The sequence below is a fragment of the Oxalobacteraceae sp. CFBP 8761 genome, from assembly GCA_014841595.1.
Lineage (GTDB): Bacteria > Pseudomonadota > Gammaproteobacteria > Burkholderiales > Burkholderiaceae_D > Telluria.
On sequence record JACYUE010000001.1, the window covers coordinates 399,883 to 456,945 of the forward strand.

The 57,063-nt window shown below is 64.1% G+C and carries 53 protein-coding genes (1 of these 53 only partly in view); 29 read left to right on the plus strand and 24 right to left on the minus strand.

What is annotated here, in order from left to right; genetic code table 11:
• Positions 1-280: the 3' portion of a cyanophycinase gene (locus IFU00_01855; GenBank protein ID MBD8541023.1), read on the plus strand. It extends 971 nt beyond the left edge of the window; 280 of the gene's 1,251 nt are visible here — the last part of the coding sequence; its start codon lies off the left edge, out of view; it ends in the stop codon at positions 278-280.
• Positions 281-284: 4 nt separating this feature from the next.
• Here the strand turns inward: IFU00_01855 and IFU00_01860 are convergent, their stop codons facing one another.
• The gene (locus IFU00_01860) at positions 285-1,316 is read right to left on the minus strand and encodes an alpha/beta fold hydrolase (protein ID MBD8541024.1); all 1,032 of its coding nucleotides are present in this window, start codon (positions 1,314-1,316) and stop codon (positions 285-287) included.
• Positions 1,317-1,468: 152 nt separating this feature from the next.
• On the opposite strand from IFU00_01860, the gene IFU00_01865 reads away from it, so the two are divergent.
• A complete protein-coding gene (locus IFU00_01865) occupies positions 1,469-2,881 on the plus strand; it encodes a peptidase M64 (protein ID MBD8541025.1) in 1,413 nt (470 codons plus the stop codon).
• Positions 2,882-3,025: 144 nt separating this feature from the next.
• Positions 3,026-3,520: a hypothetical protein gene (locus tag IFU00_01870; protein MBD8541026.1), complete on the plus strand. Its 495-nt coding sequence runs from the start codon at positions 3,026-3,028 to the stop codon at positions 3,518-3,520.
• Positions 3,521-4,350: 830 nt separating this feature from the next.
• Here IFU00_01870 and parC read toward each other — a convergent pair.
• Both parC and IFU00_01880 read right to left on the minus strand, forming a co-directional pair.
• Positions 4,351-6,690: a DNA topoisomerase IV subunit A gene (gene parC, locus IFU00_01875; protein MBD8541027.1), complete on the minus strand. Its 2,340-nt coding sequence runs from the start codon at positions 6,688-6,690 to the stop codon at positions 4,351-4,353.
• A gap of 45 nt (positions 6,691-6,735) precedes the next feature.
• A complete protein-coding gene (locus tag IFU00_01880; protein ID MBD8541028.1) occupies positions 6,736-8,730 on the minus strand; it encodes a type IIA DNA topoisomerase subunit B in 1,995 nt (664 codons plus the stop codon).
• Positions 8,731-8,903: 173 nt separating this feature from the next.
• On the opposite strand from IFU00_01880, the gene IFU00_01885 reads away from it, so the two are divergent.
• From IFU00_01885 to IFU00_01895, 3 genes are all read left to right on the plus strand, one after another.
• The gene (locus IFU00_01885; protein MBD8541029.1) at positions 8,904-9,728 is read left to right on the plus strand and encodes a response regulator; all 825 of its coding nucleotides are present in this window, start codon (positions 8,904-8,906) and stop codon (positions 9,726-9,728) included.
• A gap of 65 nt (positions 9,729-9,793) precedes the next feature.
• Positions 9,794-10,804 carry a type 1 glutamine amidotransferase gene (locus IFU00_01890; GenBank protein MBD8541030.1) on the plus strand — a complete coding sequence of 337 codons (1,011 nt, stop codon included), beginning with the start codon at positions 9,794-9,796 and terminating at the stop codon, positions 10,802-10,804.
• Between the two features lie 94 nt (positions 10,805-10,898).
• Positions 10,899-11,246: a hypothetical protein gene (locus IFU00_01895; GenBank protein ID MBD8541031.1), complete on the plus strand. Its 348-nt coding sequence runs from the start codon at positions 10,899-10,901 to the stop codon at positions 11,244-11,246.
• Here IFU00_01895 and IFU00_01900 read toward each other — a convergent pair.
• Positions 11,200-11,931, minus strand: coding sequence for a winged helix-turn-helix transcriptional regulator (locus tag IFU00_01900; protein MBD8541032.1), 732 nt, complete (start codon positions 11,929-11,931; stop codon positions 11,200-11,202). The two genes, IFU00_01895 and IFU00_01900, sit on opposite strands and share 47 nt — an antisense overlap.
• A 72-nt stretch (positions 11,932-12,003) precedes the next feature.
• Here IFU00_01900 and IFU00_01905 point away from each other — a divergent pair, with 72 nt between their 5' ends.
• Both IFU00_01905 and IFU00_01910 read left to right on the plus strand, forming a co-directional pair.
• Entirely contained in the window at positions 12,004-12,330 is a 327-nt protein-coding gene (locus tag IFU00_01905) for an NIPSNAP family protein (protein ID MBD8541033.1), read from the plus strand.
• Positions 12,327-12,671 (plus strand): antibiotic biosynthesis monooxygenase, encoded by a 345-nt coding sequence (locus IFU00_01910; protein MBD8541034.1) that lies wholly within the window; start codon positions 12,327-12,329, stop codon positions 12,669-12,671. The genes IFU00_01905 and IFU00_01910 overlap by 4 nt, the downstream gene beginning before the upstream one ends.
• Positions 12,672-12,681: 10 nt before the next feature.
• Here the strand turns inward: IFU00_01910 and IFU00_01915 are convergent, their stop codons facing one another.
• The 4 genes from IFU00_01915 to IFU00_01930 all read right to left on the minus strand — a co-directional run bounded on the left by IFU00_01915 (position 12,682) and on the right by IFU00_01930 (position 17,113).
• On the minus strand, positions 12,682-13,809 hold the full coding sequence (locus IFU00_01915; GenBank protein MBD8541035.1) for a glutamate--cysteine ligase: 1,128 nt from the start codon (positions 13,807-13,809) through the stop codon (positions 12,682-12,684).
• A complete protein-coding gene (locus tag IFU00_01920; protein ID MBD8541036.1) occupies positions 13,799-14,989 on the minus strand; it encodes a cation:proton antiporter in 1,191 nt (396 codons plus the stop codon). The genes IFU00_01915 and IFU00_01920 overlap by 11 nt, the downstream gene beginning before the upstream one ends.
• Before the next feature lie 71 nt (positions 14,990-15,060).
• Positions 15,061-16,230 carry a VWA domain-containing protein gene (locus IFU00_01925; GenBank protein MBD8541037.1) on the minus strand — a complete coding sequence of 390 codons (1,170 nt, stop codon included), beginning with the start codon at positions 16,228-16,230 and terminating at the stop codon, positions 15,061-15,063.
• Between the two features lie 25 nt (positions 16,231-16,255).
• A complete protein-coding gene (locus IFU00_01930) occupies positions 16,256-17,113 on the minus strand; it encodes a MoxR family ATPase (protein ID MBD8541038.1) in 858 nt (285 codons plus the stop codon).
• 177 nt (positions 17,114-17,290) lie between these two features.
• Here IFU00_01930 and IFU00_01935 point away from each other — a divergent pair, with 177 nt between their 5' ends.
• The 3 genes from IFU00_01935 (at position 17,291) to IFU00_01945 (ending at position 19,583) form a co-directional block, all read left to right on the plus strand.
• A complete protein-coding gene (locus IFU00_01935; GenBank protein MBD8541039.1) occupies positions 17,291-17,641 on the plus strand; it encodes a cytochrome c in 351 nt (116 codons plus the stop codon).
• An 8-nt stretch (positions 17,642-17,649) separates the two neighbouring features.
• Positions 17,650-17,988 (plus strand): cytochrome c, encoded by a 339-nt coding sequence (locus tag IFU00_01940; GenBank protein ID MBD8541040.1) that lies wholly within the window; start codon positions 17,650-17,652, stop codon positions 17,986-17,988.
• 74 nt (positions 17,989-18,062) lie between these two features.
• Complete coding sequence (locus IFU00_01945) at positions 18,063-19,583, plus strand: SulP family inorganic anion transporter (GenBank protein MBD8541041.1); 1,521 nt, start codon at positions 18,063-18,065, stop codon at positions 19,581-19,583.
• On the opposite strand, the gene IFU00_01950 is transcribed toward IFU00_01945, so the two are convergent.
• The 3 genes from IFU00_01950 to IFU00_01960 form a co-directional block, all read right to left on the minus strand.
• The gene (locus IFU00_01950) at positions 19,584-20,012 is read right to left on the minus strand and encodes a DUF1841 family protein (protein ID MBD8541042.1); all 429 of its coding nucleotides are present in this window, start codon (positions 20,010-20,012) and stop codon (positions 19,584-19,586) included.
• A 70-nt stretch (positions 20,013-20,082) separates the two neighbouring features.
• Positions 20,083-21,606, minus strand: a complete 1,524-nt coding sequence (locus IFU00_01955) for an aspartyl protease family protein (GenBank protein ID MBD8541043.1) — start codon at positions 21,604-21,606, stop codon at positions 20,083-20,085.
• A 137-nt stretch (positions 21,607-21,743) separates the two neighbouring features.
• A complete protein-coding gene (locus IFU00_01960; GenBank protein MBD8541044.1) occupies positions 21,744-22,379 on the minus strand; it encodes an RNA pyrophosphohydrolase in 636 nt (211 codons plus the stop codon).
• A 226-nt stretch (positions 22,380-22,605) separates the two neighbouring features.
• Here IFU00_01960 and IFU00_01965 point away from each other — a divergent pair, with 226 nt between their 5' ends.
• From IFU00_01965 to IFU00_01980, 4 genes are all read left to right on the plus strand, one after another.
• Positions 22,606-24,324 (plus strand): proline--tRNA ligase, encoded by a 1,719-nt coding sequence (locus IFU00_01965; GenBank protein MBD8541045.1) that lies wholly within the window; start codon positions 22,606-22,608, stop codon positions 24,322-24,324.
• Complete coding sequence (locus IFU00_01970) at positions 24,324-24,947, plus strand: lytic transglycosylase domain-containing protein (GenBank protein ID MBD8541046.1); 624 nt, start codon at positions 24,324-24,326, stop codon at positions 24,945-24,947. The genes IFU00_01965 and IFU00_01970 overlap by 1 nt, the downstream gene beginning before the upstream one ends.
• A gap of 93 nt (positions 24,948-25,040) precedes the next feature.
• Positions 25,041-26,486, plus strand: coding sequence for an alkaline phosphatase (locus tag IFU00_01975; GenBank protein MBD8541047.1), 1,446 nt, complete (start codon positions 25,041-25,043; stop codon positions 26,484-26,486).
• Positions 26,487-26,502: 16 nt separating this feature from the next.
• Positions 26,503-27,876, plus strand: coding sequence for an alkaline phosphatase (locus IFU00_01980; protein ID MBD8541048.1), 1,374 nt, complete (start codon positions 26,503-26,505; stop codon positions 27,874-27,876).
• Positions 27,877-27,976: 100 nt separating this feature from the next.
• Here the strand turns inward: IFU00_01980 and IFU00_01985 are convergent, their stop codons facing one another.
• Together IFU00_01985 and ffh are read right to left on the minus strand one after the other, a co-directional pair.
• A complete protein-coding gene (locus IFU00_01985) occupies positions 27,977-28,381 on the minus strand; it encodes a hypothetical protein (GenBank protein ID MBD8541049.1) in 405 nt (134 codons plus the stop codon).
• A gap of 233 nt (positions 28,382-28,614) precedes the next feature.
• Entirely contained in the window at positions 28,615-29,982 is a 1,368-nt protein-coding gene (gene ffh, locus IFU00_01990; protein MBD8541050.1) for a signal recognition particle protein, read from the minus strand.
• A gap of 254 nt (positions 29,983-30,236) precedes the next feature.
• On the opposite strand from ffh, the gene ccsA reads away from it, so the two are divergent.
• The 8 genes from ccsA to IFU00_02030 all read left to right on the plus strand — a co-directional run bounded on the left by ccsA (position 30,237) and on the right by IFU00_02030 (position 41,519).
• Positions 30,237-31,040 (plus strand): cytochrome c biogenesis protein CcsA, encoded by an 804-nt coding sequence (gene ccsA, locus IFU00_01995; protein MBD8541051.1) that lies wholly within the window; start codon positions 30,237-30,239, stop codon positions 31,038-31,040.
• Complete coding sequence (locus IFU00_02000; protein ID MBD8541052.1) at positions 31,040-31,288, plus strand: hypothetical protein; 249 nt, start codon at positions 31,040-31,042, stop codon at positions 31,286-31,288. The genes ccsA and IFU00_02000 overlap by 1 nt, the downstream gene beginning before the upstream one ends.
• Positions 31,289-31,301: 13 nt before the next feature.
• Complete coding sequence (locus IFU00_02005; protein MBD8541053.1) at positions 31,302-32,963, plus strand: two-component sensor histidine kinase; 1,662 nt, start codon at positions 31,302-31,304, stop codon at positions 32,961-32,963.
• Positions 32,964-32,981: 18 nt separating this feature from the next.
• A complete protein-coding gene (locus IFU00_02010; GenBank protein ID MBD8541054.1) occupies positions 32,982-34,433 on the plus strand; it encodes a sigma-54-dependent Fis family transcriptional regulator in 1,452 nt (483 codons plus the stop codon).
• 496 nt (positions 34,434-34,929) lie between these two features.
• Complete coding sequence (locus IFU00_02015; GenBank protein MBD8541055.1) at positions 34,930-37,899, plus strand: ribonucleoside-diphosphate reductase subunit alpha; 2,970 nt, start codon at positions 34,930-34,932, stop codon at positions 37,897-37,899.
• 156 nt (positions 37,900-38,055) lie between these two features.
• Entirely contained in the window at positions 38,056-39,162 is a 1,107-nt protein-coding gene (locus IFU00_02020) for a ribonucleotide-diphosphate reductase subunit beta (protein ID MBD8541056.1), read from the plus strand.
• Between the two features lie 141 nt (positions 39,163-39,303).
• Positions 39,304-41,013 carry a PQQ-dependent sugar dehydrogenase gene (locus IFU00_02025; GenBank protein MBD8541057.1) on the plus strand — a complete coding sequence of 570 codons (1,710 nt, stop codon included), beginning with the start codon at positions 39,304-39,306 and terminating at the stop codon, positions 41,011-41,013.
• An 86-nt stretch (positions 41,014-41,099) separates the two neighbouring features.
• On the plus strand, positions 41,100-41,519 hold the full coding sequence (locus IFU00_02030; protein MBD8541058.1) for a hypothetical protein: 420 nt from the start codon (positions 41,100-41,102) through the stop codon (positions 41,517-41,519).
• Between the two features lie 512 nt (positions 41,520-42,031).
• On the opposite strand, the gene IFU00_02035 is transcribed toward IFU00_02030, so the two are convergent.
• Positions 42,032-43,168, minus strand: a complete 1,137-nt coding sequence (locus IFU00_02035; protein MBD8541059.1) for a hypothetical protein — start codon at positions 43,166-43,168, stop codon at positions 42,032-42,034.
• A gap of 7 nt (positions 43,169-43,175) precedes the next feature.
• Between IFU00_02035 and IFU00_02040 the strand changes: the two genes are divergently transcribed.
• Together IFU00_02040 and IFU00_02045 are read left to right on the plus strand one after the other, a co-directional pair.
• Positions 43,176-43,613 (plus strand): histone, encoded by a 438-nt coding sequence (locus tag IFU00_02040; GenBank protein MBD8541060.1) that lies wholly within the window; start codon positions 43,176-43,178, stop codon positions 43,611-43,613.
• 114 nt (positions 43,614-43,727) lie between these two features.
• Positions 43,728-44,258 (plus strand): YggT family protein, encoded by a 531-nt coding sequence (locus IFU00_02045; GenBank protein MBD8541061.1) that lies wholly within the window; start codon positions 43,728-43,730, stop codon positions 44,256-44,258.
• A gap of 78 nt (positions 44,259-44,336) precedes the next feature.
• Here IFU00_02045 and IFU00_02050 read toward each other — a convergent pair whose 3' ends face one another.
• From IFU00_02050 to IFU00_02085, 8 genes are all read right to left on the minus strand, one after another.
• On the minus strand, positions 44,337-45,278 hold the full coding sequence (locus tag IFU00_02050; GenBank protein MBD8541062.1) for a carbohydrate kinase family protein: 942 nt from the start codon (positions 45,276-45,278) through the stop codon (positions 44,337-44,339).
• A 10-nt stretch (positions 45,279-45,288) separates the two neighbouring features.
• On the minus strand, positions 45,289-46,389 hold the full coding sequence (locus tag IFU00_02055; protein ID MBD8541063.1) for a zinc-ribbon domain-containing protein: 1,101 nt from the start codon (positions 46,387-46,389) through the stop codon (positions 45,289-45,291).
• Positions 46,390-46,393: 4 nt separating this feature from the next.
• Entirely contained in the window at positions 46,394-47,353 is a 960-nt protein-coding gene (prmA, locus tag IFU00_02060) for a 50S ribosomal protein L11 methyltransferase (GenBank protein MBD8541064.1), read from the minus strand.
• Positions 47,350-48,750 (minus strand): acetyl-CoA carboxylase biotin carboxylase subunit, encoded by a 1,401-nt coding sequence (accC, locus tag IFU00_02065; GenBank protein ID MBD8541065.1) that lies wholly within the window; start codon positions 48,748-48,750, stop codon positions 47,350-47,352. The genes prmA and accC overlap by 4 nt, the downstream gene beginning before the upstream one ends.
• Before the next feature lie 103 nt (positions 48,751-48,853).
• Positions 48,854-49,312, minus strand: a complete 459-nt coding sequence (locus tag IFU00_02070; GenBank protein ID MBD8541066.1) for an acetyl-CoA carboxylase biotin carboxyl carrier protein — start codon at positions 49,310-49,312, stop codon at positions 48,854-48,856.
• 94 nt (positions 49,313-49,406) lie between these two features.
• Positions 49,407-49,838 (minus strand): type II 3-dehydroquinate dehydratase, encoded by a 432-nt coding sequence (aroQ, locus tag IFU00_02075; protein MBD8541067.1) that lies wholly within the window; start codon positions 49,836-49,838, stop codon positions 49,407-49,409.
• Positions 49,839-49,970: 132 nt separating this feature from the next.
• Positions 49,971-50,537: a TlpA family protein disulfide reductase gene (locus tag IFU00_02080; protein ID MBD8541068.1), complete on the minus strand. Its 567-nt coding sequence runs from the start codon at positions 50,535-50,537 to the stop codon at positions 49,971-49,973.
• A complete protein-coding gene (locus IFU00_02085) occupies positions 50,534-51,166 on the minus strand; it encodes a hypothetical protein (GenBank protein MBD8541069.1) in 633 nt (210 codons plus the stop codon). Before IFU00_02085 ends, IFU00_02080 begins: the two co-directional genes overlap by 4 nt.
• A gap of 89 nt (positions 51,167-51,255) precedes the next feature.
• On the opposite strand from IFU00_02085, the gene mpl reads away from it, so the two are divergent.
• The 4 genes from mpl to IFU00_02105 are packed head-to-tail and all read left to right on the plus strand — an operon-like array spanning position 51,256 to position 55,911.
• Complete coding sequence (mpl, locus tag IFU00_02090) at positions 51,256-52,632, plus strand: UDP-N-acetylmuramate:L-alanyl-gamma-D-glutamyl-meso-diaminopimelate ligase (protein MBD8541070.1); 1,377 nt, start codon at positions 51,256-51,258, stop codon at positions 52,630-52,632.
• On the plus strand, positions 52,629-53,258 hold the full coding sequence (locus tag IFU00_02095; GenBank protein ID MBD8541071.1) for an alpha/beta fold hydrolase: 630 nt from the start codon (positions 52,629-52,631) through the stop codon (positions 53,256-53,258). The genes mpl and IFU00_02095 overlap by 4 nt, the downstream gene beginning before the upstream one ends.
• The gene (locus tag IFU00_02100; GenBank protein MBD8541072.1) at positions 53,255-53,842 is read left to right on the plus strand and encodes a chorismate lyase; all 588 of its coding nucleotides are present in this window, start codon (positions 53,255-53,257) and stop codon (positions 53,840-53,842) included. Before IFU00_02095 ends, IFU00_02100 begins: the two co-directional genes overlap by 4 nt.
• 2 nt (positions 53,843-53,844) lie before the next feature.
• Positions 53,845-55,911, plus strand: coding sequence for an RNB domain-containing ribonuclease (locus IFU00_02105; GenBank protein MBD8541073.1), 2,067 nt, complete (start codon positions 53,845-53,847; stop codon positions 55,909-55,911).
• 106 nt (positions 55,912-56,017) lie between these two features.
• On the opposite strand, the gene IFU00_02110 is transcribed toward IFU00_02105, so the two are convergent.
• Together IFU00_02110 and IFU00_02115 are read right to left on the minus strand one after the other, a co-directional pair.
• Complete coding sequence (locus IFU00_02110; protein ID MBD8541074.1) at positions 56,018-56,227, minus strand: hypothetical protein; 210 nt, start codon at positions 56,225-56,227, stop codon at positions 56,018-56,020.
• Positions 56,224-56,697 carry a hypothetical protein gene (locus IFU00_02115; GenBank protein MBD8541075.1) on the minus strand — a complete coding sequence of 158 codons (474 nt, stop codon included), beginning with the start codon at positions 56,695-56,697 and terminating at the stop codon, positions 56,224-56,226. The genes IFU00_02110 and IFU00_02115 overlap by 4 nt, the downstream gene beginning before the upstream one ends.
• Positions 56,698-57,063: the final 366 nt, after the last annotated feature.

Consider the following 57,063-nt stretch of genomic DNA (forward strand, 5'->3'; position numbering starts at 1 on the left):
CTACTGGCGCGGGCCGCTGTTCTCGGCCGATATTCTTGGCAACGGCACGGTGGTCGACCTGATGTCCAAGCTGGTCGACAGTGACCAGCCGGATGCGATCGGGCTGTCGCTCGACAGCCCGAATGCCGACCGGCCCGACCTGGGCTTCGAGTTCAAGCTCGGCCGGGTGAACGAGACGGTCGGCTACCAGTCGGCGTACAGCGAAGCTTATTCGGTCTATAACGTGCGGCTCGATATCCGGCCGATCGTGGTGCAACGGCCGCTGTATCAGTACCGGTGATCGCTCAGTCGCAGCGCCAGTGCAGCCGCTCGGCCAGTACCTGGCGCTGTGCGTCGATCAGCGGGCCGTTCGGATCGTGGCCGGCGCGCGGCACCTCGACCAGTGCCTTGTCGGGCGCCGTGATGGCCTCGAAGAAGCGGCGCGTAACCTTCGGCTCGGTCAGCAGGTCTTCCTTGCCCTGCACCAGATAGACCGGCAGCGCGTAGCGCGTGCCCAGGCGGTACAGGTCCATCGTGGACGCCATGCCATCGCCTTTCCAGCCGACGAACTTCAGGAACGAATAATCCTCGCCCTCGGTGTAGTCGGCCTTCGCCTGCGGCGAGGCATACAAAGGCAGCACTTCGAACCACGATGGCGGCGTCGGATCGATGTTGGGCGCCTCGTACTTGCGCACGGCGCGCCGCACGATGCCGAAGTTGCGCGGATTGGTCCAGGGCGGCGGGCCGAGCGCCTCCAGTTGCGTGACGGTGGCAGTGTCGTTCGCCGCTCTTGCGCGGGCAATGACCGTGCTCCATGACGTGGCATTGTCCCGGTAACCCACCAGCTGGGCCACACCGACATAGGCGCAGAACAGCCCTGGCTTCTCCCTGGCCATGTGGGCGCCGATCATCGAGCCCCACGAGCTGCCCAGCAGGATCACCTTGTCTCTGCCGAAACGCTGCGTCAGATAGCGCGCCACGTCGAGGCCATCGTCGCGCAGCTGTTCGATGCGCAAGGGGACGTCTTCGCCGGGGCGGTGACGGCCCCAGGTCATGCCGCTGCCGCGCTGATCCCACTGCGCCAGCGTGATGTGCTTGCGCCACGAGGCATACGGGCCGGCGCCAAACACCGAGGTCGGATTGCCAGGGCCGCCATGCACGTACAGCAGCACCGGATTGGCGCAGTCGTCGCCGCTGACGGTGACCCACTGCGCGATGCCGCCGATCTCCACGAAGCCGCTTTCGTCCACTGGCTGGCCGGGCTTGCATGCCGGGGCGGCATGGGCCAGGCAGGCACTGAACAGCGGAATGACAAGGCAGGCGCGCAGGCGGAACATCGGAACTCCGGATAGACAAGGTGACCAGGCTGATTGTGGCGTGGCTGTCCGGCCGGGTCAATCGGCCTGGCCTGGCACATCTGACAGGTGACGACGCCGCCACAGCTCACCGCAGGCTTAGAATAGTGCGATCTACTTGTCAGGGATTCGCAATGCGCCTGTTTCACTCCTTTGCTGCGCTGCTGCTTGGCGCGCTCGCTTCACTCGCCCATGCCGCGCAGCCGGCCACGGTCCGCCTGGACTACGCGCACAGCGGCAATGCGCTGGCCGACGGCTACGCGATCGAACGCGTCGTCATCGAGCCATTGCCCTGGCCGGGCAGCGCCGCGCGCAATCTGGACGACACCAACCGCGGCCAGAACCGGGTCGAAGTGGTCGATCCTAAAACGGGCGACGTGCTGTACTCGCGTGGTTTCTCCACCGTGTTCGGCGAGTGGCGCACGACTGAGGAAGCAGGGCGTATCAGCCGCAGTTTCAGCGAGTCGGTGCGTTTTCCCCAGTTTGCGCAGCCGGTGCGCGTGCGCATCCTGAAGCGCGACGAGCGCAACCAGTTTTCGGTCGCCTGGAGCATCGACGTCGATCCGGACGCGCCCGACGTGGTCAAGCGCCAGCCCCCGCCAGCGGCAAAGCCGATTCCGATCCGGGTCAGCGGCCCATCACCCGACAAGGTCGACCTGCTGATTCTGGGTGATGGCTACACGCAGGCAGAAATGACGAAGTTCGAGCAGGATGCGCGGCGCCTGTCGGCGCACCTGTTTTCGGTGTCGCCGTTCAAGGAGCGCGCGAAGGACTTCAATGTCTGGGCGATGGCCGTGCCGACCGGGCAATCGGGCATCAGCAGGCCATCGACCGGCGTTCACCATCCATCGGCGCTGGGCACCCGCTACGACATTTTTGGGAGCGAGCGCTATGTGCTCACACTCGACAACCGGGCGCTGCGCGATATCGCCCAGCATGCGCCGTACGAATTCATCGAAATCCTTGTCAATAACGAGACCTACGGCGGCGGCGGGATCTTCGGCCAGTTCAGCACCGCGGCAGCCAGCAACGACTGGGCCGACTACCTGTTCGTGCACGAATTCGGCCACCATTTCGCGGGCCTGGCCGATGAGTACTACACGTCGCCGGTGGCGTATGCCGCAGCGAGCGGGCGGATGGAGCCGTGGGAGCCGAACGTCACCGCGCTGCGTGACCCGGCCAAGCTCAAATGGCAGCGCCATGTGACGGTTGGCACGCCCGTGCCGACGCCATGGCCGAAGGCCGAGTACGAAGCCGCCTCGCGCGCCTACCAGAAGAAGCGCGCCGCGCTGCGCGAGGCCAACCGGCCGGAGTCGGAAATGAGCGCCTTGTTCCATGAAGACCTCAAGCAGACCAATGCGCTGTTCGACCGGCAGCCACACCGGCATGCAATCGGCGCCTTCGAGGGCGCCAACTACGAGGCCAGCGGTTATTACCGGCCCGCGATGCAGTGCCTGATGTTTGACCGTAGCGATGCGTTCTGCCCGGTATGCCGCGACGGCGTCACTGACATCATCGACTTGTACGCAGGCTCTGTTCATCAGTAATCTTTGCTTACAACTCTGACAATTTCTGCGTGTGCTGGCTAACAGACCGGACGGTGGTGAAGCCGTATTCTGGAATCACTGAAAAACAACAACGACTGCACGGGCAACCCGCTCTGTACAGCGACCACCAAAAGGAAACTCATCATGAACAAACTGATCGCAACCCTTATCGCCGGCCTGATGGTTACCGCTGCTCACGCCCAGACCACCGCACCAGCCACCACCGCTGCGGACAACCGCATCGTGAAGGCGGAAGCCAGCGCCGAGAAAGACGTCATCAAGGCCGAACAAAAAGAAATCAAGGCCGCCGTCAAGGCTGACCAGAAGCTGAACAAGACCGTGGCCAAGGCCACCGAAGCCAAGGGCGATGCACACGCCAAGCTGGTCAAGACCCACACCGACGCTGCTGCGAACGTCGCCAAGGCCGATCCTGAAGACCGCGCCAAGGCAATGGCCAAGGCCGAAGGCAAAGTGGCTGACGCCAACCTGAAGGCCGAGAAGAAGATGATCAAGGCTGACGAGAAAGTGCTGAAAGCACAGGTCGATGCTGCTGCCGACAAGGCAACCGCTGCTGCCAAGACCGAACAGGTCCGCGCCGAAGCCCAGGCTGACGTGCACAAGGCTGCTGCAAAGAACTAAGCAAACAGCTCCAATGAAAAATGCCGGCTCAGCCGGCATTTTTTTTGTCTGGGTACCGGAATAGCCGGGGTCAAAGCCGGGGTCAGGTCTGACATTCGGACACGATCTCATCAGTTTGGTAGCCGGATCAGACAGAAGAGCCAGGGTCAGGTCTGACATTCGGACACGACCTCAACAGTCAGCTAGCTGGGTCTAAAAATCGGGGTCAGGTCTGACATTCGGACACGATCTCAACAGCCAGCTAGCGGGAGCTCGCTGGAGCTGGACCATGCTAATACTGGGCAGGACGCCATTGAGAATGGCTAAGCTGAGGTCGTGTCCGAATGTCAGACCTGCCCCCAGCTGCAAGCGGGAGCTCGCTGGAGCTGGACCATGCTAATACTGGGCGGGATACCAATGAGAATGGCTAAGCTGAGGTCGTGTCCAAATGTCAGACCTGACCCCGGCTGTGGAAAAGGCTAAGCTGAGGCCGTGTCCGAATGTCAGACCTGCCCCCAGCTGCTATGCTAATACTGGGCAGGACACCATTGAGAATGGCTAAGCTGAGGTCGTGTCCGAATGTCAGACCTGACCCCAGCTGCGCGGCTGTGGAAAAGGCTAAGCTGAGGCCGTGTCCGAATGTCAGACCTGACCCCGGCTGTGGAAAAGGCTAAGCTGAGGTCGTGTCCGAATGTCAGACCTGACCCCGGCTGTGCGGCTGTGGAAAAGGCTAAGCTGAGGCCGTGTCCGAATGTCAGACCTGACCCCGGCTGTGGAAAAGGCTAAGCTGAGGTCGTGTCCGAATGTCAGACCTGACCCCGGCTGTGTTGCTGAATGGGATTGTGGTCGCGTTACGTTTTCACAGCGTCGGTTTCGGCTGCCCGCATACCCAGATCATGCGCCTTCATGCGTGCCGACAAGGCCTTGCCCTTGCGCGAGCGCTTGCCGAAGTGCGGCTCCAGGCCGGAGGCGAACAGCTCTACCGTGCGCGCCTTGTCGCCGGCCCAGGTGCCAATCACGTTCAGGCCCTTCTGATTGATCGGCTGCGCTGCCAGCATGGTTTCATTCGGCTCGAGTTCCATCAGCGTCACGCCACGGCCGCCATTGGTCAGCACCTTCATTTCGTCGATGCCGAATACCAGCACGCGGCCCTTTTCGGACAGGCAGGCGATCGCGCCGCAGCTGTCGGTCACGATCCGTGGCGGCAGCGGCGTGGCGCCGTCGTTCAGCGTGATGAATGACTTGCCGCCTTTCAGACGGCTGACCATGTCGCCCGCCTTGGTGATGAAGCCAAAGGCGTCCGACGTCGACAGCAGCAGGCGGGTCTCGGGATTGCCAGCGAAATAATGCAGGATGCGGATACCGCCCGACAGGTCGACCAGCGTCGTGATCGGCACGCCGTCACCCCGCGAACCAGGCAGCGCCGCCACCGGCACCGAGTACACCTTGCCGTTGTCGCCAATGCCCAGCAGATGGTCGACGGTGCGGCATTCGAACGCCTTGTACAGCGAGTCGCCGGCCTTGAACGCGAACTGCGCCGGGTCGTGGCCGATGCCGGTGCGGGCACGTACCCAGCCTTTTTCGGACACGATCACGGTCACCGGCTCGTCGACGACCTTCTGCTCGGCCACCGCGCGCTGCGCTTCTTCGATCACGGTGCGGCGCTCGTCGCCGAACTGCTTGGCGTCGGCTTCGATTTCGCGGATGATCAGGCGCTTCATCGACGATGGGTTCTCGAGGATGTCCTGCAGTTTTTCCTTCTCGCTGCGCAGGTCGGCCAGCTCTTGCTGGATCTTGATCGCTTCCAGGCGCGCCAGCTGGCGCAGGCGGATCTCGAGGATGTCTTCGGCCTGGCGTTCGCTCAGGCGGAATTCCTCGATCAGCGCGGCCTTCGGTTCGTCCGAGTTGCGGATGATGGCGATGACCTTGTCGATGTTCAGCAGGACCGTCTCGCGGCCTTCCAGGATGTGGATGCGGTCGTTGACCTTGGCCAGCTTGAAATCGGTGCGGCGGCGGATCGTCGTGAAGCGATAGTCGATCCACTCCTGGATGATCGTGCCCAGGCCTTTTTGACGCGGACGGCCGTCGCCGCCGATCATCACCATATTGATCGGGCTGGACGACTCGAGCGACGTGTGCGCGAGCAGCATCAGCATGAATTCGTTCTGGTCCTGGTTCTTCGACTTCGGCTCGAACACCAGGCGCACCGCGGCTTCGCGGCCCGATTCGTCGCGCACCGTGTCGAGCGCGCCCAATACCGTGTTCTTCAGCGCGAGCTGCTCGGGCAGCAGCGCCTTCTTGCCGGCCTTGACCTTCGGGTTGGTCAGTTCTTCGATTTCTTCGAGCACGCGCTGCGACGAGCAGCCCGGCGGCAGTTCGTAGACGATCGCCTGCCACTGGCCGCGCGCCAGTTCTTCGATCTTCCAGCGCGCGCGCACCTTCATCGAGCCGCGGCCCACCGCGTACATGTCGGCGATGCTGGACGCTGGCGTGATGATCTGGCCGCCGCCCGGGAAGTCGGGGCCGGGCACGATGGTCATCAGCTCAGCGTGCGACATCTTCGGATTGCGGATCATGGCGACAGCGGCGGCAGCCACTTCGCGCAGATTGTGCGACGGGATCTCGGTGGCCAGGCCGACCGCGATGCCCGAGGCGCCGTTAAGCAGCACCATCGGCAGGCGCGCCGGCAGTGTGCGCGGCTCGGTCGTCGAGCCGTCGTAGTTCGGCTGCGAGTCGACCGTGCCCATGTCGATTTCATCCATCAGGATGCGGGCAATCGGCGTCAGGCGCGCTTCGGTGTAACGCATCGCGGCGGCGCCGTCGCCGTCGCGCGAGCCGAAGTTGCCCTGGCCATCGATCAGCGGGTAGCGCAGCGAGAAGTCCTGCGCCATGCGCACCAGTGCGTCGTACACCGACTGGTCGCCGTGCGGGTGCAGTTTGCCGAGCACGTCGCCGACCACGGCCGCCGACTTGCGCGGCTTGGCGGTCGGGCCCAGGCCCAGTTCATTCATCGCATACAGGATGCGACGCTGGACCGGCTTCTGGCCGTCCGACACGTCCGGCAGCGCGCGGCCCTTGACCACCGAAACGGCGTAGTCGAGGTAGGCGCGCTCGGCGAAAGTGGAGAGGGTGAGCGTCTCGACGTCGGACGGCTCGTGTTGCTGTTCAAAGAGACTTGGTTGGTTCGTCATGGTGTCTGTTCTGTTGCGCGCGGGGCGGATGGCCGGTGCGGCATATTAGATATCGGCCTCGGTCTCGTTTCCGTGTTCTTCGATCCAGGCGCGGCGCGCGGCGGCTTCGCCTTTGCCCATCAGCATATTGAAGCGTGCCGACGATTCGGCGTGGTCGTACTCGCCCAAAAACACGGGCAGCAGGCGGCGCGTGTCCGGGTTCATCGTCGTTTCCCACAGCTGCTCGGCGTTCATCTCGCCCAGGCCCTTGAAGCGCGAGATGCTCCACACGCCTTCCTTCAGGCCTTCTTTTTTCAGCTTGTCTTCGATCGCCAGCAGCTCGCCGGAATCGAGCGCATACAGCTTCTGGATCGGCTTCTTGCCGCGCGCCGGCACGTCGACGCGGAACAGCGGCGGGCGCGCGATGCAGATGTTTCCGTTCGCGAACAGCGCCGGAAAATGTTTGAAGAACAAAGTGAGCAGCAGTACCTGGATGTGCGAGCCGTCGACGTCGGCGTCGGACAGGATGCAGATCTTGCCGTAGCGCAGACCGGTCAGGTCGGGCGAGTCGCCCGCGCTGTGCGGATCGACGCCGATCGCCACCGAGATATCGTGGATTTCATTGTTGGCGAACAGGCGGTCGCGGTCGGTTTCCCACGAGTTGAGCACCTTGCCGCGCAGCGGCAGGATGGCCTGGAATTCCTTGTCGCGGCCCATCTTGGCCGAGCCGCCGGCCGAGTCGCCCTCGACCAGGAACAGCTCGTTGCGCGTGATGTCGTTCGATTCGCAATCGGTCAGTTTGCCTGGCAACACGGCCACGCCCGACGATTTTTTCTTTTCGACTTTCTGCAGCGAGCGCAGGCGCGACTGCGCCTGGCGGATCACGAGTTCGGCCAGCTTCTTGCCGTATTCGACGTGCTGGTTCAGCCACAGTTCGAGCGGCGGCTTGGTGAAGGTCGAGACCAGCTTGAGCGCGTCGCGCGAATTCAGGCGTTCTTTCGTCTGGCCCTGGAACTGCGGGTCCAGTACCTTGGCCGACAGCACGAACGAGACGCGCGCGAACACGTCCTCGGGCAGCAGCTTGACGCCTTTCGGCAGCAGGCCATGCAGCTCGACGAAGTTCTTGACGGCGCCATACAGGCCGTCGCGCAGGCCCGCTTCGTGCGTGCCGCCGCTGACGGTGGGGATCAGGTTGACGTAGGATTCACGCACCACGCCGCCTTCTTCGGTCCAGGCCACGACCCAGGCCGCGCCTTCGCCTTCGGCAAAACTGTCGTCGCCGGCGGCCGCGTACTGCGCGCCTTCGAACAGCGGGATCAGGGTTTCGCCGGTGGAGCTTTGCGCCAGCGCCTCGGTCAGGTAGCCGCGCAGGCCCTCGTCGTAGCGCCAGGTCTGCACTTCGCCCTTGGCGTTCGTGAGCGTGACCGTCACGCCCGGCAGCAGCACGGCTTTCGAGCGCAGCAGGCGTTGCAGGTCGCCCATCGGGATGGTCGGCGAATCGAAATACTTGCCATCCGGCCAGGCCGTGACGCGCGTGCCGTTCTTCTTGCCGCCGCGCTCGAACGGTGCGGAGGTGAGGGGTTCGATCACGTCGCCGGCAGCGAACACCAGTTTGTGCTGGCCGTTGCCTTGATCGTCCTTGCGCCAGACCTCGATCTCGAGGCGCTTGGACAGCGCATTGGTAACCGACACGCCGACGCCGTGCAGGCCGCCCGAGAACGCATACGCGCCGCCCGAGCCCTTGTCGAATTTGCCGCCGGCGTGCAGGCGCGTGAACACGATCTCGACCGTGGACACACCTTCTTCGGGGTGGATGCCGACCGGGATGCCGCGGCCGTCATCTTCGACCGTGATCGAGCCGTCCGGGTTCATCGTGACGCTGATGTTCTTGCAATAGCCACCCAGCGCCTCATCGGAGGCGTTGTCGATCACTTCCTGGATGATGTGAAGCGGATTTTCCGTGCGGGTGTACATGCCCGGACGCTGTTTCACAGGTTCGAGTCCCTTGAGGACGCGGATGGATGATTCGCTGTAGTCTGGAGCGGGTTTCTTGGAGGCCATCTTGAAGAGTATTTGTAGAATGCGTTGGCATTCTATCTTGTCGAGCGGAAAAGGAAATGCTTTTTAACTGTATAAATATACAGTATTTTGCGCTTATGTCGTGCTTTTCGCCTTGCACCTTTGTGCTAGATTACGCTGTAAATACATAATCGATGCAAGAAGGGTGGGGCCTGATGCAGCGATCCCATTGTCTGTTCACCGTGCGTCCGATCGGCTTTGATCCGGTTGAAACCGCCCGGCTGGCGGCGCTGCTCGAAGACGCGCCGGGCGCCGGGCCGTCGTATTCTTGCCTGCATGCCGACAGTTTGCAAGAGCCGGACCTGCTGATTGCGAATGGCGACAACCCGTTTGCGCTGGCACAACTGGCGTGCCGGCCTCCCGATGCGCTGCAACCGGCACTGGTCATCGGCGACAGTGACGCCACTCGTTGGCCAACCCTGACCCGCTCGCTTGACCAACGGACGCTGCACGGGCGGCTGGCCGAACTGCTCGACACGCGCGTGCATGCGCTGGCCCAGCAGGGTGCCCGTGCGCGCCGCGTGCTGGCCGAACGCCGCCGCCGTCCGCGCCTGGGGCCGGATCTCGAAACGCCCGCATTCTACACGCGACTGCGCCGTGGCCCCGTCGATGGCCTGGTATTGATCGTCGATCAGGGGTGCAACCTGCGCAACCGGGTGGCGCAGGTGCTTGAGCCGCGCCGGATCGGCGTCGAATGGACCGACAGCCGGGCCGCCGCCGTGCGCCTGTGCGACGAGACGCCGGTGGCGCTGGTCCTGATCAACACGGCCGCCCCGGGCATCGAACCGTATGCGCTGTGCTCATCGATCAAGGCGCAGGCCGGCGCCGGGCGCACGCCCGTGGTGTTCATGGTCGCGCCATCGTTTCAGTACGACAGCGCCCGCGCCCGGCTGGCCGGCGCGCGCGGCCTGCTCGAGACGCCCGTGGCGGGGCGCCACCTGATGCTGACCTTCCAGAAGCTGCTCGATGTGCCGGTCTGAGCGCATGGCGACCTTTTGTAACAACTTTGAATCGTGCGCAGCATTGCCGAAGTTATATTATTGACATGACCGAAGACGACCCCATCAAGCGCAATCCAGACGACCCCTCGCCAGAGGCGGATATCGATGAACGTCGCGAGACGCGCGTGCGCGTGCCCGACCGGCGCGCCAGCGGCGGCCAGCACGCACGCGGGCCGGCGCGCTACCTGCGCGATGGCGACAACCCGGTGGCCCTGGCCGGCCGGGTCATCACCTCGCGCTTTCGCTCGCTGCGTGAACGCTTCAGTCGCGACATCATGCAGCGCACGCTGCACATCGGTGTCTCGGCCCGCATCTTTCATCCCGAGGCGGGCGCCAAGGGGCTGCTGAGCAAGAACCTGCAGTATCTCGAGGAATCCATCGCCCAGTGGGTCATGTCGCGCGACGTGCTGGTGTTCATGATCCCGACGGTCAATACCAACGGTTTGCTCCACCCCAGCAACATCACGCTGCGCCACTACGCGCGTCACCTGGATGGCCTGGTGCTGCAGGGTGGGGCCGACGTCGCCCCGCAAACCTATTCCGAAACGCCCACGCGTCCCGAATGGAGCGGCGACCGCGCGCGCGACGTGTACGAGCTCGAACTGCTGCACGAATTCGTCGACGCCGGCAAACCGGTGCTGGGCGTGTGCCGTGGCTGCCAGCTGATCAACGTCGCCTTTGGCGGCACGCTGCACCAGGACGTCGCCACCGACCGTCCCGACGCGCTGGCGCATGTGCACGACCTGTACGACGCCCATCGCCACGCGATCGTGTTTCCCAAGGGCTCATCGCTCGGCCGCATGTTCCCCAATATCCAGCAGGCGATGGTCAATTCGATTCACCACCAGGCCGTCAAGGACCTGGGGCGCGATGTGCGCATCGAAGCCATGTCCGAGCCGGACGGCATCATCGAGGCGATCCGCTACCAGCGCGCCAACTTCGTCATGGGCTTGCAATGGCACCCCGAATTTCACCGCGCGGGCGGCGTCGACCTGCTCGATTGCACGCCGGTGCTGGATGAATTCCTGCGTGCTGCGCGCGAGACGCGCCTGTAGCACGAAATCGCTTGCTTTCGCCGTGCGACACGGGAATAATGAATGAGAATCATTCTCATCTCATTGTCTTGTTCTGGTCCATGGAGCGCTTCGCATGACGATTTCCCCCACACCCACCATGCCATCCACAGCGGGCGAGCCGCGCAACCAGGACACGTTGCTGGTCGCCTCGCTCCTGCACCTGATGTCGCATTACAGCGCGAAAGGCGACGGCGAGCCGCCGTGCGTCAAGCTGGCGTCCGTGATCGAGCGCCATCTGTGCGCGCTGGCACGCCTGCCGACGATCGACCCGGTGCTGCGCGCCACCTGCGAGCAGCTGGCCGACCAATGGGCGAACGTGGTCGACGCCAGGCTGCCGCCAGCAGCGCCTGCCAAACAGCCGCTGCTGGCGCGCTTCATGAAGACGGGCTGGGCGGGCAAGGGCGTGCCGGTGGCGGGCTGACCTGATCGAGCCAGCCACGCAGGGCGGCCTCGCCCTGTGTATCGAAGGCCATGACGCGCGAACCCGCCACGCGGCGCGTCCAGCCGAGTTGTTCGAACCGGTCGAGCAGGGCGCTGCCCAGTGCGCCGGCCAGATGGTGACGCCGCTCGCTCCAGTCCAGGCAGGTGCGGCACACGGGCCGCCGCGAGCGCGCCAGTGCAGGGATGTCGACGCCCAGCTGGCCGATCAGTGACGCGCCTGGAGTCGTGAGCACCATGCCTTTGGCGCCGAAGCCGAACGCGCCTCGCGCAGCCAGCCGGTCATGCAGCACCACGCCAAGCTCGCCGGCCAGGTGGTCATAGCAGACGCGCGCCTTGCGCAGGGCTGGCGCGGACGGGCCCAGCTTCAGGTGCAGCGGCAGCGTGCCGGCGCCGAAGGCCATGCCCATCAGCGTTTCGAGCAGCGCCGCCACGTCGGCATCGGTGATGCTGAAATACCGGTGCCGCCCCTGCGCCTGGACGGCCAGCAGCCCGGCATCGACCAGCTTGGCCAGATGAGTGCTGATCGTCTGGCGCGTGACGCCTGCCGCATCGGCCAGTTCGGTGGCGGTGAGCGCCCGCCCGGCCATCAGCAAGGTCAGGGCCTGCGCGCGCGCCTGGTCGCCGATCAGTGCGGCGATGGTAGTGATATTGGGACCGTCTCTCATGCTTCGATCTTAACCGAAGCATCCGGCCAGGGACCGGGACTACAGTGACCACTCCAGAACCCAGGAGTCACCATGACCATTACCTGTTTCATCCGCTACCGCATCGATCCGTTTCAGCGCGAGCAGTTTCGTGAGTATGCCGCCAACTGGGGGCGCATCATTCCCCGGCTCGGTGGCACATTGATCGGCTACTTCCTGCCCCATGAGGGGACCAACGACGAGGCGTGGGGGCTGGTGGGCTTTGCCAGTCTGGCCGACTACGAAGCGTACCGCACGCGCTTGAAGACGGATGATGAGGCGCGCGGCAACTTCGCGCTGGCGCGCGAGGGGCGTTTCATCGTGCGTGAAACGCGTACGTTCACCGAAGCGGTGGAGGGCACGCTCGGGAGCCGTGCATGATCGCGGTCATTTTCGAAGTCGAGCCAGCCCCGCTGCGCCAGCGCGAGTACCTCGCCACGGCGCAGGCGCTGGGGGCTGCGCTCAAGGCGATCGACGGCTTCGTGTCGGTGGAACGGTTCGAATCGCTCACGCAGCCCGGCCGCTTGCTGTCGTTGTCATTCTGGCGCGATGAAGCCGCCGTGCAGCGCTGGCGCATGCTGGAAGCGCACCAGGCGGCGCAGGCTGCCGGTCGTGACGGGATGTTTTGCGACTACCGCTTGCGCGTGGCGCACGTGGTACGCGACTACGGGATGCAGCAGCGCGACCAGGCGCCGCCGGATAGCAGGGAAGTGCACGGCTGACTGACGCAGCTCACGCCACGCGGTCGCCGCGGAAGTGCCCGATCGCTGCATTGACCATCCCTTCGACCGAGCCTTCGCGCTCGGCATGCCGGCGCAGGATTGCTGCATCGCTGCCGCCGCGCGCGGCCGCCGCCAGGTGCTGCAGCGCCTCGACGCTGCCCAGTGCTTCGGCATGCGGCAACATCCGTTCGAGCGTGGCCAGGATATCGTCGCGGATCACGATGCTGTCGTAGGTTTTCGGGTGCGTGATGCTGCCATCCAGGCCAAAGCGGCAGGCCTGGAAGCGGTTGTAGTTGTAGACGAGGTAGTCGTCTTCGACCGGGGCTTCATCTTTTTTCTCAAGCAGATGGCGGCATAGTGCCTGCAGGTAGGCGGCCAGCGCGGCGGCCCGCTCCACCGTCAGCGGCGTGTCGCAGACGCGCAGTTCGATCGTGCCGAATTCGGGCTTGGGTCGCAGGTCCCAGTAAAAATCCTTCATGCTCTTGATGATGTTCGTGCGTTCCATCTTGGCGAAGTACACGTCGGTGAACTCCTGCCAGCTGAGCGTGAAGGGCGCACGCCCGCTCATCGGAAACGCAAATACGGAATTCAGGCGTGCCGATTCGAACAGGCTGTCATGGCCCTGCACGAACGGCGACGAGGCCGACAGCGCGATGAAGTGCGGCAGGTAGCGGTTCAGCGCGTGCAGCAGGTACATCGCATCGTCGCCATTGGCGCAGCCGATGTGCACGTGCTGGCCGAACACCGTGAACTGCTTGGCCAGATAGCCGTACAGCTGCGACAGGTATTCGTAGCGCGGCTTGGCCGAAATGCGCTGATCCGACCAGTGCTGGAACGGGTGCGTGCCACCGCCGGCGATACCGATATTGAGCGTGTCGCTGGCTGCGACGAGCGTGTTGCGGATCTCGGTCAGCTCGGCCAGCAAGGGACCATACGCCGTGTGCACGCTCGAATTAATTTCGATCATGCTCTCGGTGATCTCGGGCGTGACGTTGCCCGGGAACGGCTTGCGCTCCAGCAGGTGCATCAGGTCGGGGCTGGCGGCGGTCAGGTTGAAGTCCGACAGGTTGACCAGTTGCAGTTCGAGCTCGACCCCGAAGGTGAGCGGCGTGGACGGAGTAAACGCGTCAAGCGGCATGATGGGACTCCGTTGCTTCGTGCGCCCAGATCAGGGCGCGCTGGATGATGATCGGGCCGAACACTTCGAGCAGCATCGCCACGGCGGCCATCGCGTGCAGGTCGTCGACTACTTTGAGGCCGGCATAGCGCGCATGTTCGAGCATCAGGATCACGAACACGGCCAGCGGCGCCAGGCCCAAACCCGTGAGGGCGCCCTTGCGCCAGGTGACGCCCGACAGGTGCGAGAACGCAGCCACGCCGGCGGTCTTGGCCAGCAGCCGCACTAGCACGACGACCACCGCCATCACGCCGCCGGCCGCCACCAGGCGCCAGTCGAGGGTCGAGGCGGCGTAGACGAACAACAGCACGGTCAGCACTTCGCCCAGCGCGCCGAAATTGCGCTGGGTCTGGGTAAAGGTCACGCGGCGCGAGCGCACGGTCAGGCCGAAGGCCAGCGCTGCGACGACCGGCGACAGGCCGCCGACATCGCATATCGAGACCAGCAGGATCACGGCCAGCGCAAACGCGACAGTGGTGTCCTGCTGCGCATTGCCGATCGCGCGCAGCAGCGCCGGCACCAGCAGGCCGAACACGGCGCCGGCCACGATCGACGCGGCGAGCATGACCAGGCTTTGCCACAGTGCCTCGCTGACGGCGTCCTGCGTGCGGAACAGCCAGATGCCGATGATGGCATTGAATGCGAACACGGCCAGCACGCAGTTCTGGGCCGACAGGTGCAGCACGCGCTCGGTCATCTGGCCCGAGCTTTTCTGTTCATTGATGACCCGCACGACGGTGGCGGGGGAGGTGGCCATCGAGAGTGCCGCCATCAGCAGCGCCGTGATCTGCGCCGCGCCAAACGCGATGGCGACGAGGTAGACGAGTACGAACGTCAGGCTGGACTCGACCAGGCCCGCCACGCCGATCCACGGATTGTTGACCAGCCAGCGCAGATTGATGCGGTTGCCCAGTTCGAACAGGACCAGGCCGAAGGCGATATTGGCCAGCAGCGCGACCGGGCCCAGATCGGCCGCAGGCAGCACGCCGATCTGCGCGCTGCCCAGCGCGAAGCCAACCAGGCCGTAGAAGCTGATGCGGGGCAGGCCGGTCCAGCGCTGGCCAAATTCACCGGCCAGCCACGCCAGCGCAATCGCCAGGGGCCAGGCAAGGCTCGTCAATACGGACAACAGGTCAGGCATGCGGTCTCCTTCTTCTTATCGTTGCGCGATTCTAGTGCGCCCGGCGCCTCGCGTCCGTGTTCGTGCTAACACTACTTGCTCAACAGGCGCATGGCCCGTTCCAGGCCCTCCAGCGTGATCGGGAACATCCGGTTGCTCATCACCTGGCGGATCAGCGCGATCGATTGCCGGTACTGCCACAGGTGCTCGGGCTCCGGATTGAGCCAGGCGCACTTCGGAAACGCCGTCATGAAGCGCGCCAGCCAGACCGCGCCAGCTTCGTCGTTGTTGTATTCGACCGAGCCGCCCGGCGCCATGACTTCGTAGGGACTCATGGTCGCATCGCCGACGAACAGCACGCGCGTATCGGCCGGGTATTTACGCAGCACGTCCCAGGTGGCGAAGCGCTCGCTGTGGCGGCGTGCGTTGTTCTTCCACAGGTAGTCGTAGACGCAGTTGTGGAAGTAGTAGAACTCCATGTTCTTGAATTCGCTGCTGGCGGCCGAGAACAGTTCTTCGGTGCGTTCGATATGGTCGTCCATCGAGCCGCCGACGTCGAACAGCATCACGACCTTGATCCGGTTCTTGCGCTCGGGCCGCATGCGGATGTCGAGCCAGCCGGCGTTGCTGGCGGTGGCGCGAATCGTGTCGTCCAGCGCCAGTTCATCGGCCGCGCCCTGGCGCGCGAAGCGGCGCAGGCGGCGCAGCGCCACCTTCAGGTTGCGCGTGCCCAGTTCGCGCTCGCCGTCGTAGTCGCGGTAGGTGCGCTGGTCCCACACTTTCACAGCGGTGCGATTCCGACTTTCGCCACCGATGCGGATGCCTTCGGGGTTGGTGCCGCCGTGCCCGAACGGCGATGTGCCGCCGGTACCGATCCATTTGCTGCCGCCGGCGTGGCGTTCCTTCTGCTCTTTCAGCAGTTCCTGCAGGCGCTGCTGCAGCTTGTCGTAGCCGAATTTTTCAAGCTGCGCCTTTTGCTCGGGCGTGAGTTCGCGCTCGAAGCGCTTGATCAGCCAGTCGAGTGGAATCTCGGCCTTCGCGTCGAATACCGCATCGACGCCGCGGAACCAGGCGCCGAAGACGCGATCGAACTTGTCGAAATGGGCTTCGTCCTTCACCAGCGTCAGCCGCGCGAGGTAGTAGAAGTCGTCGAGCGACGGGGCGATCACGCCGCGTTGCAGCGCGTCGAGCAGCGTCAGGAATTCGCGGATCGAGACCGGGATGCGGGCCTCGCGCAGGGCGCGGAAAAAATCGATCAGCATCGCATCGAGGGGGCTGACGCTACCATCACCGGTTGTTCCGCGCCATGAACATCAGGCGCTCGAACAGGCCCACGTCCTGCTCGTTCTTGAGCAGGGCGCCGTGCAGCGGCGGGATGCCCACCTTGCCTTCGGCGCTGGCGCGCAGGGCTTCGGCCGGCACGTCCTCGGCCAGCAGCAATTTGAGCCAGTCGAGAAATTCCGACGTCGATGGCTTCTTCTTGATGCCGGGGACGTCGCGCATGGCATAGAAGCTTTGCAGCGCCGCGGTCAGCAAGTCCTGGCGCAGGTTCGGGAAGTGCACGCCGACGATGTCGGCCATCGTCTCGCGGTCCGGGAATTGAATGTAGTGGAAGAAGCAGCGGCGCAGGAAGGCGTCCGGCAGTTCCTTCTCGTTGTTCGACGTGATGATCACGAGCGGGCGGTGGGTGGCCACGACCATCTCGCGCGTCTCGTACACGTAGAACTCCATGCGATCGAGTTCGCGCAGCAGGTCGTTCGGGAATTCGATGTCGGCCTTGTCGACTTCGTCGATCAGGAGCACGACGGGTTCGGGCGCCGTGAAGGCTTGCCACAGCACGCCCTTGACGATGTAGTTCTGGATGTCGCGCACGCGCTCGTCGCCCAGCTGCGAGTCGCGCAGGCGCGAGACGGCGTCGTATTCGTACAGGCCCTGCTGGGCCTTGGTGGTCGATTTGACGTGCCACTGCAGCAGCGGCATGTCCAGGCTGGCCGCGACTTCTTCGGCCAGCATGGTCTTGCCGGTGCCCGGCTCGCCTTTGATCAGGAGCGGGCGGCCCAGTGTCAGGGCCGCGTTGACGGCCAGTTTCAGGTCGGCGGTGGCGACGTACTTGTCGCTGCCTTCGAAGCGGGGAGCAGCATGCATGGCGGGTGCTTTGTCGAGTCGGTCGGTGGCAGGAAGTATACGCCATAACCCCGGGCGCGCCGCCGCCGTCCGGTTTGTAGACTGGTGACAAGTCTTCAGATAGAATCGGCCCGTTGGTAGACCTTTGCTAACTTTTTATGCGGTTGCGGTTTTCGAATTACAACTAACGAGACGCCCATGAAAACAAGTTTGGCACCATTGGTACTGGCAGCATGCGCCTGTACCGCCGGCAGCGCCGTCGCCACGGCGGCGGAAGTCGTCGGCAACCCCAAGGCGGCCGTCGCCAAGATCGAGATGTGCATCGGCTGCCACGGCATCCAGGGCGGCTACAAGACGGCCTTCCCCGAAGTCTACCGGGTGCCGATGATCGGCGGCCAGTCGGGAAAGTATCTCGAAGCGGCCCTCAAGGCCTACCGCAAGGGCGACCGCAAGCATCCTTCGATGGTCAATATCGCCAAGTCGCTGAGCGACCAGGACATCGCCGACGTGGCGGCCTATTACTCCCAACAGACGGTGGCCTCGCGATGAACCACGCCATGCAACGGATTGTCCTTTCACTGGTCCTGGGCGCGCTGGGCGCGAGCGCATCGGCCGCCGACGTTGCGCGCGGCGCGGCGCTGGCCAAGACGCACAACTGCGCCTCGTGCCACGGCGCCGACTTCAACAAGCCGATCGACCCGAGCTACCCAAAGCTAGCCGGCCAGCACGCCGACTACCTGACGACGGCGCTGCGCGCCTACAAGCGCGGGGCCGGCCCGAACGGGCGCGTGAACCCGATCATGGCGGCGCTGGTGCAGCCGCTGTCGAACCGCGACATGGCCGATCTGGGCGCGTACCTGGGCAGTCTGCCGGGCCAGCTGGTGACCAAGAAATAAGCCCGGCGCCAGACGCGCAAGTCGCTTGCTGGTAACATGCGAGCCCCTTGCCGCGTCACCCGCCGGAGCTTTTCGTGTTACCTCTTTCGCCTGCCTACCTCAAAACCAACCTGCTCAGCGGCCTGACGGTCGCCCTGGCCCTCGTGCCCGAGGCGATCGCCTTCGCCCTGGTTGCCCATCTGTCGCCGCTCACTGGCCTGTACGCGGCCGTGCTGGTTGCCTTCATCACGTCCGCGTTCGGCGGCCGGCCCGGGATGATCTCGGCCGCCGCCGGTTCGCTGGCCGTGGTGATGATCGCACTCGTGGTGCAGCATGGCGCGCAGTACCTGCTGGCGGCCGTGGTGCTCATGGGCGTGCTGCAACTGCTGTTTGCCGCCGCGCGGCTCGGCAAATTCATCCGCATGGTGCCGCATCCGGTGATGCTCGGCTTCGTCAACGGGCTGGCGCTGGTGATCTTTCTGGCCCAGTTCGGGCACTTCAAGGTGGCGGGCCCTGACGGCACGCCGCAATGGATGCCCGCCGCGCAGCTGGTCACGATGGGCGTCATCATCGCCATCACGATGGCGGTGATCTACCTGACGCCGCGCATTACCAAAGCGGTGCCGTCCACGCTGGTGGGGATCCTGGTGGCCAGCGTCGGTTGCGCGCTGCTGGGCATCGAGACGCGCACCGTGGGCGACCTCGGTTCGATCGCCGGCGGCTTGCCCAGCTTCGCGCTGCCCGACGTGCCAATGACGTGGGACACGCTGCGCATCGTGTTCCCGTACGCGCTCGTGATGGCGGGTGTGGGCCTGATCGAGTCGCTCCTGACGCTCACGCTCATCGACGAAATCACCGACACGCGCGGCCAGCCGAACCGCGAATCGCTGGCGCTGGGCGCGGCCAATGTCGTCAGCGGCGTGTTTGGCGGCATGGGCGGCTGCGCGCTGATCGGCCAGAGCATGATCAATGTGAACAGCGGCGCGACAGGGCGCTTGTCGGGCATCGCGGCGGCCGTGATCCTGCTGTGCTTCATCCTGTTTGGCTCCAGCTGGATCGAGGCGATTCCGCTGGCGGCGCTGATCGGCGTGATGTTCGTCGTCTGTGAAAAGACGTTTGAATGGGGTACGTTCCGCCTGGCCGGCCGCGTGCCGCGTGCGGATCTGTTCGTGGTCGTGCTGGTGGCGGCGATCACGCTGCTGGTCGATCTGGCGGTGGCGGTGCTGACCGGCGTGATCGTCTCGGCGCTGGTGTTCGCGTGGCAGCATGCGCGCCAGGTGAAGGCGGCGGTCGCGGTCGATGCGCAGGGCTGGAAGGTGTACGCGCTCGACGGCACGCTGTTCTTCGCGTCAGTCAGTGCGTTTCAGGGCATCTTCACGCCGAAGGACGATCCGCAGGATGTCGTGATCGACTTTTTGCACGCGCGCGTGGTGGACCATTCGGCGATCCAGGCGATCGACGCGCTGGCCGAGCGTTACCGCCTGCTGGGCAAGCGCCTGCATCTGCGCCATCTGAGCCCCGACTGCCGCGAGCTGCTGGAAAAGGCGCAGGACATGATCGAGGTGAACCTGGTGGAAGACCCGCGTTACCGGGTCGCAGACGACAAACTCGCCTGATCAGGCGAATGCGCGACGGCGCACGCACTCGATATACGCCTCGGTATCGGGCGGCACGCCACCCCGCTGCGAGGCCCAGATCATCTCGCCCAGGCATTCCATGATTTCGTGGTGGGCATCGTGCTCGCCCCGTTTGGCCACCAGCATGTCGTGCGCGGCGCGGATGCCGCGCGGCTGGTCGATCGAGATCTGCTCGGCGATCGACAGGTGCATCGACAGGTGCAAAAACGGATTGGGCTTGCCGCCTTCGACCGAATAGTCGCGCGCGATCGCCGCCTCGATGTCCTCGAACTGGTCGTGGTATTCGGGATGCTGCACGATCCAGTCGGCCGCGATGGCATCCATCGGCGTCAGGATGTCGCCATTGCGTTGCTTGCGATAGGCGTCGCAGAAAAAGCGGCGCACGTCGTGCGAGGACGGAGTGAACATGGCAGGAGGGGGCAAAAAAAGGGGAGAGCGGGCATTGTAGCGCAGGCGCCGGTCCGGCGCGGGGCCGGCCTCAGGACGCCTCTTTCGGCCCCTGGCGGCACTCGGGCGCCTCATCCAGAACCCGCTTGGCCTGCTCGTCATTGCCCGTGAACCGATGGCGCTCGGCGATCGCAAAGCGCGCCTGGCAGGTGCGCCGCAGCGCATGCGCCGATTCCTCGCGCGCGAGCTTGAGCAGCTTGCTTTCATCGAGCTTGCCGAGATAGAAATCGGCGATCGGCCCAGGCCATTCATCGAGGTCGTGCGTGAAGGCGCTGGCCAGTTCGCGCCGCGCCAGCTCGGGGTCTTGATTGTGCATGCGCGCCGTATACAGCATCAGCGCGCCGGAGCGCTCGCCCGGCATGCGGTCGAGCGCCTGGCGCAGCCTTATCACCGCTTCGGTATAGCGCCGTTCTTTCATCAGGCGCTGGCCGACCACCAGGTTGGCGCGCGGGTTTCCGCTGGCGGCCGCCTTGTCGAGCCAGACCAGTGCCTGGGCCATGTCAGGCGGCGCGCCATGACCGTTTCGGTGCATCGAGGCCACCATCATCTGCGCGTCGCCATTGCCGGCGTCGGCCTCCTGCTGCAGCCAGGGTTCGATGCGGCGCCGCTGGCCAAGTGCGTCGCCCCCGACATAGGTGAAGTACAGCTTCTTCTGGCTCATCGCGAACATGACGCGGTGCGAGCGCAGGAAGTCAGCGCCCAGCAGTAAATCGACGTCGAGGTCATTCGTGTCGATCACGCCGACGTCGGCATTGTTGATCGTCTCGCGGCCGATCTGCAGCTTGTCCAGCGTCGCGTTCCAGCGCGCGATGCGTTCGGTGCCGATGCCGCCCGCTTCGCCGGCCCTTGAGACGTCTGGCGCATTCATGTTCAGACCCGCTTTTTCCGCGGCCCGGCGCGTCATCAGCGTGCTGGAGGAGCCGCTGTCGATCACCGCCGTGACTTCCTTGCCGTTCAGGAGCACCTTGAATTCGGGATTGGCCTGACGCGAGTTGGTCCAGCGGAAGGGAATTTCGACGGCATTCTCGTCCCAGTAGGCCAGGTGCGCAGTATCGCAATTGGTCGGTTTGAAGAACTTGATTTCCTTGGTGGCCAGCGAAATCTCGAGGTCGGACTGGAGCAGGAACGGCGCGCCCAGGATCGCCTCGAACGATGGCGCAGTGCCGAAGTCACCCAGCACCCGTACGCGACTGTTGGTGATCGCCGCCGGCCCGGCCTTGAATTCCTTGATCTGCGTGCTGTAGATGCGGGCCGCGCCGCCAATGCCGAAGGCACGCCCGTTGGTAGGGCGCAGTGACAGACCGCGCCGCTCGGTTGCGGTGCGCGTGAGTATCGTGCCACTGGCGCCGGTGTCGACCAGCATGTCGGCCGGCGTGCCGTCGATCCGCCCTTCGATCGTCAGGTTCAGGTCAGGGCCGGTATAGCGCACGGGCAGCGTCGCGAGCTGGGTTAATTGACAACGCTTGGGCTCGGCCTGCCAGGCATGGGCAGTGGGCACGGCGCTCAGGGCGAGCAGTGGCAGCAGCAGATGCAGGCGGGCGGCAGGCGTAGTCATGCAAGCATTGTACCGGCGAATGTTGCCGTGAAAACAATGCTTTGAGCATGAAATGGAGGGGCGTCTGCGGAGGGCAGGCTGGATGCCGGAGCATGGCGCGTCGTACGCCAGCTCCGGTATCGATGCGTTGTTGACGCCTACTTGTTCGGCGCCAGCACCAGCGCATCGGGCGCCGCCGGGTTGCCCGGCCCGGCCGCCCCGAGCATGTCCTGCCCCGTCTTGGCGCCAGGCTGCGCGCGACCATGCGGCTGGCGCAGGTAGCGCGCGCTGTGCCGCCGCTCGCCGTGCTGGCCCTTGGCCGGCCAGCTCAGAAAGCGCGACAGCTCCTGCAGCGCGCGCTGGTACACGTCGCGCTTGAACTCGATCACGACGTCGAGCGGCACCCAGTAATCGTGCCAGCGCCAGGCGTCGAACTCGGGGTGGTCGGTCAGGCGCAGATTGACTTCGTTGTCGCGCGCGACCATGCGCAGCAGGAACCAGATCTGCTTCTGGCCACGGTAATGCCCGCGAATTTCACGCTTGATGAAGTGATCGGGCACTTCATAGCGCAGCCAATCGCGGGTGCGACCCACGATCTTGACGTGCTCCTGACGCAAACCGATTTCTTCCTCGAGCTCGCGGTACATTGCCTGCTCGGGTGTTTCGCCGTACTTGATTCCCCCTTGAGGAAATTGCCATGAGTGCTCTCGCACCCGCTTGCCCCACCAGACCTCGTTGTTAGCGTTCAGCAGGATGATGCCGACGTTGGGCCGAAACCCTTCACGGTCGAGCATAAGTGCACCTCGATACTTTCTGCCGGCGGACGTTCCCTCTTGCGGGCACTCGGTACCCTTGTGTTTTTACTTACGTATTGTCATGCCCAAGGGGTTTCCGCACCGCTTGCGCGGTCGATGATGCTGGTTCCGGACCCTGTTTGTAGAAAGATTGGACGCATCAGCCGGCTAATCCTTTAAAATTAGGTCGATTATAACCCTCTCTTTTTAAAAAGAATTCACAGATATGCGTGCCTCACGATTTTTTATTTCAACTCTGAAAGAAGCGCCTTCCGATGCCGAGATCGTCAGCCACAAGCTGATGATGCGCGCCGGGATGATCAAGCGCCTGGGTTCCGGCATCTATACGTATATGCCGGTCGGGCTGCGCGTCATCCGCAAGGTCGAAGCGATCGTCCGTGAAGAAATGAATCGCGCTGGTGGTATCGAACTCTTGATGCCGCTCGTGCAGCCGGCCGAACTGTGGCAAGAGACAGGTCGCTGGGACAAAATGGGCGACGAGCTGATGCGCGTGAAAGACCGCCATGGCCGCGACTTTGCAATCCAGCCGACGTCCGAAGAAGTCATCACCGACGTCGTGCGCAGCGAGATCAAGTCGTATCGCCAACTGCCGGTGAACTTCTATCATATCCAGACCAAGTTCCGCGACGAGCGCCGTCCGCGCTTCGGCCTGATGCGCGGCCGCGAATTCACGATGAAGGATGCCTATTCGTTCGACCGCGACGTCGCCGGCATGCAGACGTCGTACCAGACCATGTTCGACGCCTATACCCGCATCTTCACGCGCTTCGGCCTGAAGTTCCGCGCGGTGGCGGCCGACAACGGCGCCATCGGCGGCACCGGTTCGCATGAATTCCACGTCATCGCCAGCACTGGCGAAGATGCGCTGGTCTACTGCCCGACGTCCGATTTCGCGGCCAATATGGAAGCGGCCGAAGCCGTCGCCAGCGGCGAGCGCGCCGCTCCCACGCAAACGCTGACCAAGACGCCAACCCCGGGCACGACCAAGTGCGAGACCGTCGCGGCGCTGCTGGGTGTGAACCTGGCGCAGACCGTCAAGACCATCGCTTTGACGGTCGAGAACGAAGGCAAGAAGAGCTACTGGGTGCTGCTGCTGCGCGGCGACCATGAACTCAACGAGATCAAGGTCGGCAAAGTGGACGGCCTGGCCGGCCACCGCTTCTCGACCGAAGCTGAAATCCTCGAGGTGTTCGGCACCGTGCCGGGTTACCTCGGTCCGGTTGCTACCCGTCTGCCAGTCACCGTCGTGGCTGACCGCACGGTCGCCAACATGGCCGACTTCGTGTGCGGCGCGAACGAACAAGACTTCCACCACATCGGCGTGAACTGGGGGCGCGATCTGCCCGAGCCAATCGTGGCCGACCTGCGCAATGTCGTCGAAGGCGACCCGTCGCCGGACGGCAAGGGCGTGCTGGCGATCGAGCGCGGCATTGAAGTGGGCCACGTGTTCCAGCTCGGCACCGCGTACTCGCAGGCGATGGGCGCGACCTTCCTCGATGACGGCGGCCGGCCTGCGCCGCTGCAGATGGGCTGCTACGGCATCGGCGTGACCCGCATCCTGGGCGCGGCGATCGAGCAGAACTTCGACGACAAGGGCATCGTCTGGCCGGACGCGCTGGCGCCATTCGAAGTGGTGCTGTGCCCGATGGGCATGGACCGCAGCGAGATGGTCAAGGACGCCACCGAGCAGCTGTATGCGTCGCTGTCGGCCATCGGTATCGACGTCATCGTCGACGACCGCGGCCTGCGGCCGGGCGCGATGTTCGCCGACTGGGAACTGATCGGCGTGCCGCACCGCGTCGTGATCGGCGAGCGTGGCCTGAAGGAAGGCAACCTCGAATACCAGGGCCGTCGCGATGCAGAAGCGAGTGGCGTGGCTGTCGGCGATATGCTCGGCTTCATCAAGGCCAAGCTGGGCAAGTGATGGCATTGCGCCTGGCCTCCTGGTCCGGAGGCGTGCTGCTGGCGCTGGCCTTCGGTCTGGCGGCGCCGGCGCATGCCGGCAACCAGAAAGAAGAAGCGCTGTCGGATTCGGTGCGTCTGGCGCTGGCCAACGCCATCGCCGACGCGCGTCCGCCGCGCCCGACTTTCCGCACCGAGGCGGGACGGGCGCGCTACCAGGCGTGGTTCGACCAGATGTCGCCGCGCCTGGCCAAGCGCCTGCCCGACGTCCAGACCCGCACCGAGTTCCTCGAGACCGCGTGGTATGAAGCGACCCGCGCGGGCCTGGATCCGGGACTGGTGCTGGGCCTGATCCAGGTGGAATCGGCCTACCGCAAGTATGCGATCTCGATTGCCGGCGCGCGCGGCTACATGCAGGTGATGCCGTTCTGGACCAAGGCGATCGGCGACGGCGACCGCCGCCGCCTGTTCCACATGCAGACCAATCTGCGCTACGGGTGCGCGATCCTGCGCATGTATATCGACATGGAGCGGGGCGACCTGTACCTGGCGCTGGGCCGCTACAACGGCAGCCGGGGCAAGCCGAAGTACCCGAACGCGGTGCTGGCCGCATGGAAGAACTGGGAATTCAAACCGGGGGCGTGAAGCGTCCCTGCCTTGTACAAAACCCTAACATAGCAATCCACCACGCCGTCATCGACGCAGTGTAGACTTCCCGCTTTCCCCAGTGAGGACTGCATGCGACCCATTCTTTTCACCGCTGGCGCACTGCTGGCGGCGCTCACCGGCTGCGCGGCCACGCCGCCGGTCTCGACCGCGACTGCGACCCCGGCCCTGACGGCCAACCCGGTCGACCAGCGCGCAAAGAACATCATCTTCTTCCTGGGCGACGGCATGGGCGTCAACACGCTCACTGCGGCGCGCATCTTTGCCGTCGGCGAAGAGGGCGAACTGGCGATTGACCGCCTGCCCGAATCGGCCTTCGTGAAGACCTTCTCCAACGATGCGCAGGTCACCGACAGCGCCGCCTCGATGGCCGCCTACATGACCGGCGTGAAGCAGAACAACGGCGTGATCTCGATGTCGGCCGGCACCCGTTCGATTGCGCCCGCCAAGGATGCCAACGGCAACAGCCTGGTGAGCCGCTGCGAGAACGGCGAAGCGGCTGTCACGCTGCTCGAACTGGCCCGCAAGCGCGGCATGGCCGTGGGCGTGGTCACCAATACCAGCGTCACCGACGCCACCCCGGCCGCGACCTATGCCCACGCCTGCCATCGCAAGCTGGAAACCGATATCGCCGCCAGCCTGGTGCCCGGCGGGGCCGGCTACAACGGGGCGCTGGGCGCCAATGGCCTGGACGTCCTGTTCGGCGGCGGCGCGCAGCAATTCACGCCGTTCGCGCGTGGCGGCAAGCGCGCCGACAACCGCGATCTGCAGGCCGAGCTCAAGGCCAAGGGTTTCCGGGTCGTGGGCGACACCGCCGGGTTCAATGCCTTGACGCCAGGCGCGCCGGTCGTGGGCCTGTTCGCCGCCAACCACATGGACTTCGACGCGACCCGCGACCCCGCCCGTCAACCGGCGCTGCCGGCCATGACGACCAAGGCGATCGAGCTGCTGGCGCCGCACCGTGGAGGTTTCTTCCTGATGGTCGAGGGCGGCCTGATCGACCATGCGCTGCACGCCACGCTCGGCAAACGCGCGCTGCAGGAGACGGTGACGTACAACGCCGCGCTGCAGGCGGCGCTCGAACGCATGGAAGCGCTCGACCCGGGCCTGAAGAACACGCTGATCGTCGCCACCGCCGACCATGACCACACGCTGCTGCTGAACGGCTATGCAGCGCGCACCGGCAAGACCACGCCTGCCAACCCGGGTGTACTGGGCCTGGTGCGCACGGCCGACGGCAAGCCGACGCTCGACAGCCAGGGCATGCCGTACACGATCATCGGCTTCGGCACGGGCGAGAATCGCCACCAGGGCGGGCGCACCACGCCGCTGACCGACGCCGTCGTCGCGGCCGACGACTACCACCAGCAAGCGGTCGTGCGCACGCGCGCGGGCGCCGAGACGCATGGCGGCAGCGACGTCTACCTGGGCGCAGCCGGCGCGAACGCGGAGCTGTTCCGCGGGACCATCGACAACACGCGCGTCTTCAATCTGATCAAGACCGCAGCCGGTCTGTAAGCACGAGAAATCCACCATGACTTCACGACGCATTCTCCCGCTGCTGCTGGCCGCCGCCTTTGGCGCAGCGCTGCCGGCAACGGCTTCGGCCCAGCAAAAGGCGAAGAACATCATCTTCTTCCTTGGCGACGGCATGGGCCCGTCCGTCACCACCGCCGCCCGCATCTACCGCGGCGGCGAAGACAGCCTGCTGCACTTCGAGCGCCTGATGGAGCGCACCGCGCGCATCAAGACCTATTCGCTCGATTACCAGACCACCGACAGCGCGCCGTCGATGGGGTCGTACATGACCGGCATGAAGCTCAATAACGACGTCATCTCGCAGGCCGGCGCACGCACGATCAACCCGACCAAAGACGGCGTCGACCAGTGCGGCGCGAATAACGGCACGCCTGCCGTGACGATCCTGGAGCTGGCCAAGGCACGGGGCCGCGCCACCGGCGCTATCACCACGACCGAACTGACGCACGCCACGCCCGCGTCGACCTTCGCACACACCTGCAGCCGCGATGCGGCCTACACGATCGCGCAGCAGCTCGTGCCGGGCGGCGCCGGCTACAACGCGGCGCTGGGCGACGGCGTCGATGTGCTGATGGGCGGCGGGCGCAATCACTTCACGCCACGCGACGCGGCGCTCAATCCGAAGGGCCGGCCGGATGGACGCGACCTGATGGCCGAATTTGCCGGCGCCGGCTATTACGTGGCCGGCACCCGCGCCGGCATGATGTCGGCCAAGGCAGGGCGCAAGTTCGTCGGCATCTACAGTGACAGCAGCCACCTCGATTACGCGTACCAGCGCCGCCCCGAGCAGCCGACGCTGGCGGAGATGACGGGCAAGGCGATCGATCTGCTGTCGACCAACCCGAACGGCTTCTTCCTGATGGTCGAAGGGGGCAAGATCGACCATGCGCTGCACGACACCCGCGCGAAGCACGCACTGGAAGAGACGGTGGCGTTCGACGACGCGTTGCAGCTGGCGGTCGAGCGCATGCGCGCGATCGATCCGGGCCTGCAGAACACGCTGATCGTGCTCACCGCCGACCATGACCACACGATGCAGATCAACGGCTACCCGAAACGCGGCAACCCGATCCTGGATATCGTGCGCGACTACGCGACGGGCGAGCCGAAGAAGGATGCGGACGGCAAGACGTTCACCACGCTGGTGTTTGGCAATGGTCCGAACCGGCCGGACATGCGCGCCGATGTCGATGGCATGGCCGCACAGGGCGACGATTACCACCAGGAGACAGGCGTGCACAAGTCGTCCGAAACCCATGGCGGCGGCGATGTGAAACTGTATGCGACCGGCGCCGGCTCGGCGTCATTCAAAGGCACGATGGAGAATACCCGCGTGTTCGAACTGATGAAGGCTGCCGGCGGCCTGTAAGTTCAGATTCAGGTTATTTACACCTGAATAACAAAAAGCCCCGGATTTGATTCCGGGGCTTTTTTTAATCAGCGAGACGTCGACTGAATATAACCTGAACTTATTTCAGATGATCCGAAATCAGTTTGGTCATTTCAAACATCGAGACTTGCTCTTTGCCGCCGAAGACTGCTTTGAGCTTGTCGTCGCCATTGATCATGCGACGGTTTGCCGGATCTTGCAGGTCTTTCGACTTGATGTAATCCCAGACCTTTTTGGTCACTTCGGTGCGTGGCAGCGGCTTGTCGCCAACGACTGCAGCGAGCGTGGCCGACGGGGTCATGGCTTTCATGAACGCGGCGTTTGGCTTGCGTGCAACTGCTGGCTTGTCGGCCGATTTGTCAGCCGTTTTAGCGGCTGCTTTTGCTGGTGCTGCTGCCTTTTTTGCTGCGGGCTTGGCCGCTGCAGCAGGCTTGGCAGCTGCTTTTTTTGCTGGTGCTGCAGTGGTTTTTTTGGCTGTTGCCATCTTCGAGCCTCCTAAAACGAACACATGGAAAAATGCGTAATTTATCGCACGCCTATATTGGTAGCGTTTTACTGTTCGTGCAAGTCTTTTTCCAAACTTTTTCACTCTGATAAGCGGCTAAATGGGCGCTATCGCACACAACAACGCACGGGAACGATAAAACGCCGACAAGGGGCGTAAAAAAACCGCGCAAAGCGATACTCTGCGCGGTTCTGCGAGCGGAAAACAACCGATTAGCGCATGCCGGGCATCATGCCCTTCATCCCGCGCATCATCTTCATCAGGCCGCCGCCTTTGAGCTTTTTCATCATCGTCTGCATCTGGTCATACTGATTGAGCATGCGATTGACTTCCTGCACCTGGACACCGGCACCGGCCGCAATGCGGCGCTTGCGGTTGGCCTTGATCAGTTCGGGTTTCGCGCGCTCGAGCGGCGTCATCGAATCGATGATGCCGACCATGCGCTGGACCGATTTCTCGGCCTGGCCCATGTTCGCGCCTGCCGCGGCTTGCTGGAACTGGGCCGGCAGCTTGTCCATCAGGCCGGCCATGCCGCCCATCTTTTTCATTTGCGTCAGCTGCGACTTGAAGTCGTTCATGTCGAAGCGGCCGCCGACCTTGATCTTGTTGGCCAGTTCGGCTGCCGCTTCGGCGTCGACACCCTTGCGCGCTTCTTCGACCAGCGCCAGGATGTCGCCCATGCCCAGCACGCGGTTGGCCATGCGGGCCGGATCGAAGGCTTCGAGGCCGTCGAGTTTTTCGGAGACACCGGCAAACTTGATCGGTTTGCCCGTCACGTGCCGCACCGACAGCGCCGCACCGCCGCGCGAGTCGCCATCGAGCTTGGTCAGCACGATGCCGGTCAGGGGCAGGGCGTCGTTGAACGCCTTGGCGGTGTTGATCGCATCCTGGCCCAGCATGGCGTCGACGACGAACAGCGTCTCGATCGGGTTGACGGCGGCGTGCACGGCCGCGATCTCTTGCATCATCGCTTCGTCGATACCGAGGCGACCCGCGGTATCGATGATCAGGACGTCGTGGTAATGCTTCTTGGCCCAGTCGAGTGCGGCCAGTGCAATGTCAACCGGCTTGTCGCTGGCGGTCGACGGGAAGAAGTCGGCGCCGACCTGCCTGGTCACCGATTCGAGCTGCGCGATTGCGGCCGGACGGTAGACGTCGGCCGAGACGGTCAGGACCTTCTTCTTTTTCTGTTCCTTCAGGTACTTGGCCAGCTTGCCGGTGGTGGTGGTTTTACCAACACCCTGCAGACCGGCCATCAGGATGATCGCCGGCGGTTGCTGGGCGAACGACAACTGGCTGGCCTCGGGGCCGAGGTCGGCGCCCATCAGGGCCGCCAGTTCCTTCTGCACCACGCCCACGAGCGCCTGGCCCGGGCTGAGCGAGCCGACGACTTCTTCGCCGAGGGCTTTTTCCTTGACCTTGGCGATGAATTCACGCACCGCCGGCAGCGCCACGTCGGCCTCGAGCAGGGCCATGCGCACTTCGCGCAGCATCTCTGCAGTGTTTGCCTCGGTGAGGCGCGCCTCGCCGCGCATGGTCTTGACGACCTTGGCAAGGCGTTGGGTGAGGTTATCTAGCATGTTCAACCTAATTAGTAAGGGCACATCGGACGCGCGGTCCCGAGCAAAATGCCGGTGGGCGAGCGCCGCCAAAGCGGCATTTTACCTTGCGCAGGTGCTGCTGGTTCTTCCGGCGGACGGCAGGCGCACATTTTTTCAGCAAACCGTGGCGTTTTGCACTGGAGGAAAGCGTGGGCGGCGCCGGCCCGCATGCCAGGTGGGCGAAAAATCCGCCTACCCCACGGCGGCACCATGCAATGGTGTAGACTCCCGTCATGCAGAATTTCCTCTTCCTTGCCGCGGCTTTCCTGTACGCGGTATGCGCCCTGCTGCCATCGCGCCGCGCGCCGGCCATCTCGGCCGTGACGGCCGGCGCATGGGCGCTGCACGGCGTCTCGCTCGGCATGGACGTGATGGTGCCGGGCCGGCTGCGTGTCGGTTTCGCCATCATGCTGTCGTCCGCGCTGTGGGTGTCCGTGGCCGCCTACTGGCTCGAAAACCGCAATTTCGCCCTCGACGGCATGCGTCGCCTGGTGATGCCGTTTGCCGCCGTGGCCGCGCTGCTGCCGCTGCTGTTCCCCGGCACCCTGACGCCGCTGGCCGGCAAGTCGCCGGCGTTTGGCTGGCATATCGCGGTTGCGGTGCTGGCCTACAGCACCCTGACCATTGCCGCCTTCCACGCCGTGCTGATGGCATTGCAGGAAGCGCGGCTGCATACCCGCACCGCCGGTGGCGGCCGGTTTGACGCCGCGCTCGACCAGCTGCCGGCGCTTCTTACCATGGAAAAACTGCTGTTCCGGGTGATCTGGATCGGCTTCATCCTGCTCAGCCTGACGGTGCTGTCGGGCTTCGTGTTCTCCGAACAGGTGTTCGGCAGGCCGCTGCTGCTCGACCACAAGAGCGTGTTCGCGCTGCTGTCGTGGGCGCTGTTCGCGGCGCTGCTGGCGGGGCGCCGCTGGCGAGGCTGGCGCGGCAAGACCGCACTGCGCTTCACGCTGGCCGGGTTTGCCACGCTGGCGCTGGCCTATGTCGGCAGCCGTTTCGTGCTCGAAGTTATCCTGCACCGGGGAACCATCTGATGCGACTATTATTCTGGATTGCCTTCATCGCACTCGTCGTCTTTGCGGTGCGCAACAAGCTGCGCGCCATGAGCAAACGTGCGGCCGTACCGCCGCAGGCGCGCCCCGGCACGGCCAAGGCGCCGGTGCAGATCGAAGCGATGGCCCAATGTACCCACTGCGGCATGTACTTCCCGGCGTCCGAATCGGTGCGCGCCGACGGCCACGACTACTGTTCGCCAGGCCACGTGCGCCTGCCGCCGCCGTAGGCGCAGGCCGGCCTTGACGCAACGCCGCATCCTGTCGCCCGAAGCGCGCGTCGCCCTGTGGCGTTCGCTGCAGACCTTCACGCTCACGCGCATCGTCATCGCGCTGGTACTGCTGCTGTATTTCGGTGTTAACTTCGAGAACGGCACGCTGCGCGTCACGCAGCAGGTCGCCCAGATCTGCCTGGGCTACGCCGTCATGGCGCTGGTGTTCTCGTTCGCCGCGCGCCGCCAGCGCCGCTTCCTGGTGCAGCTCGGCGTGCAGGTTGCGCTCGACCTCCTGGTCATTTCGCTGCTGTATCTGGCCGCCGGCGGCCTGCGCAGCGGCCTTGGCATCCTGTATCTGTTCCCGCTGGCCGGCGCGGCGATCCTTGCGCCCTTGTTGCTGGCGTTGTTCGCGGCGGCGGTGGCCACGCTGTTCTTGCTGGGCCTGAGTGTGTGGCAACTGGTCGAAGGGTTCGATCCGCCGCTGATGCAGGCGGGCCTGTTTGGCGCAGCCTTCTTCGCCGCCGTGCTGGTAACCAACCGCATGGCCGCGCGTCTGCTGGGGCAGGAAGAACTGGCAGCCCAGCGCGGCGCCGACCTGCGCATCCAGCAGGCGATCAATGAAATCGTGATCGCCGACGTGGGCGACGGCATCCTGGTGGTGGGCGCCGACGGCGCGGTGTTTACCGGGAATCCGGCGGCACGCCGCATGCTCGGGCTGCAGGCCGACACGTCGGGCTTCCTGCTGCACGCGGCGCCGGCCTTCGAACCGCTGGCCGAAGCGTTCGATGCCTGGCTTGCCGCGCCCGAGAACGATACGGCCTTCGTCACCGTCAAGCCGTATCGCGAAGGTGACGGCGCCGGTGACGTGCGCGGCCGGCGCGACCAGCCGGTGCACGTCAAGCTGCGCTTTGCCCGTGTCGCCGCGCCGGCCGATGCGGTGGGGGAGGGCGGTAGCCGCAGCGTGATCTTCATGCAGGACGTGAGCGCCATCGAAAACCAGGCGCAGCAACTCAAGCTGGCATCGATGGGGCGCCTGACCGCCAGCATCGCGCACGAGGTGCGTAATCCGTTGTCGGCCATCGGCCACGCGACGGCGCTGCTGGCCGAAGACCTGCATGGCCCGGCCGAAGTGCGGCTGCTGAAAATCGTCGGCGACAATGTGGCGCGCGTGAACCGCATGGTCGAAGACATCCTGCAGCTGTCGCGCAAGGCCCAGCCCAACGGCGAGCCGGTGCCGCTGGGCGCGTTTCTCGAACAGCTCAAGGCCGAGTTCTGCGAAATCCACGGTCTGGCCGGTGATATAGTCTATATCGGCGATCCGGGCGGCAGCGCCGTGCGCTTCGATCCGCTGCACCTGCATGAAGTCCTGCTCAATCTGCTCAACAACGCGGTGCGCTATGCCAGCCGCCAGCCGGCCAGCATCCGCATCTTTCCTGCGCGCGATGCCGCCGGGCGGCGCGAGCTGCACGTGCAGGACGACGGCCCCGGCATCACGCCCGAAGTGCGCGACCACCTGTTCGAGCCGTTCTATACCACCTCGAGCAAGGGCACCGGCCTTGGACTCTACCTGGCGCGCGAACTGTGCCTCAACAACGATGCGAAACTCGATTATGAATACCGGTTCGACCCGTCCGCGCTGGGCCCGCGCAAGGCCAGTGGCCGCTTTGTCATCACCTTTGCCCTTGCCTGACGTGGCCGGGAAGCTGTCATGAGCGCGCCGCGCGTTTTGGTACTCGACGACGAGGCCGACCTGCGTGAGCTGCTCGAGATCACGCTGCTCAAGATGGGCCTGGACGTCGACAGCGCCGCCACGCTGCGCGAGGCGCGCGCGCTGTTCGACGAGCGCGATTACGCGCTGGTACTGACCGACATGCGCCTGCCGGACGGCCTGGGCCTCGAACTGGTGCGCGAAATCGGCGCGTCGGGCAAGGGCACGCCGGTGGCCGTGATCACCGCTTACGGCAGCGCCGAAAACGCCGTGGTGGCGCTGAAGGCCGGTGCGTTCGACTATATCGCCAAGCCGGTGGCGCTGGACGCGCTGCGCGTGATGGTGCGCGCGGCGCTCAAGCAATCCGAAAGCGCGGCGCTCGGTGACGGCGCTGCGCCCGACTCGCGCATGATCGGCAGTTCGCCCGCGATGGCGGCATTGCGGGCCCAGATCGCCCGCCTGGCGCGCTCGATGGCGCCGATCTCGATCACGGGCGAATCCGGCAGCGGCAAGGAGCTGGCCGCGCGCGAGATCCACGCCCAGAGTTCGCGCGCCGCCAAACCGTTCATCGCCGTGAACTGCGGCGCGATTCCCGAAACGCTGATGGAGGCCGAGTTCTTCGGCTATCGCAAGGGCGCCTTCACGGGCGCGTCCGATGAGCGCGACGGCTTCTTCCAGGCGGCCAACGGCGGCACGCTGATGCTCGACGAGGTGGCCGACCTGCCGCTGGCAATGCAAGTGAAGCTGCTGCGCGCGATCCAGGAGCGGCGCGTGCGCAAGATCGGCGCGACGGTCGAGGAGCCAGTCGACGTGCGCATCATCAGCGCAACGCACCAGGACCTGGCGCGCTGCGTCGAAACAGGCAAGTTCAGGCAAGACCTGTTCTACCGGCTGAACGTGATCGAGCTGGGCTTGCCGCCACTGCGCGAGCGCCTGGACGACCTGGCGCCACTGGTGAGCGGCATCCTGCAGCGTTTGGCCGGGGCAGGGCAGGCCACGCTCGGGGCCGGGGTGCTGGACGCGCTGCGGGCGTATTCATTCCCCGGCAATGTGCGCGAGCTGGAAAACGTGCTGGAGCGGGCGCTGGCGTTTGCCAACGATGGCGTGATCGAAGTGGGCGACCTGTCGCTCAAGGCGGCGCGGCCGATCGAACCGGCACGGGCCGAACTGGCACCGCCGGCGGTCACGCCGCCCGCTGCCGCGGCGCCAGTCGCTCCGGCCGCGCCGGTCGTACCCGTCGCGCCAACGGTATCGGCGCCGCCGGGCGTCGGTCCCGCCGAATTGCCCGGCAACCTGCCCGAATACCTGGAGCAGGTCGAACGCGACATCATCGGCCGCGCCCTGCAGCAAACCCAGTTCAACCGGACCCAGGCCGCCAGTCTGCTCGGCATCAGTGTCCGCCAGTTGCGCTACCAGATGCAGAAGCTGGACATCAGCGCGCCGGACGATTGACGGCTGGTCTGCAGCCGGGCGGCGAGCCCGCGGCCCGGTCATTTCCCCACGGTTTTTTTAAGGTTAGTAGTCGCTTACCGCGTACTCCCCGTGCTTATGGCGACTCTCGAAAGTCAAGGCTCGCACGCGATAAAACTAAAAATTTTGGACATTTATTTGCTTGCCTGTACCGCAAACGAGGTACTACAATTAGTCTGATATCAACGCCCGGCACTAGATATAGTGGTAGTGACTGAAAAGGCACCAGGATTGCGGGCTGCGGCGAGTTGTTCATACGTTGTCCACAAGTTGCACACAAACTTATCCATCGATCGGTTAATTAAGCACTTGTCGACACGAAATATTTACTAGTTCTTACCCTGCTTCTCTGGTTTGCCACCACAGGCCACCGGCTGGCAGGGCATCGTTTTTTAATTTGTTGACGGACCGGGTTTGCGCAATACGGCAAGACGGTTGCCATGTAGACAACGGCGGTCCGACCGCTCCTGGAGGCGCAATGCAAACAGCACAGAATAGTTCGATTAACCAACATGTCACCCCAGGATCGGCGCCCGCCGGCAGCACCCCGGCCGACATCGTCGCCCGCGGCGACTATCGCGTCATCCGCCGCAACGGTTCGGTGGTGGCGTTCGAGCCGCACAAGATCTCGGTCGCGATGACCAAGGCCTTCCTGGCAATCGCCGGCGGCCAGGGCGCCGTGTCGGCGCGCATCCGCGAGCTGGTCGAGCAGATGACCAACAACGTCGTCACCGCCCTGGTGCGTCGCCAGCCAAACGGCGGCACGTTCCATATCGAGGACGTGCAGGACCAGGTCGAGCTGTCCCTGATGCGTTCGGGCGAACACGATGTCGCGCGTGAATACGTGCTGTACCGCGCCAAGCGCATGGAAGAGCGCCGCGCCGCGAAAGAAGCCGCTGGTGGCGGTGGCGCCGTCGTCGCGCCGCAGATCCACGTCGTCGATGGCGGCGAGCGTCGCCTGCTGGACATCAACACCGTCATCGGTCTGATCGGCGCGGCCTGCGCCGGCCTCGAAAAGCACGTCGACGCCGACGCGATCCTGGCCGAGACCATGAAGAACCTGTACGACGGCGTGCCGGTCGAAGAGCTGCACAAGTCGGCCATCCTGGCTGCGCGCGCGCTGATGGAAAAAGACCCGGCCTACAGCCAGGTCACCGCCCGCATCCTGCTGCACACGATCCGCAAGGAAGTCTTCGGCCGCGAAGTGGCGCAAGCCGGCGCCGCCGCCGAATACCTGACCTACTTCCCGCAGTACATCGCCAAGGGCATCGCCAACGAGCTGCTCGACGAAGAACTGGGCAAGTACGACCTCGAGCGCCTGGCCAAGGCCATCGTCGCCGACCGCGACCTGCAGTTCGGCTACATCGGCCTGCAAACCCTGTACGACCGCTACTTCCTGCACGTGCGCGACGTGCGCATCGAAATGCCACAGGCGTTCTACATGCGCGTGGCAATGGGCCTGGCCCTGCGTGAAGACGACCGCGAAGCGCGCGCCATCGAGTTCTACAGCCTGCTGTCGTCGTTCGACTTCATGAGCTCGACCCCGACCCTGTTCAACTCGGGCACCCGCCGTTCGCAGCTGTCGTCGTGCTACCTGACCACCGTCGGCGACGACCTGGAAGACATCTACGACGCCATCAAGGAAAACGCACTGCTGTCGAAGTTCGCCGGTGGCCTGGGCAATGACTGGACGCCAGTGCGCGCACTGGGTTCGCGCATCAAGGGCACCAACGGCCGCTCGCAAGGCGTGGTCCCGTTCCTGAAAGTGGTCAACGACACGGCCGTCGCGGTCAACCAGGGCGGCAAGCGCAAGGGCGCTGTCTGCGCCTATCTGGAAACCTGGCACCTCGACATCGAAGAGTTCCTCGACCTGCGCAAGAACACGGGCGACGATCGCCGCCGCACCCACGACATGAACACGGCGAACTGGATTCCCGACCTGTTCATGAAGCGCGTGATGGAAAAATCGCACTGGACGCTGTTCTCGCCATCCGAGACGCCCGACCTGCACGACCTGACCGGCAAGGCCTTCGAACAAGCCTATCTGGCGTACGAAGCCAAGGCCGAGCGCGGCGAAATGGCCGTCTTCAAAAAGATCGAGTCGCTCGACCTGTGGCGCAAGATGCTGTCGATGCTGTTCGAAACCGGCCACCCATGGATCACGTTCAAGGACCCGTGCAACATCCGCTCGCCACAGCAGCACGTGGGCGTCGTGCACTCGTCGAACCTGTGCACCGAGATCACGCTGAACACGAGCGCCGATGAAATCGCCGTCTGCAACCTGGGCTCGGTCAATCTGCCGCAGCACATGAAGGGCGATGGCCTGGATCACGTCAAGCTGCAAAAGACGATCCGCACCGCGATGCGCATGCTCGACAACGTCATCGACATCAACTACTACGCCGTCGAAAAAGCGCGCAACTCGAACCTGCGCCACCGTCCGGTCGGCATGGGCGTGATGGGCCACCAGGATTGCCTGCACATGATGCGCATCCCGTTCTCGTCCGACCGGGCGGTGCAGTTCGCCGACACGTCGATGGAAGCGGTCTGCTACTACGCCTACCTGGCCTCGACCGAACTGGCCGAAGAGCGCGGCCGCTACGAGACCTACACCGGTTCGCTGTGGGACCGCGGCATCCTGCCGCAGGATTCGATCCAGCTGCTGGCCGACGAACGTGGCAGCCAGTACCTGGAGCAGGATACGTCGTCGAAGATGGACTGGACCCCGGTGCGCGAGCGCATCAAGCAGTTCGGCATGCGCAATTCAAACTGCGTGGCGATTGCCCCGACCGCGACGATCTCGAACATCATCGGCGTCTCGGCCTGTATCGAGCCGACGTTCCAGAACCTGTACGTGAAGTCGAACCTGTCGGGTGAATTCACCGAAATCAATTCGTACCTGGTGCGTGACCTGAAGGCACGTGACCTGTGGGACGAAGTCATGATCGCCGACCTGAAGTACTTCGACGGCTCGCTGTCGAAAATCGACCGCGTACCGCAAGACCTGCGCGACCTGTACGCAACGGCATTCGAAGTCGAGCCGAAGTGGCTGGTCGATGCTGCGTCGCGTCGCCAGAAGTGGATCGACCAGGCCCAGTCGCTGAACATCTACATGGCCGGCGCATCGGGCAAGAAGCTGGACGAAACCTACAAGCTGGCGTGGCTCCGTGGTTTGAAAACGACCTACTACCTGCGCACGATCGCTGCGACGCACCTGGAAAAGTCGACCACCCGTACCGGCGCGCTGAACGCCGTGTCGGTCTCGGGCGGCCTGTCCGGTGGCCTGTCGGCCGGCGAGAAAGCGCCGGTTGCTCCGGCACCGGCACCGGCCGCGAATATGGCGACGGCGACGGCGACGGCGACGGCAGCAGCGACCGAAGAAGATGGCGCCGCCTGCTATCTGCGTCCGGGCGACGATGGTTTCGAGGAATGCGAAGCCTGCCAGTAACCCTCGCAGTCACTGAGTAAAGGAGGCGAGCCGCCTGCAAGGCCGGCTCGCCCCCCGGCAAGTACAACGGCGCCTGTCGCCGACAACACGAATAACTAACGCATCAACGTGCCCCGGCCGCAGTCGCTGCGCCAGCGCACCACAGAAGGGACCACCATGCTTAACTGGGACGACGAACCAACCAGCGCACCAAGCGCTCCGCAAGCCGACGCCGGCCTCGCCATCGTGCCTGCCGCCGAAGTGGCAAAACGCGTCAACGCCGACGACAAGCGCATCATCAACGGCCAGACCGACGTGAACCAGCTCGTGCCATTCAAGTACAAATGGGCATGGGACAAGTACCTGGCCGGTTGCGCGAACCACTGGATGCCGCAAGAAGTGAACATGCAGCGCGATATCGAGCTGTGGAAGAGCCCGAACGGCCTGTCGGAAGACGAGCGCCGCCTGGTCAAGCGCAACCTGGGCTTCTTCGTGACGGCCGACTCGCTCGCCGCGAACAATATCGTGCTGGGCACCTACCGCCACATCACGGCCCCCGAGTGCCGCCAGTACCTGCTGCGCCAGGCGTTCGAGGAAGCGATCCACACGCACGCTTACCAGTACATCGTCGAGTCGCTGGGCCTGGACGAAGCCGAGATCTTCAACGCCTACAACGAAGTCAAGTCGATCCACGACAAGGACCAGTTCCTGATCCCGTTCATCGACACGCTGACCGACCCTGAATTCAAGACCGGCACCACGGAAAACGACCAGAAGCTGCTCAAGTCGATCATCGTCTTCGCCTGCCTGATGGAAGGCCTGTTCTTCTACGTGGGCTTCACGCAGATCCTGGCGCTGGGCCGCCAGAACAAGATGACCGGCGCTGCCGAGCAGTACCAGTACATCCTGCGCGACGAATCGATGCACGTGAACTTCGGCATCGACGTGATCAACACGATCAAGATGGAAAATCCGCAGCTGTGGACCCCGGAATTCCGCGAAGAGATCAAGGCCCTGTTCATCGAAGCAGTCGACCTCGAATACCGCTACGCCGAAGACACGATGCCACGCGGCGTCCTGGGCCTGAACGCCCCGATGTTCAAGGGTTACCTGCGCTTCATCGCCAACCGCCGCGCGGTGCAGATCGGCCTCGAGCCGCTGTTCCCGAACGAAGAAAATCCGTTCCCATGGATGAGCGAAATGATCGACCTGAAGAAAGAGCGTAACTTCTTCGAGACGCGCGTGACCGAGTATCAGACTGGCGGCACGCTGAGCTGGGATTGATGCGGGGGCGTCCATCGCCCTGCGTCAGCCACGAACAAAAAGCCCGGCGCTGGTAAAGCCGGGCTTTTTTTCGCCTGTTGCGCGCAGCCCGTCGGTGTTGACCTATGATGGCGATCTTTCAAGCCTGACCAGGAGACACCCTTGAACGCCCACACCACACTGCTGCACGCCCTCATGCTCGCCGGCCTGGCGACAGTCTCAGTCGCCCACGCTGCGCCCCAGGTGGCCACGGGCCGCACGATCTTCCAGAACAACTGCGCCAGCTGCCACACGGTCGATACCGGGATGGCGCAGCTGGCTGGCCCGGGCCTGTTCGGCGTTGTCGGGCGCAAGGCGGCGGGTGTCGCCGGGTTCAATTATTCGGCGGCGCTGGCTAAGGCCGGCGCGAGCGGCACGGTGTGGACGCGCGAAGAACTCGACGTGTTCCTGCTCGACCCGGCCAAGCGCGTGCCCGGCACGACCATGCCGGTCGGCGTGCCGGACGCACAACAGCGCGGCGCGCTGATCGACTACCTGGCCAGCCTGCAGGGTGCTGCGACTGCCGCCGCCGCGCCAGCCCCTGCGAAAGCCGATGCACAAGCTGCATCCCGCGCCGGCGCCTGGACTGAAAACCAGCCCGGCAAGGTCTATCACATCAAGCCGACCGACCTGGCCGCGCCATTCGCCACGGACAGCGCCGGCAACAGCGCGCGCGTGCAGGCACGGCCCAACGGCACGCTGCCGACCGTGATGCCCGGCTTTACGGTCAGCGTGTTCGCGCAGGACGCCGACAAGCCGCGCGTGGCACTGCGCGCGCCGAATGGCGACGTGTTCCTGGCCGCGACCGGTGCCGGCGCGATCAAGGTGCTGCGCTCGCGCGATGGCAGGAAGGCCGACAGCGCCGGCGTGTTCGCCACTGGACTGGCGCGTCCGTACGGCATGGCCTTCTGGCCGAGCGGCGCCAATCCGCAGTATCTGTATGTGGCCGGCGTCAATTCGGTCGTGCGCATCCCGTACCGCAATGGCGACCTGACGGCGCGCGGCGCGCCCGAAACCGTGATTGCCGAACTGTCCGAGACCAGTGGCGGTCACACGACGCGCACGCTGGCGTTCTCGAAGGACGGCAAGACGCTGCTGCTGTCGATCGGTTCAGCCACCAACGTCGCCGCCGACATCGGTCGCACGCCGCCCGTGCCGCTGGCGCAGTGGGAGCGCCAGCACGGCGTGGGCGGCGCCTGGGGCGTCGAGACGGACCGCGCCACCGTCATGGCGTTCGACCCGGACGGCAAGAACCGCCGCACCTTCGCGACCGGTCTGCGCAACTGCGTGGGCTTGCTGGTGCTGCCAACCACGGGCGACGTCATGTGCAATGTGAACGAGCGCGATGCCCTGGGCGACAACCTGCCGCCCGACTACCTGACGCGCGTGAAACAGGGCGGTTTCTATGGCTGGCCGTGGTACTACATCGGCGACAACGAAGATCCGCGCCTGGCGGGTCACCGGCCCGACCTGAAGGGCAAGACGATCACCCCGGATGTGCTGCTGCAGGCGCACTCGGCGCCACTGGGCATGGTGGCGTACCACGCGCCGGAGGGTGCGACCAGTGCGTTCCCGAAGGAGTACGAGGGCGATGTGTTCGTGGCGCTGCACGGCTCGTGGAACCGTGGCGTGCGCACCGGCTACAAGGTCGTGCGTGTGTTCATGAAGAACGGGGTGCCCACCGGGCAGTACCAGGACTTCATGAGCGGCATGGTGGTCAGCGACCGCGATGTGTGGGGCCGGCCGGCAGCAGTCGAAGTCGCACGCGATGGCGCGCTGCTGGTGGTCGACGATGCCGGCGGCACGCTGTGGCGCGTGGCGCCGGGGCGCTGACGCGACCTGGCACGCGAGTGGACATGCGCGTGCACAAGCGACCGCGCATGCGCTAGCATGGGCATCTCCTATTGGCAGGGGCTTTCATGATTCCGCATACCTTCAGGCTGGCGCTTTGTGGCGCGGCCTTGCTGGCCGGCTGCGCCGGCACGCCGCCCACAGCAGTCAAGCCGACACTGGTTCTCGAAGACTACGTGGATGGCGCGCCGCGCGATGCGGCGTGCCTGGCGCTGGATGATGGCGCGCGCGCCCGCGTCACCAACCACGGTTTCGATCTGATGGCGAAGGAGATGGTGGTCGCGCCCACGGCCGGCGCGCCGGCGGATGCGGCGCCGCGATCCGTCTACCTGGTGCCGCTCGGCAGCCACCCGGTGGAGCGAATGGCACGGCAAATGGACGGCTCGTTCCATTCGGTATTCGTCAATTGCCAGACTCGACTGGCCTATATTGCCAAACGCGGCGGCGTGATCGACAGTATCTATTGGTTCGGACCGTTCGATCTGTGAATCGATTCAACTGCGGGTTGAAAGGCGCGCGTGAATTCGACGTCATTTGCAGAATCCCTGTCAATTCAGGCGCGCTTGCTTATTTGGCCTCTCATATTGCGCGGCTTGTTTCCGATTCTCGGTTGCGCACACACAAAGAAAGCACGTACTTTACGCGATTGAATTTGTCAAATCGAGAAGATGTGATATTGTCGCGGGCATCGGGCAAATCGATCGAATAATAGGGCGCTGAACCAAACAGTATGCACGGAAGCGAAGCGAAAAGAACAAGCCGTCTTGCCTGACCAATTGCTCAGGCAAGGCGGCTTTTTCTTTTCGCACCCGCAAGGGTAGCGCTGTGACGACGCTGGAACGGTGGCCTGTCGACGTTGGCTGAAGCGCTGCAACTGTGAGGAGTTGCAGCAGTTCAGCCGGTGCCGGATTCATTGACGCATATCGATCTTCGGCATGCGTCGATGAATAACTCGCCGGTCAACAACGACCTGGCGGGTTTTAAACCCTGAGCGTATTTCTCATCGCAGATGAAGGAGAATTAAAATGGCAACCGCTAAAAAAACAGTTGTAAAGGCAGCAGTGAAGAGCGCGCCTTCGTCCACGACGAAGTCGACCGCAAAGGCTGCAGCAGAGAAACCAGTCGCGAAAAAAGCCGCGACCAAGGCCACCACCGCCAAGACCACCACGGCAAAGGCAACCACTGCCAAGACCACCACCAAGGCAGCAGCCAAACCGGCAGCCCGGGCAGTGAGCAAGCCAGCGACGAAAACCACGGCGAAACCTGTTGCAAAGAAAACCACTGCAACCAAGACCGCTGCGACCAAAACCACGGCGACCAAAACCACTGCAGCCAAAGCCGCAGTTAAATCGACCGCCAAGTCGTCCGCAAAGCCGGCAGTAAAGAAAACCGTCACCAAAACTGCAGCAAAGCCAACGGTAAACAAAACCGCCGCTAAAACTGCAGCGAAGCCGGTAACCAAGAAAGTCGCTGCCAAGTCCGCAGTGAAGCCTGCAACTAAGCCAGCAACTAAGTCGGCAACTAAAGCAACAACCAAGCCAGCAGCTAAAGCAGCAACCAAGCCGGCAGCGAAGAAAGCAGCAGCCAAACCAGCGGCAAAGAAAGCAGCAGCGAAACCTGCAGCCAAGCCAGCGGCAAAGAAAGCAGCAGCGAAACCTGCAGCCAAGCCGGCTGCAAAGAAAGCAGCAGCCAAGCCAGCAGCCAAACCTGCCGCCACGAAAACGTCGGCCAAGGCAGGCACCAAATCGCCGGCTAAATCGGCCACCAAATCGACCGCTAAATCGGCTACCAAGTCGACTGCTAAATCGGCCACCAAATCGACCACCAAGTCGGCAGCGAAATCGCCGGCCAAGTCGACCGCTAAATCAGCAGCCAAGCCGGCAGTAAAGAAAACCGCCGCCAAGCCAGCCGCTAAAACGACGACCAAAGCTGCGGCCAAGCCGGTCACCGCAAAAGCGGGCACCAGCAAGGCAGCCGCCAAGCCAGTCGCCAAAAAAGCGGCCACGACCAAAGCAACGGCAAAGCCGGCAGCGCAAAAAGCAACGGTGACCAAAACCGCAGCCAAACCGGCTGTCACCAAAACCGCTGCTGCCAAGCCAGCCGCTAAAAAAGCGACCACCACCAGCGCCGCGGCCAAACCAGCCGTGACCAAAGCTGCCGCGACCACGACCGCTGCTGCCAAGCCTGCTGCTACCAAAACGGCCGCCGTCAAGCCAGCTGTCACCAAGACTGCTGCGACCAAGACCGTCGCCACCAAGCCAGCCGCCACCAAGCCAGCAGCCGCGAAGCCGGACATGAAAGCCGACATCAAGGCCGACATCAAAGCTGACACCAAGCCGGAAGTCAAAGCCGACGCGAAGGCTGACGTCAAAGCCGATGCAAAAGCAGACGCGAAAGTGGACAGCAAGGCCGACGCCAAGCCAGAAGCGAAGAAGCCAGCCGCCAAGAAGGCAGCGACCAAGCCGGCAGCGGCTGATGCGAAAGCGGGCGACACGCCTGCAGCCGCACCGGCAGCGACCACTGCAGCAAAAAGCGTGATCGCGCCAACCGCCTGGCCATTCCCGACCAGCAGCCGTCCGTAATCGCAAACGTCCCTGCCTGCCGCGCGTCTTGCGCAGCATGGCAAGTGGGGCGCGCTTCAGGCACAATGCCGCTGTGTGATCCTTCGCACAGCGGTTTTTTTTTGAGGAGAGTCCGTGCTGTCCATTCTTCAGTTTATCGTCGATATCGTTGCAGGCCTGCTGGGTGGGGTGCTGTTGCTGCGCTTCTGGACGAATGCCATCCGCGTGCGTCTTCCCGACCAGATTCGCCAGTTCGTCCATACCATCACCGACTGGCTGGTCATGCCGCTGCGGCGCGTGGTGCCCGGTACCCGCGGCTACGACTGGGCAAGCCTCATCGGCGCCTTCCTGGTGGTCCTTCTGGCCAGCACGGTGCTACTGCTGGCCGGCGCCAGCGGCGAGACGATGCTGCTGTACGCGCTGCATCGCTTCCTGACGTGGATCCTGTACGGCTTCATGGCGCTGTTGATCATCGAAGCGGTCTTCAGCTGGGTCAATCCCAATGCGCCGCTGGCGCCGTTCGTGCACGCGCTCAATCAGCCATTGCTGCAGCCGATCCGGCGCGTCGTCAAGCCGATCGGCGGCATGGACCTGTCCGTGCTGGTGGCGCTCGTGCTGATCCAGATCCTGCTGTTCGTGCTGCGGCAGGTGTTCGGCTACGTTTGAACCACCCGACCGTAAAAAAGGCCTCTGCATGCAGAGGCCTTTTTTTATGTCCCGAGCGGCGCCAGCGGCGCCTTCGTTTTAGCGGAACTTGCTGCCAAACGCCTGCTCGAACTGCGCGTCGAATTCCTGCGGCGTGAAGTGGTGGTTCTGGCCACCGGCCGAGGCGATCTTGATCGCGCCCAGCAGGCTGGCGATGCGCCCGCTCGTGGCCCAGTCCAGATCATTGGTGATGCCGAACAGCAGGCCCGCACGGTAGGCGTCGCCGCAGCCGGTCGGGTCGACCACGTTGGTGGCCGTCACGGCTGGAATCTTGATGTGCTCGCCGTTTGCGTAGATGTCCGAACCGGCCTCGCCGCGCGTGATGATCAACGCCTCCAGGCGCGCCGCGATGTCGGCATGGCTCAGGCCCGTGCGGTCCATGACCATCTCGAATTCGTAGTCATTGCACGCCAGGTAGCTGGCCTGGCCGATGAACGTGATCAGTTCTTCGCCCGAGAACATCGGCAGTTGCTGGCCCGGATCGAACATGAACGGCACCTTCTGTTCGGCGCAGTCGCGCGCGTGCTTGATCATGCCGTCGCGGCCGTCGGGCGAGATGATCGCCACGCGGATCGCGCCCTGGTCGGCGACGTTGTTCTGGTTCGAGTATTCCATCGCGCCCGGGTGGAAGGCGTTGATCTGGTTGTTGTCCTGGTCGGCCGTCACGAAGCATTGCGCGGTGTAGGCCTCGGGGATCGTGCGGATGCCGCGCGTCTCGAGTCCCTGTTCCTGCATGCGCTTGAGGTAGTCGCCGCCATCCTGGCCCAGGGTGCCCATCATCAGGGGCTCGCCGCCCAGCTGCTTGAGGTTGTAGGCGATATTGGCCGCGCAGCCGCCGTATTCGGTGCGCAGCGTCGGCACCAGGAACGACACGTTCACGCGGTGCAGCTGGTCGGCCAGCAGCGTGTCGCCGAAGCGGCCGTGGTACTGCATGATTTTGTCGAACGCGAGCGAGCCGCAGATCAGGGCGGTTTTGGTCATGGTGAGGCTTTCATGGATAGAACACTGCGATGTGGTAGCCGGACGGCTCTGCGCCCTCCAGCCTGAAATGGATGCGCACCTGCTGCTCGCCGCGTGCGGCGAACCCGGTGGGCGCGGCAGCGGCGGCGCCGGCGTAATCGCGCGGGGCGAACACGCGGCGTACCAGCGGCTTGTCGTCAAGGTCGTTCAGCGTCAGTTCGAGGCTGGGCCAGGCCAGCGCCATGTCGCCCTGGTTGCGCAGCACGGTGCTGAAGGTATAGGCGTTGCCGCCCAGCGTGATGAGTTCACCGGTCTCGATCACCAGCTGCTCCGGCCGCGCCGGCAGGTTGACGCTGCAGCCGAGGAGGGCGCAGGTCGAGACCAGCGCCGGACGCAGGCCCGGATGGCGCGCCGCCAGCACGTCGCGAAAGCTCACCGCTGCCTGCAGGACCAGCACAATCAGCAGCAGCACGCTGCCGACGGCCAGCGCGATGCGCGTCGTCTTGCTGGAAGCTTCGCGCTGGCGTGTGCTGCGCACGAACTCGGGTTCATCGATGTCCGGCTTCGGCTTTGGCGGCGGTGGTGGTGGTTTGAGCGCGTCGTCGATGCGCGGCGGTGCGGCCTTGACGCGGCGCGCGCGTGCTTCGGCGGCGCGGTTGCGCGGCGAGGCAGGAACGCTGGATGCGATCGGCGGCGAACCGCCCGACGATTCACGCAGCAGCAGGGTCGGCGGGCCGATCGAGTCTGCCGTGTGTTCGCGGCTTGGCTCGGGCGCGGGGAGGGTGTCCGGTTCGGGTGTTGATACCGGCGCCGGTTCGGGCGTTGATGCCGGCGCCGGTTCTGGTTCCTGCTGCGCGACCGGTTCGCTCACCGGTTCGCTTACCGGTGCTAGCGTCTCGACCGGCGTCTCGTCAACGGGAGGGGAAGAAGTAGTGGGAGATTCGTCGGCCGCCGCGTCGGCAGGCACCGCAACAACCGGTGCAGGCCCGGCCGCCAGATCGATCAGCGCGCTGTTCCCGTCAAAAATCTGCTGGCATGCGCCACAACGCACGATGCCCCCACGCAGCTTGAGCTGGTCCGCGGCGACGCGGAACTGCGTGCCGCAGTGGGGGCATTGTGTGGCGAGCGCCATGCCTTTATCCGGCAGTGGCAGTGGCAGTGCGTGCCGGCGGTGTGTCCTGGCCCAGCGTGCCGTGCAGGGCAACCCAGCCATCCTGCTCGGCCCAGACGCCCAGCTTGATGAATGGCGCATAGGCTGCAGCCACTTCGTCGGCCTGGCGTGCCAGTACGCCCGACAGCACGAGCGAACCGCCATCGGCCACGCGGCCAGCCAGCATCGGCGCCATCAGCTTCAATGGGCTCGACAGGATGTTGGCCACGACGATGTCGAACTTGCCGCCGGCATGGCGTTCATTGCCGGAAGCAGCAAACGTGTCAGGCAGGTAGAAGTCGATGGCGACGTTGTTGCGCTCGGCGTTGGCGCGCGCCGATTCGATCGCCTGCGGATCGATGTCGACACCGGCCACGTCCTGCGCGCCCAGCTTCTTGGCCACCATCGCCAGGATGCCCGAACCGCAGCCGTAGTCCAGCACCGACTTGCCCGGTGCAGGATGGGCTTCGAGCCACTCCATGCACAGGCGCGTCGTCGGATGGCTGCCGGTGCCGAAGGCCAGGCCCGGGTCCAGCTCGAGGATCAGGCCGTTCGGGTCTGGCGCCACGTGCCAGCTCGGCACGACCCAGATATTGGTGCCGATGTGGATCGGCTCGAACTGCGACTGCGTCAGGCGCACCCAGTCGGCGTCTTCCACCTTGCGGGTGGTGAACGCCGGCACGACGGGCAGGTTGATCGCTTGCGCGGCCTCGGTGACGATCGCCAGCTGGTCGGCATCCGCATCGGTCAGTGCGACGACGCGGCTGTGGTCCCAGGCCGCTTCGGTCGGCTCCATGCCCGGCTCGCCGAACAGCGGCTTTTCGTCCTCAGTGCCTTCGTCGGCGTCTTCCACCGACACCGACAGCGCGCCGGCTTCCATCAGGGCGTCCGACAGCGCTTCGGCGTGTTCACGCGCCAGTTCGATGACGACTTCAGTCCAGCTCATTCGTTCACCTTGACTTCCGATTTGGCCGACAGCGCGGTTTCCTTCGGCAGATCGGGCTTGGCGGCCAGTTTCTGCTCCAGGTAGTGAATGTTGGTGCCGCCTTCGATGAAGCGGGCGTCGACCATCAGTTCGCGGTGCAGCGGAATATTGGTCAGGATACCCTCGACCACCATTTCGGACAGCGCGATCTGCATGCGGCGAATCGCCTGCTCGCGCGTGGCGCCATACGCGATGACCTTGCCGATCATCGAGTCGTAGTGCGGCGGCACGTAGTAGCCGGCGTACGAGTGCGAGTCGACGCGGATGCCAGGGCCACCCGGCGGATGCCAGCTGGTGATGCGGCCCGGCGACGGCGTGAACTTGAACGGGTCTTCGGCATTGATGCGGCACTCGATCGAGTGGCCCGACAGCATGATGTCGCGCTGGCGGAAGCGCAGCTTTTCGCCGCAGGCGATGCGGATCTGTTCCTGGACGATGTCGATCCCGGTGATCATCTCGGTGACCGGATGCTCGACCTGGATACGCGTGTTCATTTCGATGAAATAGAACTCGCCATTCTCGTACAGGAATTCGAAGGTGCCGGCGCCGCGGTAGCCGATCTTGCGGCAGGCTTCGGCGCAGCGGTCACCGATCTTTTCGATCAGCTTGCGCGGGATGCCCGGCGCCGGTGCTTCTTCGATGACCTTCTGGTGGCGGCGCTGCATCGAGCAATCGCGCTCGCCGAGCCAGACGGCGTTTTTGTGTTCGTCGGCCAGGATCTGGATTTCCACGTGACGCGGATTTTCCAGATACTTCTCCATATAGACTTCCGGATTGCCGAACGCGGCGCCGGCTTCGGTCTTGGTCATCGCCACGGCGTTGATCAGGGCCGCTTCGGTGTGCACCACGCGCATGCCGCGTCCGCCACCACCGCCGGCAGCCTTGATGATCACCGGGTAGCCGACGCGGCGCGCCGTCTGCACGATTTCTTTCGGGTCGTCCGGCAAGGCGCCGTCCGAGCCTGGCACGCACGGCACGCCGGCGCGGATCATGGCCTGCTTGGCCGAGACCTTGTCGCCCATCAGGCGGATCGATTCGGAACGCGGGCCGATGAAGACGAAGCCCGACTTCTCGACGCGCTCGGCGAAGTCGGCGTTTTCGGACAGGAAGCCGTAGCCCGGGTGGATCGCTTCGGCGTCGGTCACTTCGGCCGCGCTGATGATCGCGGGCATGTTCAGATAGCTGAGGCTCGATTGCGCCGGGCCGATGCAGACCGACTCGTCCGCCAGTTTCACGTACTTGGCGTCCTTGTCGGCCTCGGAGTGCACGACGACCGTCTTGATGCCCAGCTCGCGGCAGGCGCGCTGGATACGCAGCGCGATTTCACCACGGTTGGCGATGAGGATTTTTTCAAACATGGTTGGTCCGGTGGTTCAGTGAAAACCGGCGCAGCTGAAAGACAAGCGGCGCCGGACACGTCATGGGTGAGCTGGTGGCAGGACTGCCGCCCAGCTTGAGGCTTTAGCCAATCACGAACAGCGGCTGGCCGAATTCGACCGGCTGGCCGTTTTCCACGAGGATCTTGGTGACAACGCCCGAGACATCGGCGTCGATTTCATTCAGGAGCTTCATCGCTTCGATGATGCACAGCGTTTCGCCTTCCTTGATGTTCGAGCCCACTTCGACGAACGCCGCAGCGCCCGGTGCGGACGAACGGTAGAAGGTACCCACCATCGGCGACTTGACGACGTGGCCGGTTGGCTCGGGAGCCACGACCGGTGCTGCAGCGACAGGCGCAGCAGCCGGGGCTGGCGCCGCGAACTGTTGCACGCCTTGTTGCGGCATCATCATCATCTGGCCTTGGCCAACAGCGGACGACTTGACGATGCGGACCTTGCTTTCGCCTTCGGTGACTTCGAGCTCGGCGATGTCCGATTCAGCGACCAGGTCGATCAAGGTCTTGAGTTTTCGTAGATCCATGTGAAACCCCTTGGAATTATTCGTTTTAGAGAGCAGGCCGGCGCGTCCAACAGGCCGCGCAGCCGCTGATACATGAAGTTGACGTAGATTAACGCTATTTAAGTGCGAAGTCGATGGCAAACCTGTATCCGTCGGGCCCCAGTCCGCAGATCACGCCACGCGCGATGCCGGAGAGATAGGAATGCTGCCGGAACGATTCGCGGGCATGCACGTTCGACACGTGCACCTCGACGAATGGAATGGCCACCGACGCGAACGCATCGCGCAGTGCTACGCTGGTATGGGTCAAGCCACCAGGATTGATCACGATAAAATCCACGCCTTCGGTGCGTGCGGCGTGGATGCGATCGATCAGGGCGCCCTCATGGTTGCTCTGGAAATGCTCCAGTGCTGCGCCGGCGTTCGTGGCTTGTGCAACTGCTGCGTTCTCGATGTCGGCCAGTGTCGTCGTGCCGTACACCGCAGGCTCGCGCGTCCCCAATAAATTGAGGTTGGGGCCGTTGAGAAGCAGTAGCTTTTTCGCCATAATGAGAGTCTGGTAGCCCGAAAGTCAGGCATTGTGCCGCCTAGCTCGGCTGTTGGCAAGCGGTAAAATTGCTGGTGTTTAGCCGAAATTGGCCGCAATTGCAAATCGTACGATCGTTCGATAAAAGCGCGATCAACCCTTCAATTTGGCCAGGTCAGCGCGCAATTCGTCGAACTTGAGCTTGCCAATATACGTCTTGAGCACTTGTCCGTCGGCGCCGATCAGCACAGTGTACGGCAAGCCGCCCATCGTGTTGCCCAATTCCTTCGACAGCTCGGTCCCGCCCATGCCGGCCACGTAGAGTGGATAGGCAATCTGGTGCTTGGCGGCGAATTCGCTCATATTGGTTGGCGAATCGATGCCGATGCCGATCACATTGAAATGCTTGCCCTTGTCTTCGCCTGCCAGATGCGACAGCTCCGGCATTTCCTGCACGCACGGACCGCACCAGGTGGCCCAGAAATTCACCAAGAGGGGCTTGCCCTTCCACTGGGCCAGCGGCTGCGGTTCGCCTGCCAGGTTGTTGAGCGACTGCGCATACAGATTGGTGACGGCATTGGTCACTGCGCCAGCGCCGGCAGCCGTACTGATCTGGGGGGAGGCCGGTGCCGGCGCCTTCTTGTAGAGCGCGACAACGGCGCCCATCACGCCGAACAGCGCGGCCACTGCCACATAGGTGGCCAGATGTTTCTTGTTCATTCGTTCTGTTCCAGTGTTGAGTCGGCAGCGATCAGCGCGCGCAGGCCGGCAGCGTCGAGACGTTGCGGGCGGCCATCCGCGCGCGGCTTGAGCGCGCCGCGCAGGTCTTGGTATTCAAACAATTGCGCATGCACAGTTTCCTTCATCCACGGGAAACTGACAGTCTCGACGGGCGCATGGCGCCCCCCCTTGAAATGCGGGGTTTCCGAGATCTCGATATTAACATTGCGATTCAACAGATAGATCTGCACTTCTTTCGCGCTGTCGGCGAACAGTTGCAGGTGGATATCGTCGTGCTCGCCGGCCGTGCCTTGCAGCACCGGGCCGGTGATATAGGGATTGAAGTCGGCCAGCGCCTCCATCACCTGCAGCGCCGTGGCGCGCAATTGCGCCAGGCGCTCGCTGTGGTCCGGGCCGCCGAACAGTGCCAGGTACTTGCGCACTTCATCTTCGACCTGGATGTCGTCGGGCATCATATTCGGGACAGGCTGGTTCACGCCGAGCACCTGGCGGGCCGCCTTGCGGCGCGCGGTATCGATGTCGGCGCCATCCTGGGCAACCATGCGCGCAGCCACAAGGGCGATCTCGGCGCGCAATTGAATGAGATCGTTGTTCAAGTTCGGCATCATGATCCAGATCATACTCTGAACCTTAATTTGGCAGCGCCTCGGGTAGAATCCCGGTTTCGTCCATTTACATCGCACCAGCGCACCTTCCCATGCACATTCATATTCTCGGCATTTGCGGCACCTTCATGGGTGGCCTGGCGGTCCTGGCCAAGGAAGCCGGTCACCGCGTGACCGGTTGTGACGTCAACGTCTATCCACCGATGAGCACGCAGTTGCAAGCCCAGGGGATCGAGCTGATCCAGGGCTACGGCCCGGAGCAGGTGTCGCTGAATCCCGATCTGTATGTGGTCGGCAATGTCATGACGCGCGGCAATCCGCTGATTGAGGAAATCCTGAACCGCGGCTTGCCCTATATGTCGGGGCCGCAGTGGATCGGCGAGCATATCCTGCGCGAAAAATGGGTGCTGGCCGTGGCCGGTACGCACGGCAAGACGACCACGACCTCGATGCTGGCCTGGATCCTGGAAGATGCCGGCTATGCGCCGGGTTTCCTGATCGGCGGCGTGCCGATGAACTTCGGCGTCTCGGCGCGCTTGCATGGCGACAAGCCATCGGACTTCTTCGTCATCGAAGCCGATGAATACGACACGGCGTTCTTCGACAAGCGCAGCAAGTTCGTGCACTACCACGCCAAGACGGCCGTGCTGAACAACCTGGAATACGACCACGCCGACATCTTCCCCGACATCGGCGCCATCGAAACCCAGTTCCACCACCTGGTGCGTACCGTGCCGGGCGTGGGGCGCCTGGTGGTCAATGGCGATGAAGCATCGATCGGGCGCGTGCTCAAGCGCGGTTGCTGGAGTGAGAAGGAGAGCTTTGGCGGCGCCGATGGCGTCGACTGGACGATGGTCGAGCATCCGGGTGGCGCGAGCTTCGACGTCATCTTCAAGGGCGCGCCGCAAGGCACCGTGCACTGGGACCTGACCGGCAAGCACAACCGCTCGAACGCGCTGGCCGCGATTGCCGCCGCGCGCCACGTCGGCGTGCCGGTCGCGCAGGCCATCGAATCGCTGGCCCGCTTCGAGAACGTCAAGCGCCGCATGGAAGTGCGCGGCGTGGTCAACAACATTACCGTTTACGACGACTTCGCCCACCACCCGACGGCCATTGCCACCACGGTCGGCGGCCTGCGCCAGAAGCTGGGCGCGCAAGGTTCCGGCCGCATCCTGGCCGTGCTCGAGCCGCGCTCGAACACGATGAAGCTGGGCGCGATGAAGGATGCGCTGCCGGGCAGCCTGAAGGATGCCGACCTGGTGTTCGGCTTCGGCAGCCAGCAGGCGCTGGGCTGGTCGCTGGCCGATGCGTTCAAGCCGATGGGGACGATCGCGCACAGCTTCGACCAGATCGACTATATGGTGCAGGCCATCGTGCAGCAGGCGCAGCCGGGCGACCATATCCTGGTCATGAGCAATGGCGGCTTCGGCGGTGTGCACCAGAAGCTGCTGGACGCGCTGGCCCTATGACGTCGGCGCCGGCTTTGCCACCGTACCTTCTGTATTTGCACGGCTTTCGCTCGTCGCCCAAATCGATGAAGGCGCGCGTCATGCAGGCGGCGCTCGAGGAGCGCGGCTTGCTGGATCGCCTGATCTGCCCGCAATTGCCGGCGTCGCCCAAGGCCGCGTTCGCGCTGGCGCTGGACCTGGCCGCGCAGCACGCACCGGGCAATCTCGCGATCGTCGGCTCGTCGCTGGGCGGCTTCTATGCGTGTGCGCTGGCCGAGCGCCTGGGCGTGCCGGCGGTCGTCATCAATCCGTCGGTCGACCCGACCCGTAACCTCGAACACCACGTGGGCGTGACGACCAACTGGCATTCGGACGAACCGTTCGAGTTTCGCCCCGAGTACATCGATGAACTCAAGGCACTGCGCGTCGCGGCCATCACGCAGCCCGAGCGCTATTTTTTGCTGGCGGCCACGGGCGACGAAGTGCTCGACTACCGGGACATGGTGGCGCACTACGCCGGCGCGCGCCAGCACGTGATCTACGGCAGCGACCATGCGGTGTCGGAGTTTCCCATCTATGTCGATGAGGTGCTGGCGTTTTGCGGCATGGACGTCGACGGCCCCGCAGCTGGAGACCCGGCGCAGTGAGGAACCGTTCGCTGCGCCTGGCCGCCTGGCAGCCGCATGCGCGCGCCGTGCGTGCTTCTCCACCAATGCACGACTGGCTCGTCACGCCCGGTTCGCTGACCGCGCGCCTGGTCGCCAGCAGCGACGCGTTCCGCGTGCGCCGCCTGCACCAGCACAGTGCCGTGTGCCTGGCCGACGAAGCGGCGGCGATTGGCCTGGCGCGACCACAGCGCGTCTGGGAACGCGAAGTGCTTCTCGTCTGCGACGGCACGCCGGTGGTCTTTGCGCACACGGTCGTGCCGCCCGATGCCGACGCGAGCGACTGGCCGCTGTTTTCGGCGCTGGGCGAACGCTCGCTCGGCTCGACCCTGTTTTACGATCCGCTCGTGCGGCGCGGATCACTTGAATTTGCGCGCCTGGGCGCCGACCATCCGCTCGTGCGCCGTGCGCACGCGGCCATTGGCGGCGCAGGCGCCCAACAGCCGATTTACCATGCGCGGCGCTGCGTCTATCGCCGCCGTCAAGGCCTGCTCCTGGTCACCGAGGTATTCTTGCCGGCGGTGCTCAGCCTGGGAGTGGGCGCAACCACGAACAACACAGAATAATCATGAATGTATTTTTTGAGGAATCGGGCGACTTCAAGGTCGGCGCCATCCTGTCGCAAGCCGGCGAGGCATACCAGGTCGAACTGGCCAGCGGCAAGCGCACCAAGGTCAAGACGCGCGACGTGCTGCTGCAATTTGAAAAGCCCAGCCCGCAAGAGCTGATGGACGCGGCCAAGGCCGTGGCGGCGGACGTCGACCTCGAGTTCCTGTGGGAAGTCGCGGGCGAAGAAGAATTCGGCTTTGCCGAGCTGGGCGCCGAATACTTCGGCCACGCGCCGCTGCCGCACGAAGCGGCCGGCCTCGTGCTGACGCTGCACGGCTCGCCCATCTACTTCTACAAGAAGGGCCGTGGCCGCTACAAGGCCGCGCCGGAAGCGTCGCTCAAGGCCGCGCTGGCCGGCATCGAAAAGAAAAAACAGCAGGCCATCATCCAGGCCGGCTATGTCGATGAGCTGAAAGCCGGCAAGCTGCCCGAATCGATGCAGCCGCTCGTGCACCAGCTGCTGTTCAAGCCGGACAAGAACACGATCGAATACAAGGCATTCGAGGCCGCGGCCAATGAGCTGCAGACCAACCCGGCACGCCTGATGCTGGACGTCGGCGGGCTGGCCTCGCCCAAAGACCTGCACATGGGCCGCTTCCTGTTCGAGAACTTCCCGCGCGGCGCCGGCTTTGCGCCAGTGGACGTGCCAACAGCGCCGACCGACCTGCCACGCGCCGACGTTGCCGCGTTCTCGATCGATGACGTGACCACGACCGAGATCGACGATGCGTTCTCCGTCGTCAAGCTGGACGATGGCACCGTGCGCGTGGGTATCCACATCGCCGCGCCGGGTCTGGCCGTGCGTCCGGACGATGCAATCGACAAGATCGCCCGCGCGCGCATGTCCACCGTGTACATGCCGGGCGACAAAATCACGATGCTGCCGGACGAGGTGGTCAACGCATTCACGCTGGCCGAGGGCAATGATTGCCCGGCGCTGTCGCTGTACGCCGTACTCAATCCCGAAGACTGGAGCGTCATCTCGACGACCACACGCGCCGAGCTGGTGCCGATCAAGAGCAATCTGCGCCACAACGACCTGGATGATCTGGTCAATGAAGAAACGCTGGCCAGCGGCGAGGGTGAGTATCCGCACAAGGAAGAACTGGGCCAGTTATGGCAGTGGGCCTTGCAGCTGGAAGCCGGCCGCATGGCAAAGCGCGAAGCCTTTGGCCTCAAGCCAGAGCAAGCCAACCGCATGGACTTCAATTTCTACGTCGAGGACGACGTGGTCTCGATCGTGCGCCGCAAGCGGGGCGCGCCGCTGGACAAGATCGTCGCCGAACTGATGATCTTTGCCAACAGCACCTGGGGCAAGCTGCTGCACGACTCGGGCGTGCCGGGCATCTACCGCTCGCAAGGGCCGGGCGCCGGCGGCTGGGCCGCCAAGATGCAGGTGCGCATGGTCACGCACGCCGCGCCGCACCAGGGCCTGGGAGTGGACCAGTACGCATGGAGCACGTCGCCGCTGCGCCGCTATACCGACCTGGTCAACCAGTGGCAGATCATCGCGGCGGCCGAAAACGGCGTCACGGCGCCGCTCGTCGCGCCATTCAAGCACCGCGATGCGACGCTGTTCTCGATTGTGTCGAGCTTCGACGCGGCGTACGCGGCCTACAACGAGTTCCAGCAGAACATGGAGCGCTACTGGTGCCTGCGCTGGCTGGGGCAGGAGGGCGTCAAGATGGTCGACGCCGTCGTGCTCAAGGACGAACTTGTGCGCCTGACCGACGTGCCGCTGGTGGTGCGCCTGCCGGGCATGTCGCAGGTGGCGCGCGGCGCGCAGGTCAAGCTCGACATCGTCCGCTGGGACGAGATCGAACTGAACCTCGAGGCGCGTTTGCTGGAAGTGGCAAGCGCCGCGCCGGATGCGGCCATCGCCGATGAAGAGGACACGGAAGCCGACACCGGCGAAGCAGCAGCGGCCGAAGCGGTGGAGGCGGAAGGCGCGGTTGCCGTGGTGGACACGGCTGACGTGACGGAGCCAGCGTCATCAGCGACGCCGTCCAGTACCTCGGCACCATAATGGATTTGGCGAAAGAAGCCGAAGGAATGAACGGCATCTGAAGCCGCAGGCTCTGTGGGCCGTTGGCAAGGAGACTGAGTGCGGGATTTTGCAGGCCGCCCGCCTCTCAGGCTTCCAGCCTGCGCCCTCGTAGCCACCACGCCAACGGCGCAATGACACCCGCAACGACGGATGGGTAGAAGATCAGCGCGAACGCCTTGTCAATGCTGATAGTCTGAGCGAAGAGGAAGATCGCCAGCCAGACAAGTACCGCAACTGAAAGGGTCGAGCCAATTGCGATCAGCAGGTATTTCAAGGTACTGAGGATGGCTTTCATGGTTTGAATGGTTCCATTGATGGACAATTGAAATATTGGCCCGCTTTGCTGCCCCCAGCCCGTACAACTTCCTCGACAAATGACGCGCAGTTTTGAGGAAGCATCAGCCACAACCATCGCTTTGCGAGTAGCTCTTCCAGCTTCCTGTGTGCGCCTGCAGGGTCGGGGATGGACACGACCCAGCGTCGAATCTCTCTTTTGCCGTTCTCCTTCAAATAGCGCAGGTAACCGTTCTGCGTCATGATCTTCGGTTTGTTGTTCAACCCCGCTATGTGGAAGTACAGGCCGCCGCCCGTATGCAACAGGGCATGACCGCAGAAGTTGGCAGAAGTGCCCGTGACGACGACAGCGCAGCAGTGCTTGAAGTCCGACGGTCTGATGACGTTATGAACCATGACATCACCGTCGTAGGGTACGGGCTGAGGTTTGTTGGCGTTCGCCTGGATGGCGCTATTGGTGGCACGGCCCATTTCAGCACTCCTTGTTGGCTGCACAATTCTGCGACAGGATTTGATTGCGGTGCTTTTCGTCCGAGGGTTCGTCGGTGACGCCTTTGATCCTGAGGTATGCATCGTTCGCCATGTCGCTCTGCCTTGTGAGTTGGATAAGGTCGACGATTATTCACCCTGTATGGCGCTGTAGGCTTGTCACGAGTCAGGGTCGTAGGTGCCTGAGATCAAGCGGACATGGAAGAATTGGCAAGGCCATTCAACCCTCCGGCTACTATTGTCGAACGCACCACGTTATCCCGCACGCCAATTCCACCTCCCCCTATGGGTTCGCCTCAGGTTAGAATGAATCAATTCTCCGATTCAATTCTCACCCGCAGCGCGTGA

Coding starts and splice junctions, on each gene's coding strand:
- IFU00_01860 (MBD8541024.1), bottom strand. CDS start 1,316: ATGTTCCGCCTGCGCGCCTGCCTTGTCATTCCGCTGTTCAGTGCCTGC.
- IFU00_01865 (MBD8541025.1), top strand. CDS start 1,469: ATGCGCCTGTTTCACTCCTTTGCTGCGCTGCTGCTTGGCGCGCTCGCT.
- IFU00_01870 (MBD8541026.1), top strand. CDS start 3,026: ATGAACAAACTGATCGCAACCCTTATCGCCGGCCTGATGGTTACCGCT.
- parC (MBD8541027.1), bottom strand. CDS start 6,690: ATGACGAACCAACCAAGTCTCTTTGAACAGCAACACGAGCCGTCCGAC.
- IFU00_01880 (MBD8541028.1), bottom strand. CDS start 8,730: ATGGCCTCCAAGAAACCCGCTCCAGACTACAGCGAATCATCCATCCGC.
- IFU00_01885 (MBD8541029.1), top strand. CDS start 8,904: ATGCAGCGATCCCATTGTCTGTTCACCGTGCGTCCGATCGGCTTTGAT.
- IFU00_01890 (MBD8541030.1), top strand. CDS start 9,794: ATGACCGAAGACGACCCCATCAAGCGCAATCCAGACGACCCCTCGCCA.
- IFU00_01895 (MBD8541031.1), top strand. CDS start 10,899: ATGACGATTTCCCCCACACCCACCATGCCATCCACAGCGGGCGAGCCG.
- IFU00_01900 (MBD8541032.1), bottom strand. CDS start 11,931: ATGAGAGACGGTCCCAATATCACTACCATCGCCGCACTGATCGGCGAC.
- IFU00_01905 (MBD8541033.1), top strand. CDS start 12,004: ATGACCATTACCTGTTTCATCCGCTACCGCATCGATCCGTTTCAGCGC.
- IFU00_01910 (MBD8541034.1), top strand. CDS start 12,327: ATGATCGCGGTCATTTTCGAAGTCGAGCCAGCCCCGCTGCGCCAGCGC.
- IFU00_01915 (MBD8541035.1), bottom strand. CDS start 13,809: ATGCCGCTTGACGCGTTTACTCCGTCCACGCCGCTCACCTTCGGGGTC.
- IFU00_01920 (MBD8541036.1), bottom strand. CDS start 14,989: ATGCCTGACCTGTTGTCCGTATTGACGAGCCTTGCCTGGCCCCTGGCG.
- IFU00_01925 (MBD8541037.1), bottom strand. CDS start 16,230: ATGCTGATCGATTTTTTCCGCGCCCTGCGCGAGGCCCGCATCCCGGTC.
- IFU00_01930 (MBD8541038.1), bottom strand. CDS start 17,113: ATGCATGCTGCTCCCCGCTTCGAAGGCAGCGACAAGTACGTCGCCACC.
- IFU00_01935 (MBD8541039.1), top strand. CDS start 17,291: ATGAAAACAAGTTTGGCACCATTGGTACTGGCAGCATGCGCCTGTACC.
- IFU00_01940 (MBD8541040.1), top strand. CDS start 17,650: ATGCAACGGATTGTCCTTTCACTGGTCCTGGGCGCGCTGGGCGCGAGC.
- IFU00_01950 (MBD8541042.1), bottom strand. CDS start 20,012: ATGTTCACTCCGTCCTCGCACGACGTGCGCCGCTTTTTCTGCGACGCC.
- IFU00_01955 (MBD8541043.1), bottom strand. CDS start 21,606: ATGACTACGCCTGCCGCCCGCCTGCATCTGCTGCTGCCACTGCTCGCC.
- IFU00_01960 (MBD8541044.1), bottom strand. CDS start 22,379: ATGCTCGACCGTGAAGGGTTTCGGCCCAACGTCGGCATCATCCTGCTG.
- IFU00_01965 (MBD8541045.1), top strand. CDS start 22,606: ATGCGTGCCTCACGATTTTTTATTTCAACTCTGAAAGAAGCGCCTTCC.
- IFU00_01970 (MBD8541046.1), top strand. CDS start 24,324: ATGGCATTGCGCCTGGCCTCCTGGTCCGGAGGCGTGCTGCTGGCGCTG.
- IFU00_01975 (MBD8541047.1), top strand. CDS start 25,041: ATGCGACCCATTCTTTTCACCGCTGGCGCACTGCTGGCGGCGCTCACC.
- IFU00_01980 (MBD8541048.1), top strand. CDS start 26,503: ATGACTTCACGACGCATTCTCCCGCTGCTGCTGGCCGCCGCCTTTGGC.
- IFU00_01985 (MBD8541049.1), bottom strand. CDS start 28,381: ATGGCAACAGCCAAAAAAACCACTGCAGCACCAGCAAAAAAAGCAGCT.
- ffh (MBD8541050.1), bottom strand. CDS start 29,982: ATGCTAGATAACCTCACCCAACGCCTTGCCAAGGTCGTCAAGACCATG.
- ccsA (MBD8541051.1), top strand. CDS start 30,237: ATGCAGAATTTCCTCTTCCTTGCCGCGGCTTTCCTGTACGCGGTATGC.
- IFU00_02000 (MBD8541052.1), top strand. CDS start 31,040: ATGCGACTATTATTCTGGATTGCCTTCATCGCACTCGTCGTCTTTGCG.
- IFU00_02010 (MBD8541054.1), top strand. CDS start 32,982: ATGAGCGCGCCGCGCGTTTTGGTACTCGACGACGAGGCCGACCTGCGT.
- IFU00_02015 (MBD8541055.1), top strand. CDS start 34,930: ATGCAAACAGCACAGAATAGTTCGATTAACCAACATGTCACCCCAGGA.
- IFU00_02020 (MBD8541056.1), top strand. CDS start 38,056: ATGCTTAACTGGGACGACGAACCAACCAGCGCACCAAGCGCTCCGCAA.
- IFU00_02030 (MBD8541058.1), top strand. CDS start 41,100: ATGATTCCGCATACCTTCAGGCTGGCGCTTTGTGGCGCGGCCTTGCTG.
- IFU00_02050 (MBD8541062.1), bottom strand. CDS start 45,278: ATGACCAAAACCGCCCTGATCTGCGGCTCGCTCGCGTTCGACAAAATC.
- IFU00_02055 (MBD8541063.1), bottom strand. CDS start 46,389: ATGGCGCTCGCCACACAATGCCCCCACTGCGGCACGCAGTTCCGCGTC.
- prmA (MBD8541064.1), bottom strand. CDS start 47,353: ATGAGCTGGACTGAAGTCGTCATCGAACTGGCGCGTGAACACGCCGAA.
- accC (MBD8541065.1), bottom strand. CDS start 48,750: ATGTTTGAAAAAATCCTCATCGCCAACCGTGGTGAAATCGCGCTGCGT.
- IFU00_02070 (MBD8541066.1), bottom strand. CDS start 49,312: ATGGATCTACGAAAACTCAAGACCTTGATCGACCTGGTCGCTGAATCG.
- aroQ (MBD8541067.1), bottom strand. CDS start 49,838: ATGGCGAAAAAGCTACTGCTTCTCAACGGCCCCAACCTCAATTTATTG.
- IFU00_02080 (MBD8541068.1), bottom strand. CDS start 50,537: ATGAACAAGAAACATCTGGCCACCTATGTGGCAGTGGCCGCGCTGTTC.
- IFU00_02085 (MBD8541069.1), bottom strand. CDS start 51,166: ATGATGCCGAACTTGAACAACGATCTCATTCAATTGCGCGCCGAGATC.
- mpl (MBD8541070.1), top strand. CDS start 51,256: ATGCACATTCATATTCTCGGCATTTGCGGCACCTTCATGGGTGGCCTG.
- IFU00_02095 (MBD8541071.1), top strand. CDS start 52,629: ATGACGTCGGCGCCGGCTTTGCCACCGTACCTTCTGTATTTGCACGGC.
- IFU00_02105 (MBD8541073.1), top strand. CDS start 53,845: ATGAATGTATTTTTTGAGGAATCGGGCGACTTCAAGGTCGGCGCCATC.
- IFU00_02110 (MBD8541074.1), bottom strand. CDS start 56,227: ATGAAAGCCATCCTCAGTACCTTGAAATACCTGCTGATCGCAATTGGC.
- IFU00_02115 (MBD8541075.1), bottom strand. CDS start 56,697: ATGGGCCGTGCCACCAATAGCGCCATCCAGGCGAACGCCAACAAACCT.